Below are 57,671 nucleotides of genomic sequence, written 5' to 3'. Positions count from 1 at the left end.
ATCGTCCAGTTGAATCACGGCGGGGAAAAGTCCAGCGACGTCTTCTCCAAACGCCTCAGCGCCAAGCCTTTATACGGCAATGGCGGGGAGATGGTTGACGAAGAGTACGTTGAGAACATGATGGATTCCTTTGTGGAGGCGTCTAAAATCTTATATGACTGCGGCGCTGACGGGGTGGACTTAAAATACGGCCATGGATACATGATTACCGGAATCCTCCGTCCCTACAATGACAGAAAGTGGAAATACGGCGGTTCGTGGGAGAACAGAAGCCGGGTTCCGTTTGAGATCACAGAGAGGGTGCGCCGTGCGGTAAATGACAAGAACTTCATCGTTGGTTCTAAAATCACCATGTGGGAAGGCGTGCCGGGCGGCGTGGGAACTGCCGGACCGGATACGGCGGTCATGGATTTGACGGAACCGCTGGCGCTGATTAAGGGGCTGGAAGAGAGAGGTTCCGACTTCTTCATCGAATCCACCGTACCGTCCATGCCGGGCAGAAACCACATGGAGGACGTCTATCACCATTTCACCATGGCGAAAATCATGAAAGAGGCCGTGAAGCCGGAAACCGTGATCATCGGCGGCGCTTATTCCCCACTGAATAAAGGGGATAACCAGTTGAAATTCCTGCCGCCTGAGAAGAAATCCATGTTTTACTGGGGCAATCAGAACATTGAGAAAGGCTACGCGGATATGATCGCAATCGGCCGCCAGTCTCTGGCCGACCCGGGCCTGCCTGCCAAGTATTTATCTGACAGGGAAGAGGAGATCAACTGGTGCATCGGATGCAATATCTGCTGGCAGCTTCTGACCATGCAGCAGAATGTTGGATGCGCCGTACATAACGGCAGGTATAAGGAAATTTACCAGAGCATGAAGAAGGCTGGGAAATAATTGATGGGGGTAAGAGTTTAAACTATATACTGAGCTTTTGAGAGGCCGCTGCAGGAAGAAGACTGCAGCGGCCTTTTCAATCGGCGGTTATTTATTAAGAGGACTGGTCAAACAACCCGGCATTGGCTTTCGGCAAAGATTTTTACTCTGCTTTAAGCTATTTTAACAATATTGAATGATGCGCCGGTACCGGCTTGCAATGTTACCAAACCATTGGCGCCATAAAATTGTAATGACAATATATCGCCTGCTGTTAAGGGCTGCATGAATGTCACACTGTATTCATTGGAAGATGTGGAAGAAGTATTAATCGAATTCAATAACGGAATCCCATTTAATGTTACTCTTGATGACATTGGCAATCCGGATGCCATTTTGATATCATAAGAAATTAAATAAGTCCCTGTTTGAGCAACTGTGAATTCTGAATTTTCGGCATTGGCCGTAAATCCCCTTATATAGGGTTGAACTGGAAGGGAAAGATTAGTCCCATCAGTTGTTACAGGAAAGGTACTTGATGAAATATTAAGGGCTGACATTGCGGCGGCGATTTCAGTCGTTCCAGTTGGTCCGGTTGGCCCGGCTGGCCCGGTCGGGCCCATAAATCCCTGCGGCCCCATTGGTCCCCGCTGACCCGGGCATCCCTGCTGGCCCATTGGACCTCTGGGACCAGGAGGCCCTTGACAGCAGCAAAAATTGCCGCACCCGTTATTGCAATTACATCTGCAAGTTCCGGAGCCTGACAATTCATTATTTCTATATTCGGAGTTTTCCGATTCATTACAATTGAAAGTCCCTCCAGGACTCATATCATTTTGATAGTCATAAAACATAATTTTCTCCTTAATTATATGCAATATTTGTGTTCAGAAACGATTAAATCAAATACTCATTTTTAACAGCATGCCGGATTTTCTTCTCCGCATATTATAAGATATGAACAAAGGGATGAATTGGTGTACAAGTTATAATCTGGCTGTAGTCCATCTGTGTCCTTCCCTGTTTGTACTTGTCCTTCTGCTTTTTGCAATAGGAAAAACCTATTAAAAGATAAAAAACACATATTTTACAAATGAAGGTTATTCCCTTATCATTAAGATATAAGAACTGGAAAAATGAAAGGAGAAGAACATGGAAACGTATAAAATTGCGGTGATCGCAGGGGATGGAATCGGGCCGGAGGTGCTTAACGAGGGGATTAAAGTGCTGAAAACAGCGGCCAAACTGGACGGGGGCTTTGCCTTTGACTTCACCTATTTTCCGTGGGGGTGTGAATATTACCTGAAACATGGGCGGATGATGGCGGAAGACGGCATTGAACAGCTGAAAGAATTTGACGCGATTTACCTTGGAGCTGTTGGGTATCCGGGAGTGCCGGATCACATTTCCCTATGGGATCTTTTGCTGACCATAAGAAAGAATTTCGACCAGTATGTGAATTTAAGGCCCGTCACCCTTTTAAAAGGAGCGCCGTGTCCGCTGAAGGATGTGAAAAGAGAAGATGTGGACATGATCTTTGTCCGGGAAAACAGCGAAGGGGAGTATGCGGGTAGCGGAAGCTGGCTGTTTAAGGGAAAACCCAATGAGGTTGTGATCCAGGACGGCGTATTCTCCAGAGTTGGCTGTGAGAGGATCATCCGCTATGCCTACAATCTGGCCCGTGAGAAGAAAAAGAGCTTAACCAGCATCAGCAAGGGCAATGCGTTAAACTATTCCATGGTGTTCTGGGATCAGATTTTCAAAGAGGTAGGAGAGGAATATCCGGATGTGGAAACCCATTCCTATCTTGTGGACGCGGCCAGCATGTTCATGGTGAAGGATCCGAAACGGTTTGAAATCGTGGTGACTTCTAATTTATTCGGAGACATACTGACGGATCTGGGTGCGGCCATTGCCGGAGGAATGGGACTGGCGGCAGGAGCCAACTTAAATCCGGAACGCAGGTTCCCATCCATGTTTGAACCGATCCACGGCTCGGCTCCGGATATTGCCGGACAGGGCAAGGCCAATCCGCTGGCCTCCGTTTGGGCGGCCAGCCAGATGCTGGACTTCTTCGGCCATGAGGACTGGGGAAAGAAGGTGCTGGACGTGATCGAAGAGGTGCTGGTGGAAAACCAGGTGCTGACGCCGGATTTGGGCGGAACTGCAACTACCAGTCAGGCGGGTGACAATGTGGTGGAGAAACTGTGTTTGAAAAAATAATGAGGAGGAGAGGTATATGATCGTTTCAGCTTTGAAAATCCGTTCCTTTCATGCGGGAGGGGCCCATGAAATCCAACTGTCAAACGGAAAAGTGATCTTAATTGATCCGTTCTTCCGGGACAGTGAAACTGAGGAACACACCAAGGAAGAGATCACGCGGGTGGATTATATCCTGGTGACTCATACCCATTTTGACCATGAAATTGATCTGGGTTATTTTGTTCGGAAATTCCGGCCAAAAGTATTTACGGGCGCTCTGTCGGCCATGGCGCTCATGAAATACCACCGGATTCCCTTTGATGATTTGTATCCTGTTTTTCCGGGGCAGAAATTTACGCTGGAAGATTTCACTCTCGAAGCATGGCAGGCAAAGCACAATCCGTCCGGCGGACGCATCTGCTCAACGGATCAGGATATTACAAAGAAAGAACTGGGGATAGAGGGGCATTTTGAGTGTGATACCATGGGTTCTATAGAGTCTCTGGATTATTTGATTACCACAAACCAAAATTTCCGCTGTCTGATGGCGTCGGGACAGACCGTCTTTAGTGATTTATTCGATATCAGCAGGGAGAAACGGCCCAATGTGGTTCTGCGCCAGGCCGGGGTGAGAAAATCAGGCGGCGATTTGTTCTCAGACGGACAGGTGCCGGCCGGAGATTTGGCCCAATTGTTTGTAAAATACGGCGCCCAGGTGGTGATTCCGTTTCATATGGATGTGCTGTGTAAAAAATGGGGCGAAGAGAAGACCTCAGATTATTTTATGCAGGTAAAGGGAGAGATGGAAAAGCTGGAGCCGGGGTGTACGCTCTTATATCCTGAAGCGTGGAAATGGTACGGATTGGGGATTGGAATAACAGAAGATTAATTATTGATAGGGGGATACAATGAGTCAATTAACGATATGTTTGATTATATTTGCGGTTATGGTAATCGGTTTCTGCAGCGGAAAATACAGTCTGGCAACGGTTTCCCTTGTTTCCATGATGGCTCTGGTATTGACGGGCTGCCTGGAAGCAAAGGCTGGGCTGGCGTATTTTTCCAACAATAACGTTGTGATGATCGGCGGAATGTGCGTGGTGGCTGCCGGCTTTAACAGAACCCGTTTCTGCACCAATGTGGCGGATAAAATTTCAAGGATGGCCAAGGGAAATTTAAATAAGCTGATGTTTGGATATGTGCTGACCGGAATGCTGTTGAGCCAGTTTATCCAGAGCCCTGTTGTGGCTATGGGGATTGTAGCGCCCATGCTCATGGCCTCGGCGGAGAGCATGGGGATTAAATCCAGCAAAGTAATGTTCCCGTTAGGCGTGGTTACAGTTGTAACCTGCTGTACATTTCCTGTGGGAGCGGGAGCGACAGTGGCGGCTGAACTGAACGGTTATCTGGAAAGTTACGGCTATCTGGATCATATGGTGGGTATTTTTGATCCCATGATCGGCCGACTGCCTCTGCTCATTATCTGTGTGATCTACTGTTCCTTTTTTGCCACAAAACTGGCTCCGGATGAGCCGATTTTGAAGCCGGCCACAGCTTCTGCCAAAGCTGCGGCCAAAGAAGCTTTGAAACCGTTCCAGGAAAACGCGGGGATCATCATTTTCTTCGCGGATGCCCTCGCGCTCATGTTTGCCCAGCAGATTGGCCTTCAGAACTGGGAAATTACTGTGATCGGAGCCCTGGCTATGGTCATATTCGGCGTGTTAAAACCACGGGAAGCCACTGGTTCCATACCATTCAGCATGTTATTCCTGATTGTGGGAGCCCTGGCCATGTCAGGCGCCCTCAGCCAAACCGGGGCGGGAGAGCTGATCGGCGGTCATATTGCCGGTGTTGTGGACGCAGTGGGAGGCAATTCCTATATCATCGGCTTCATTTTCTTTGTCATCCCCTTCATATTAACCCAGGTGATGCAGAACCGGGGCACGATGCTGATTTTTCATCCGATCGCAATCGCAACCTGCGCTTCCATCGGCGCTAACCCGGTAGGGCTGATGATTCTGATCCAGGCCGCCTGTTTATCCGCGTTCATGACGCCGATGGCCACCGCGGCCATTCCCTATATGATGGAATGCGGCGGTTATGACCAGAAATCCATGTTTAAACAGTCCTGGATACTCTGCATAATCTGCTGTGTGGTGTCCGTGGGATGGATTATGACTGTTTTTCCTTTGAAGTAGATTCCGGCCGCTTCTCATCCTGTTTTAATACAAGAGGGTCCTGATGAAGCATTTTATCCACATATTCCAGGATATGGAAGGAAAAAAGCAGCCGTTCCCTCAATAGATGGTCATCCAGGCTTTGGCCGATGATCTCTTCTATTTTATTAATTTTATAGAGCATGGTATTCCTGTGGATGAACAAGTCCTTCGCTGTCTTTGCCGAGTTCCGGTCATTGGTTAAGTAAAGGTATAATACGTCCTTCAGATTATTGCCGTATTTCTTGTCATACCGCTCCAGGGCGATTAAAGCCGGGTGGCACAGATAGATCAGATTCCGGTTGTGGTAAGTATTGTAAAATGCATCCGCACACAAGGAAACCATGTGGTATATGCTGTATTTCTCATATAAGAAAATCCGTTCGTCCTCTGATTCGCGAAACACCATGCCCAGAGGAAGGGCGGATTTTGTCTGTACATAGAGGGAGTGAAGGGAAATGAGGAATTTGGAATAATTTCCTATAGCCGCATATGCCCTGTAGTTCTGAAGGATCGCGCTGAATTTATCGTGGTCAAATGACAGGGTCTGCTGATGGTGGGCTTTCTTTGTCAGGATAATCAGTTCCCGGTGATAGACGGCCATGTTGCTGGATGGCAGAACCTGTTCTAGCTGGTTGATGATAAAGTTCCAGGGAATATTCTCCTGGGTCTGTTCAAATGTAATGACGATGATATGATAATACTTCTGAAAGGCAAGCGCGGGCATCATTTTCAGCCGCTGTTCCAATTCGGCCGGGCTGGTGAGCCGCTGATCCAAAAGATCGGCCACTAAGGTAGAAAATTCGTTGGCCACCCGGTAGCCCAATTGATCGTTATGAATCATGTATTCCTCTATGTAGGAGACAAAATCGGCGGATAAATCCGTGATAAAGGGGTTGGGCTGGTCATTGGGCATGGTTACGGATACCCGGGCGGCCACCATGCCTTTGTAACGGACCAGGCGGACAACTGTGTAGTGCTTGTCGTAGGAAGAGATGTATTCCCGGTGTACGGAGTTGAAACTGGTGTTTAAGACGGTTTCCTTATGGATCGTCTGTATGGTTTCATAGCACAGGTAATCGCTGGTGTCCGCCTCATGGAGACAAAAATCGTAAAACTGGCGGATGTGGCTTTTGGCGATCACTTTATAGGCATTGTTCAGAATCAGGATGGGGTAGCGGAGCATTTCGTAGCCCAGATCAGTTATGATTTTTAAATCCGCGTTCTGCTTTACCGCCTGTTCCAGACGGGAAAGCCAGTTCCTGTAAGCGTTCAGGCTTTGGGCGGTCCGGTTGTAGAGATCGATAAAATCCAGGGACAAAATGACCAGATTATAATCCCCCATTGGAAGATCAGGGAGAGACCGGCAGTCATTTCCTGCGGCGCAGAGCAGGGTGACGGACCCGGAAAAAGAGGCGTGGTCCAAAGCGTGTAAAATGGCGTCGGGAGTGCCGATATAAATATTACGGCAGTCCAAATCCATCTGTCCGTTGAGAAGCAGGATGCTCTGGACGGATTCCAAGGAGGAGTGGGGAATGCTGGATATCAGAATATAAGGGGCCAGCGGATGCAGCAGGATAGAAGTAGTCAGCATAAAATCAACCTTTCGAAAAGTTTGTATAAATATTAACAAAAAATGAAAAAGGGAGAAACGATATCTCCAAATCTCAATAAAAAATAAGATGTGCAGATGATACATTTCGCTCATTTTTCATAAAAGCCTTTATTATGCAGTATAAATAGTAAGTTGGAAAAAATCAATGATTAATTAGAACATATCGATAGAATCCGACTTTTTGCCTGTATTTTTTTAAATACAATCGTCAGAAAATGATATGTGCACAGTGCACATAAACTCAAGGCGGAGTTTTGGGCGCAATGGATATGGTAAATTCGTTAAAAAATAGTTAAGCTAGAAAAAGAAAGACGAACAGGCAACAGGTTTTTTGATTATAATCAGGAGGTGTTTATGTGAGTATCAGAAAAGAAGCACTTGACAGCAAGGCTTTCCAGGCTTTAAAAGATATCTACGATAACCGGGAAAAAGTTTTGCTGGAACAGAAAGAAAACGGAAAAATCATTGTTGGTGAGCTGGGCTGTGATGTTCCCGACGAGCTGCTGATGGCCGCTGGGATGTTTCCGGTTCATGTTTATGCGGACCCTCGAAAGCCTTTGGAGGAGACCGACAAATATTTGGAATATGCATTTGACCCCATTGTCAGAGCGCAGTTCGAAAAGATCGTGGACGGCACTTACGGTGATCTGATCGATTACCTGGTTGTATCCAACTCCACAGACGTAATCATCAGAATTTACCTTTATTTAAGGGAAATGCACCGCCAGGGCATCGGAAAGAACCTTCCGCCGGTAGAATTCATCGACTGGATGTTTACAAGAAACCGGATGCATCAGGTGAGAAACGAAGATACCATCAAGATATTCTGGAAAGCTGTTGAGAGCTGGGCAGGAAAGGCCATAACAGAAGAAGCTGTTAAAAAAGCCGCGGCTGTCTGCAATGAAAACCGTCAGGCACTCCGTGAAATGGCGAAGCTGCGCCATGGCGAAGAAGTACATATTAACGGATCGGAAGCCCTTGTCATCATCGGCGCGGCATTCTTCATGGACAGGGAAGAGCATACCAAGCTTGTAAAAGAAGTGACGAAAGACGCTGCGGAATGGCCGGTTATCAATGGGCCGAGAGTTTATTTTACAGGCAGCGGACAGGAAGATACTTCTTTCTATGATATGATTGAAGATACGGGAGCAGTGATCGTGAGCGAAGACCACGACTGGGGCGACCGGTATTTTGAGAGAGACTATAATATGGACTACAACCCGGTCAGAGCCATTGTGGACCGTTATATGCTTCGGGAATTCAGCTCGAAAAAAGCCTTTGTGTCCCAGAGAGTGGAGGCGCTTAACCGGGAAGTGGCCGATGCCAAAGCGGAAGCGGTGATATTTGCCACCAATAAATACGAAGAAGCGGCATCCTGGGATTATCCTTCCCAGAAGAAGTCTCTGGACGAAAAGGGAATACCGGCAGCGTCATTTGTACAGCTCCAGTATCCGATCGATAAGAATGAAGGATTGAAAGAGAAAATTGCTGATTTTGTCGGCAGCCTGAAAGGAGGAGATCAGTGATGGCAGAAGAGATGAAGAAACAACAGGAACCGCCTCGCGCGGTCAAAACCTTAAAGGCCACAGGCACAGCCAGCGCATATCAGAAAGAATGGTTTGCCGGCCTGAGAAAACGGGTGGAGGCAGGAGAAGATTTCGGGTATCTGAATGCCGACGTGCCGATGGAAGTTTTACGGGCTATGGATATTCCCTTTGTGGTTAACCAATGGTGGGCAGCCATCTGTGCTGCGAAAAGAAAAGCGCCTAAGTACTACGGCCTTTTAAGAGACGCCGGTTACAGGGATGACCTCTGTTCATACTGTGCAACCGCATTTGCTGAAAGCATGGACCCGGAAGATAAAGAAAACGGGCCATGGGGAGGCCTTCCGGACCCAACCATCGCAATCACCCGCTTAACCTGTGACTGCCAGGGCAAGATTTTCCAGCTTTTCGCACAGAACCACGGCGCTGATTTCTACGCCATGGAAAATACGGTGCCGAGAAAGGTTCCGTTAAACTGGTGGGATCTGGCTCAGAATGACTGGGAGAACCTTTATGACACAGAACGTCTGGATACCGCGGTGGAAGAATTAAAAGAGCTGATCCGTTTCCTGGAAATGAAAACAGGAAAGATGTTCGATATCAACAAACTGGAAGAAGTCATGAACCTGATCAATGAGCAGGAAGAGTGGTATACAAAAATCCGTGATTTAATCGCAGAAACAAGCCCGGCTCCGGTTACCGTAGTGGATACCATCAACGCGGTAATGCAGGCTCAGTGGCAGCGGGGAACCAGATGGGCCGCCGACCATGCAAAGAGCATGTATGAAGAGATTAAAGCCATGGTGGATGAGGGCCACACGGCCGTCCCCAACGAAAAATACCGTCTGATGTGGCTGGGAAGAGGGCTTTGGCATGATTTCGCATTCTACCAGAACTTTGAGAAGAAATACGGAGCCGCATTTGTATGGAGTATGTACCTGGCCATGGGTGCTGACGCCTACCGCCGCTATCATGTGGAAGAAGATCCGCTGAGAGCTTTGGCAGCCAGATATATCGGAATGGAAGATTTCCTCCATATGCCGCCATGGAACGCCCAGTGGTTCTTAAAAGAGGCGAAGCATAACAAGATCGACGGAGTGGTTTATATGGTTCCTGAGAACTGTATGCAGGCGGTGGAAGGCTCTTACTTCATCCAGAAAACATTGGAAGACGCCGGTATTCCGGTGCTGATCTTCAAAGCAGACCCGGTTGACGCCAGAAAATGGAACCGTGATACCATGACCGGTCTGGTAGAAGATTTCATAGAAAACAGAATTATTAATAAAGGAGGAAAATAAAGAATGGCAGGTGTAGGACCATTAACAGGCTACAAAGTTTTAGACCTGACCCAGTTTGAATCAGGAACCGTATGTACGGAGACACTGGCCTGGCTGGGAGCGGAAGTTCTGAAAGTGGAACGTCCGGTAAGAGGTGAGCTGGGAAGGTATTCCGTAGCGGAACCGGATAAGGACTCGGTGGGGTTTGTGGTAATGAACATGAATAAACGTTCCATTACCTGTAACCTGAAATCCCCGGAAGGAATCGCGTTGATCAAGAAACTGTTAAAAGAAGTGGATGTGCTGGTAGAGAACATGGGACCTGGTTCCATTGACAAGCTGGGGCTCAGCTACGAAGACTGTAAGGCGATAAATGACAAGATCATCTATGCCCAGATCAAAGGTTTCGGCATGGACGGCCCATATGCGGAATATCCGGCGTTTAACCCCATAGCGACAGCCACAGGATGTATGGTGGCCGTTACCGGACAGCCGGGCGAAGAGCCGGTACAGTCAGGTATCAGCGTGGCGGATTCCGGTTCCGGATATATGTGCGCCCTTTCCATCATCGCAGCCCTTCTCCAGAGAGAAAAACAGGGCGTTGGCCAGAGGATTGAAGTGGCAATGCAGGAAGTTATGATCGGTTTCTCCCGCTCCAACTGGGAACCTTACTACCGTCAGGGCAAACCTCCGAAACGTGTAGGAAACGGTATGCCGTTAGAGGATGTGGCTCCGGCAGGAATGTATCCATGTAAGCCGTTTGGACCGAATGACTATGTGCATATCTATTGTTCCAGACATCCGGGCAGCAAACAGTTCGATAATCTCTGCAAGGTGATCGGCAGAGAAGATCTGCTGGAAGACGAGCGCATGGCTACGCCGACTTCCCGCTACCAGCACCGTGACATTTTAAATCCGATTATCTCAGAGTGGACCGGACAGCATACGAAACAGGAAGCTATGGATATCATGTGCAAAGCCGATATTCCATGCGGAGCGGTTCTGGACTGTGACGATATTACTAAAGATCCTTATTACAGAAGGCGCGGCGTGATGCTGGAAGTAGAACATCCGGAACGCGGTAATCTGATTATTCCGGGATTTGCGCCGAGAATGAGCGAAAATCATGTGGAATATAAAGTTTCACCTGCACTTGGCGAGGCAAATGAAGAAGTTTATAAAGACCTGTTAGGCGTATCGGCAGAAGAACTTGCTGAATTAAAGGCTAAAAAAGTGATCTAACGTTATGTACATATAAGTACTATAAAAGGGGGATATTTTATGGTAACAGCAGTAGGTTTTATAATGATGGCAATCGTGGTTTTCCTGTTGTTGAAGGGAAAGATCACACTGGCGCCGATTTTCGTAGTAATACCTGTTATTGCAGCTTTGATTTTAGGTTTTAGTTTAAATGACATCAATAAATTTATCGGCGATGGCTTATCGTCAGTGCTCAATACCGCCGCGCTGTTCGCATTTGCGGTTATGTATTTCAGCTTCCTGAACGACGTCGGTATGTTCGATGTAATCGTTAAAAAAGTTATGAAATACCTTGGAAACAAGGTTGAAATTGTACTGCTCATGACAGTAATCGTAGCATGTATTTCCCACCTGGACGGTTCCGGTGCGACTACCATGCTGATCACGATTCCTACCATGCTTCCGATCTGCAAAAAGATGAAGATCCGTCCGGTTGCCATGCTGTTAATGGCAGTTGCGGCATCCGGAGCCATGAACATGACACCTTGGTGTTCATCCGTACTTCGTCTGACCTCAGCTACCGGAGTTGATCCGCAGGAATTGTGGAGATTCATCCTTCCGCTGCAGGCATTCTGTATCGTTATGTCCTTCATTCTTCCGTTCCTGGTTGGTAAAGTAGAGCGTAAGAACGGCGCAGGCATGACGGACGCAGAGTTCCTGGAACTGAAGAAGACCATTGATGAGCCGGCTAAATTAACGGTCAGCAAAGGTGTTATCGCATTTGATATGATTCTCACATTAGTAATCCTCGGTTTAATGCTGGCAGGCGTATTGAAATCCAATCTGGGCTTCATGCTGGCGTTTGCAATCGCGCTTGTAGTAAACTATCCGAATGTAAAAGAGCAGACTGCCAAGATCAAACAGTATGGCGGAACCGCTCTTAACATGGTAGTTATCATTTTCGCAATTGGTGTTTTAGTAGGTATTATGAAAGGAACCGGTATGATCGACGGCATGGCTAACGCATGTCTGGCACTGCTGCCTGACAGCATGGGTTCCCATCTGACCTTTATTATTTCACTGCTGTCCGTTCCGTTATCCATGTTCTTAGGAAGCGATACCGTATACCTGGTATTAGCTCCTGTACTTGCAACTGTAATCACAACCGTAGGCGGTTCTCTGATGGCTCTCTGCGCATCCCTGTTAGTGGGCGCATGTCTGTCCGCAGGTATCTGTCTGATCGGACCGTCTCCATATCTGGCTCTGGGTCTTGCCGGTGTTGAGATGGGAGAAGCTTTGAAATATTGTTTCAAATGGATTTTCGGCATGAGTGTTCTGGCAACCATTTTTGCAGGCATTCTGGGAATTGTTCCATTCTAAAGTTTCATTTTGAATAGAAATGACCGGCGGATGTACAGAGTACCCCAACGGAATGATGATGTGAAAACATGATGCATGCTGACGCTGGCCCGCCGGAAGAACTGAATAAAAAAGATAGATTCACTTGGGACGAAGGCAGAATGGATACCTTCGTCCTTTGTGGATTACGAAAGAAAACTAAAAAATGACTGGGAGGATAGTGTGAAAAATAATCCTGATGGCTTATTTTTCATACCCAAATTTGTGCCGGAGCCACAAATTTGAATCGCAGCTGAGAATCTGAAATTCTCAGCGCGCGCCTTCGCAACGCAAAATTTGCGTTAGCAATATTTGCGCATAAACTGCTCCGGCATGGAGGTATTTATATGGAATCATATCCATTTGACAGGGAAAAGGAACTGACAGCGAGGGGAACGTATCTCTACGGTTTGAGAAATGAACCGGTAACCAGATATACAACCCCCATTACGCCCAAGGAGAACATGATCCGGATTCTCAGCCGGAAGCGCCCCCTTTGGCTGGAAAGCGATATCAACACCATTCATCCCAAGATCGTAAAAGACAACATCGCCAGAGCGCTGGTAAATGAGGTGGAGCCGTTTGACAGCAGCGAAGCCGGGGGAGAGGACTGGTTTGGCGTCCATTGGATTTATGACAGCCAGACCCGGGGCTCCATGGTGAAGCCCGGAGCTCCGAAAATCCCGGACATCACCGAGTGGGAAAAATGGCTGGAATTCCCCGACTTAGACAGCCTGAACTGGGAAGCGGAAGGGGCGAAAAATGAGTGTCTCCAGGACCCGGAACGGCTGACGGGAACCACGATTTTCACCGGTTTATTTGAACGCCTCATCTCTTTCTGCGATTTTGAAAATGCGGCAATAGCCCTGATTGACCCTGACCAGCAGGAGAGCGTGCACCGGCTGTTTGACCGGCTGGCCCTGTTTTATGACCAGTTAATCGATAAACTGCATACCTATTTCCATGTGGAACACATCACCTTCCACGATGACTGGGGCGCTCAGAGAAGCGCGTTTTATTCCAGGGAACTCTGTGAAGAAATGCTTCTCCCATACATGAAACGGATCGTGGATTCCTGCCATAAAAGAGGGATCTGGTTTAATTTCCATAGCTGCGGCAAGATAGAAACCCTGGTTCCGGTCATGATTGAAGCGGGCATGGACAGCTGGGGCGGCCAGGCGATCAATGACAAATGGGCACTGTATGAAAAATACGGCGATCAGATGATATTCACCATCGATCCCAGGCTGCCTGCGTCCATGTCAAAAGAAGAGGTGGAAGCCTGGGTGGATGACTGTTTAGCCCGGCTTGATCCCGATAAAAATATGCTGTTCGCCGCGAACCGGCACCCTGCGCTGAGGGAAATTTTATATTGTAAATCCAGGGAGTTTTATTGGAAACACAGGAAGGAGGAAGTATGAAAAAGGATTTTGTGATGCTGGCCGGAGGCGACACCATATTAGGAGCCAACCCGGAATATTATTTTAAAAGCATTGACCCTGTGCTGAAAAGCGGGGATCTGGTGCTGACCCAGTTAGAGGTGCCTTACAGTGACGACGCTCCGGAACTTGAGGATTTGGACCGGGAAAGGAAGAATCTGGAACCGCTGTTATCCAGATTTGACCTGGTTACCATGGCTGGAAACCACATTTACGACGCAGGGGAAAAAGGCGTGAAGGACACCCTGGAATGGCTGGATGAGAAGGGGATGCCTCATGTGGGCGGAGGCATGAACTTAGAAGAGGCCATGAAGCCTTTAATCATGGAAAAAGACGGAATCCGTTTCGGATTCTTAAACTATAACTGCGTGGGCGGAGCACCCCAGTTTGCGGGAAAAGACAAAGCGGGCAGCGCACCTCTTGAGATCATCACCCATTATGATCTGGAGCAGGTGGCGAATCCGGGCGGACCGCCTGAAAAAATCTATACATTTCCAAAATGGAGCGCCCTGGAAACCATGGCGAAGCAGATCAAAGAGTTAAAAGAGCAGTGCGACATCGTGGCGGTGTATTTCCATAAAGGACTGGTACATAAGGCGGTAAAGCTGGCTGATTATGAGAGGGTCGTATCCTATGCGGCCATTGAATGCGGAGCTGATGTGGTATTCGGCGGCCATTCCCACATCATGCATGGGATCGAAGTTTATAAAGGGAAGACCATTTATCACGGCCTCTGCAACCTGATCGCCTGGGTGCCGTCTCTCGGACCTCACTGGAAGAGAAAGAGCGGAAAAGCCACTTCCGTTTTCGATCCTGAAGCCTGGGCCAGAACCAGAATGGAACGGTTTGGATTTGTTCCGCTGATGGATTATCCCACCTACCCGTTCCACCCGGAAGCCGTCTATTCGATGATCGCCAAATGCGTGATCCGGGACAAAAAAATTGTGGAAACCAGATGGATTCCCATGATTGTGAATAAAGAAGGGGTTCCGGAAGTGGTTGGCCGGGAAAACGGCGGCCAGGAAGTTTTAGACTACATGGTGAAGATCACAGAAGGCGCAGGGCTGAACGGGACATTTGAATGGGCCGGGGACGAGGTAGTGATTTCCGGATCATGACCGTGTGCTGATATATGGGAAGAAAGGATGGGAGAATGGATAAGAGGATCAGTATTTATGCCGTCGGCGACCTGATATTGGATGAGCCGGGGCCGATGGAACCCTATTTTGACTTATGCAGGGAAGAACTGGAAAAAGCGGATGTGATGATCGGGCATGTGGAAGTGCCCCACACAAAACGGTATCTCCCTTCCTGCATTGATATTCAGGCTCCGCCGTCGAAACCGGAACATTTGGATGTGCTGGCCCAACTGGGCTTCGATATCGCGACCGTAGGAGGAAACCATCTGTACGACTGCGGTCCCTATGGTGTGGTGGATACGGTGGAAAAATTAAATCAGATCGGCATTCAGACCGCCGGCGGCGGCGCCACCATATATGAGGCCAGAAAACCTGCTGTTGTGGAGAGGGGCGGAATCCGCATCGGGGTGTTAAGCTTCAACGCAACAGGGCCGAAACTGGGCTGGGCCACTTCCATTAAGCCCGGAACCTCCTATATCGACGTGGAAACTTCCTATCAGCCGGTGATGGATATGCCCCATTCTCCCTGCCGCATTTATTCCTACATGACCCAGGACGGGGAGCGGATTTTAAGGGAAGAGGTGGCTAAATATAAAAAGGAGTGCGATATCCTGATCGCCGCATTTCATAAAGGGCAGGCCGGAAAGGGGCCGAATCCGGGATGGCTCTGCTCCTATGAGGTGCCCATGGCCCATGCGGCGGTGGACGCCGGGGCGGATATCGTGATCGGCCACCACCACATGCTGAAGGGGATTGAATTCTATAAAGGAAAGCCGATTTTCCATGGACTGGGGAATTTTGTGACGGTAACCTATGCGATGACGCCGGGATATAACGAGACCGATGAAATGAAGGCCTATATGGAACGGCGGGTAAAAGAGGGACGCGGACAGGCGCAGTATGATCCGCCTTACTATCCCTGGGGGCCTGAGACCAGGCTGACTATGATTGCAGGGTTTGAGGCTGGGAAAGACGGAGAAGTGGAAGCCGGGTTTATCCCCTGCCGGATCAATAATAAAGGCGGAGTGCAGGTCTGCAGCCGGGACGACGGAGGCCAGGAGATTTTCGAGTTCGTCGAAAATTTGACGAAGGATATGGGGTTTGAGACAGGTTTTTGTTGGGATGAAGATGGGAAGAAAGTTGTAGTAAAGCCGTGATATAGCAGGAAAAGGGAATACAATTTAGAAAAGCCTTTTAGAAAATACCTTGACGTTTGCTGGTTACTGTTCGCAGCCGCCGCTGGCGGAGCCGTCCTGTGGACCGTGCCGTTTTGCGGGGCTCCGTCTTCCGACCTTTGAACTCATAGTTTCGGCCAGGACAACTCTAAGACCGGAAGGGGATGGAAATAAGGGGACCGATGACATTCATCGAGAAGCCCTGAAGGCCTTCTCGATTCAGGTCCTCTGAAAATCTGACTTTGAGGGTCAGATTTTCCCCCTTATTTCCATCCCCTTCCAGTCTAAGAGTTGTCGATGGCCTGCAAAAATCGTTCAAATATCGGAAGACGGAGCCCCGCAAAACGGCACGGCTCACAGGACGGCTCCGCCAGCGGCGGCTGCGAACAGTAACTTTTTAATGTATAAAAATGATAAAAAATTCTCAATTAAACTTGACTAATTTAGTACAGTATTATAAAATAAAGAAAAAGGAAGGTGCTCCCATGCTATTTACCAGAGAATGCGATTACGCTGTCCGCATCGTCCGCGCATTATCCCATGGCGGCATAGTCAGCGTACAGGAGATCAGCGCAAAAGAAGACATCACAGTTTCCATCGCCTATAAAATAACAAGAAAACTGGAAAAGTCCGGCCTGCTCAAAAGCCACCGGGGCAGCAGCGGGGGGTATTCCCTGACCCGGCCGGTCACACAACTGACGCTGTACGATGTATTCACCGTCATCGACCCGGATCTTTTAATCACAGAATGCATGGGATCGTCGTATTCCTGTTCCAGAAATACGGGAACCCACCCATGTCGGGTACATGGGGAATTCAGCCGGCTGCAGAACCTGCTGGTCAGGGAACTGAAAGCGAAAACCTTATCAGACCTCATATCAAACGAATAAAGAGTACGTATTTTATGCGTACTTTCATTTAAAAACAAATCTGTACTAAAATAGTACAGTATAAAACAAGGAGGTATTTTTATTATGAATCAATGTTATGGATGCAATACCTGTAAGAGCGCGGACCAGCCTCTGGAGAACTTCATCCGTTCTCTTCCCATGGAAACCTCACATCACCGAGTGCATACCCAGGAAACCAAATGCAATTTCGGCCTGCAGGGCGTCTGCTGCCGCCTGTGCTCCAACGGCCCATGCCGGATCACACCCGAAGCGCCAAGGGGAATCTGCGGTGCGGATGCGGACACCATCGTAGCCCGGAACTTCCTGCGGGCAGTGGCGGCAGGATCAGGCTGCTACATTCACATTGTGGAAAATACCGCTTTGAACCTGAAGCACACAGCGGAAATAAAAGGAGAATTAAAGGGAATCCATGCCTTAGACCGCCTGTGCCGGATATTCGGGATAGAAGAGGAAGATACATATAAAAAGGCGGAAATGGTGGCGGACGCGGTTTTAGCCGATCTCTACAAACCGGAATATGTGAAAATGGATCTGGTCGAAAAAACTGCTTACGCTCCCCGTGTGAAACGGTGGAAAGAGCTGGGAATCATGCCCGGCGGCGCTAAATCAGAAGTGTTCAAAGGTGTTGTAAAATGTTCCACTAACCTGAATTCCGACCCGGTGGATATGCTGGTGGACTGTCTCCGCCTTGGAATTTCGACGGGAATTTACGGCCTCACCTTAACCAACCTGTTAAATGACGTGCTTCTGGGTGAGCCGGAACTCCGTCTGGCCCCTGTAGGTTTGAGGGTGATTGACCCGGATTACATCAACATTATGATCACAGGCCACCAGCACACCATATTTGTGGATCTTCAGGAACGGCTGACCAAACCGGATGCCGTGAAAAAAGCCAATGAAGCGGGAGCAAAAGGATTTAAACTGGTTGGCTGCACCTGCGTGGGCCAGGATTTACAGCTCCGCGGCAGCCATTATGCGGATATATTTGACGGCCATGCTGGCAATAACTATACCAGCGAAGCCATTTTGGCCACCGGAGGAATTGACGCTGTATTGTCTGAATTTAACTGCACCCTGCCTGGAATCGAACCTATCTGCGACCGTCTCATGATCAAGCAGATCTGCCTGGACAGCGTGGCGAAAAAGGCAAATGCAGAGATGATGGAGTTTGATTTCGCGAAACGGGAAGAACAGAGCGGCATAATCATCGACAAAATAGTGGCGGCCTACAAGGAGCGCCGCGGACAGGTGCCTTTAAATCTGATGCCGGAACATGGAAATTCCAACACTTTGACAGGCGTCAGCGAAGGTTCTTTGAAGGAGTTTTTGGGCGGAAGCTGGAAACCGCTGATAGACCTGATCGTAGCGGGAGAGATCAAAGGAATTGCCGGAGTGGTGGGCTGTTCTAACTTAACCGCAGGCGGCCACGACGTGCTGACGGTAGAGCTGACAAAAGAGCTGATTTCCAGAGATATCATTGTGCTGACAGCCGGATGTTCGTCAGGCGGAATTGAAAACTGCGGACTGATGACCCCGGAAGCGGCTGCCCTTGCCGGACCGAAACTGAGAGCTGTATGCGAAAAGCTGGGAATCCCCCCGGTATTGAATTTCGGTCCCTGTCTGGCCATCGGAAGGCTGGAGATCGTCGCGACGGAAATCGCTGAGGAACTGGGCGTTGACCTGCCTCAGCTGCCTTTAGTACTGTCCGCCGCCCAGTGGCTGGAAGAGCAGGCATTGGCGGACGGCGCTTTCGGCCTGGCTTTAGGACTGCCCCTTCACCTGGGCCTGCCTCCATTTGTGACGGGAAGCAAGGTTGCCGTGCAGGTGCTGACTGAAGATATGAAACAGCTGACCGGCGGCCAGATCATCATTAATTCCGATGCCAAAGACAGCGCGGATATCCTGGAACAGATCATTCTGGAAAAACGCTCTGCTTTACAGATATAGGAGGCGCGGCTTATGAAGAGAATCATGATTGATTATACCAAATGCGACGGCTGCAAAAACTGCACCACCGCATGTATGCAGGCCCACCGCCTGGAGCCCGGCACCATTTACGACCTGGATCTGACCGATATCAGAAATGAATCCAGAAACCATATCGTAGGGACTAAAGACGGCGCCTATAAACCGATTTTCTGCCGTCACTGCGACCAGCCGGAATGCGTCATGTCCTGTATGAGCGGCGCTCTGGCAAAAGACCCGGAAAGCGGCCATGTGTATTATGACGAAAAGAAATGCGGCTCCTGTTTTATGTGCGTGATGAACTGCCCGTATGGAGTTTTAAAACCGGATACGGCGACCCGCACCAAAGTGATCAAATGTGATTTCTGCAAAGATCACGGCGGGGAACCCAGCTGTGTGAAATCATGCCCGAAAAAGGCCATTTATGTAGAGGAGGTATAGCAATGATTTATGTGATACTGGGCGCCGGTGCGGCCGGCATAACCGCCGCCGAAACGATCCGGCAGAATGACAAGGATTCGGCAATTGTTATGATCTCCACAGACGAATACGTACATTCCAGGTGTATGCTTCATAAATACATAAGCGGAGAGCGGGACGAAAAAGCCCTGGATTTTGCGCCGGAAGACTTTTTCGAAACCCGGAATATCTACTGGATCAAGGGGAAAAAGGCGGAACAGATCGATACGGAAAACCGGAATGTGATCCTGGAAGACCAGACGAAAATCCATTATGATAAGCTCCTAATCGCCACCGGAGCCGACAGCTTCATCCCTCCGGTGGGAGATTTCAGAACTGCCGGAAATGTATTCGGGCTGAGGAATTTATCCGATGCCCAGGCCATCAAAGCCATGGGAGAACAGGCGGAAAATATATTAGTGATCGGCGCAGGCCTGGTGGGACTGGATGCGGCATACGGATTTCTTGAAAAGAAACGCAGGGTTACGGTTGTGGAGATGGCGGACCGCATTCTGCCCCTTCAGTTGGACGCATGTGCAGGAAAGGAATACCAGAGATTATTTGAACAGGCAGGATGCAGGTTCCTGCTGGGCAGAAAAGCGGTCAGAACCGTATCGGATGAAAATGGAAAGATCAATACGGTGGTGCTGGATGATGACACAGAGGTCCCCTGCGATCTCATAATCGTGGCGGCCGGTGTCCGCCCGGCGATTGCCTGTATCAAGGGCAGCAGGATTGCCGGTGAGCGGTCCATCGAAGTCAATGAGTACATGCAGACCAGCGTTCCCGATATCTATGCGGCAGGCGATGTAACCGGCCTGGCCGGAATCTGGCCCAATGCGATGAAACAGGGAGCGGCAGCCGGAAGCAGCATGTGCGGGATAAAACAGCAGTATATAGACCGTTACTGCATGAAGAACACCATTAATTTCTTCGGGCTGACCACATTGTCACTGGGCAGAGGAGCCGCAGAAGAAGGGGACGAAGTGCTGGTCCGGGAAGACAGCAAGTCCTATAAAAAAGCCATCATCCGGGACGGGAAGCTGGACAGCATACTGCTTCAGGGAGATATCAGCTACTCCGGAATCTACCAGTACTTGATAAAAAATCAGATTGAGCTGGGAGATAAGAAAGAGAGAATCTTTGAACTGTCCTTTGCGGATTATTTTGGGACACTGCCGGATGGGCAGTATGATTATGTGGTGTAATAGAAGTAGGCTATAAAGGCAGAAATTAGATAAAAAGCGGCCGGGGCTTCTGCTCCGCCTAATAAGGGTATTTACCAATTTTAAGATTTGCCACAGGATAGTCCGGTATCCTGTGGCTTTTCTGTTCCATCATTTCACTGCGGATTGTCAACTCCTGTTTTTCTTCCTCGTAACCGTCCGTCAGCGCTTTTCAGTTTATTCATTTTCAATTTTTGCCTGCCAATTCTCTGAGGATGCCCTGTCATTATTACTTATGCGTCTGGCGGCCGCGGTTTTTGACGCCGCCAGACGCCTCCAGCCTCTCCGCCAAATCCATATCCGAACACCGGCTGTAATACCGGTGAACCTTATAGGAGAAGATCATTCTCTGCTGAATCTCCCCATTTTCCAAATCCGCCCGGATCAGTTCATGCACCTTCGCCAGACGGCTGGCCGCAGTGTTGCGGTGCATGTATGCGCTTTTGGCGGTCTGGACCATATTGCAGTTGTTCAGGCAGTAATGGTAGACGAATTCCAGCAGATTGGAATTGTGTTCCTTATCATACTTTACCAGTTTCACCGCATCGGGATGCATGAGCAGCACGATGTCATCATGTCCAAACAGACTGTTAAAACTGGTGATGGACAGATCGATCATAAAATATTCCGCAAAATCCTCAAAATAATAGACCCGCTCTCTGGAATCCGGATAGAGCTTCCGCCCCAGGGCCAGAATCCGTTTGGTCATGATGTAGTGGGTTCTTAAAAGGGTCCTGCGGCTGGTGGCGTTGCTGATGGACGCAAAGGCGTTATATCTTTGAAGCAGCTTGGTAAATGCGGCGGTATCGAACACCGGCCTGGGCTGGAACGCCCGGTTGGGCCTGGACAGCAAAAGGACGATGGAGCCGTCGTAAATGGCGGTATTGCTGTCGGGAAACAGCTCTTCCAGTTCCGTGAGGACGGGCAGGGAGATGTCCGCCAGCGATTCCGAACCGGCCGGTTCGATGAGAATAAAGCTGCAGAAGATTCCTGAACCGCAGGAAATCATGGAAAAACGGTGGTTGATCTCATATTCGTCTGTAATTTTGCCCTCCACAATCTCCTGCAGTAAAATCTTAAACTGTTCCCCGGCCCAGTAAGGAAGGCTGTCGGAAGAATTCATCAGCCGGTGGATCGCCTGTCTGGTTAATTCCATCACCGTATAGCCGTCGAACTTGCGGGCTTCTTCCGGGGCGGCGAATATCATATTGGAAATGGGAGTCCCCTGTTTCATCACCTTGTAAACCCAGCAGAAATAACCGGGGCTCAAATCCTTTAAGAGTATGCGGGACTGGGAAACCGGATCGATCAGGAGTTTGGCTGTTTCCGTAGACATCATGCCGTTTACCGCCATGGATTCAAGGGCGGGATCAGAAAGAGCCGGTTTGATCTTTGAAAAGACGACCCGGTTTGCCGTATTCAGCAGAAAAATGGAAAAACCTGTGATTTCCGCCGCATAATCCACGATGTCCTGGATGGAATGCCCCGGCTCCGACAATTGGCTGAAACGGTTCGACCAGTTCCTGTAACGGTGAACCAGTTCATCCGCCAGATCGTGGAGAAGAAAAGGGTCTTTATCGGAGTAAATCAAATTGGACCGGCAGGAAGACGCCAGATCCTTCAGCCCGTCTTCATATCCGGAACACAAAAATGTGACGCCGGAAGGTTTTCCCGGTCCCGAATCCGAGAGGATACCGGCCACCTCCCGTGCCGTGCCGATATAGATGATATCTTCCCGGAACGTTTGGCCATTGCGGACAAAACGGATTGTATCGATAATAGGAAGTTGTTGGAAGGAGATGTGGCAGCGGCCCGGTTCAGCGCCTGCGCATTCCATCCAGTATGATATATGTGACAAAGTTTTGCACCTCTTTTCTTCTGTGTGATCGTTTACATCAATGTAAAAATGGACCGGCTTAAACCGGTATTCTAACAATTAGTATACCAATATTTCCTTCCCTTGTCACCTTCCTCAGACCTGAATCGAGAAGCTCTGAAGGCCTTCTCGATTCAGGTCTTCTGAAAATCTGACTTTGTAGATCAGATTTTCCCCCTATTTCAATCCCCTTCCAGTCTAAGAGTTGTGAATGGCCTGCAAAAATCATTCAAACAGCGGAAGGCGGAGCCCCGTAAAACGGCATGGCCGACAGGCCAGGTCCGCCAGCGGGGGCGGTGAACAATAATATCGTCCAGACTGAAAGTGCACAAATGCTGAGAGAAAATTGGATGATTGAGCATATTTGCACAAAGAAATATGGGATAAGGCCGAAAAGTTGAATAATATTATCTGAAATTATACAATGAAATTGCAAAAAAATGAACGATAAACCAAATAATATAATTTCAGAAAGGACAGGAAACATATGACGGACCGAATCAAACGCATGTATTCCCAGATCAACAACGGCAAACTGCAAATCTGCATCGAAAAACCCCTTCTCTATAAGGAATCCATTGAAAAACATGAGGGACTTCCCATGATCCTCCAGCGGGCCTATGCCACGGCTGATTACCTGGACAAGAGAACGATCTACGTGGACGACGACGAACTGATCGTCGGAAATGTGGCCGCAAAACCCAACGGAATGGAAGGAATGGTATGGGGGCCGGCCTGGCCGGATGAGGATTTCGATGAATTTTTAAAGGACGGAATCGTGGAAATCAGCGATGAGGACAGGAAAAAATGGAGAGAATGTGACGAATTCTGGAACGATAAAGGTCGTACCATGAACGAATGGCAGGGCCGTTTCTACGACGGTGACCGGATGTGGGGATTTATCCGTTCTGGCGTTCTCTGCCCGCCGTGGCAGGACAGGAAAAAAGGAAGAGGACAGGGCGGAGCCGGGTTCGGCTGGGGCCTTGGAATCGGCTATTCCCTGTTTATCCCGGACTATGAAAAAATCATCAATGAGGGAATTTCAAAGACGCTGAATGAGGCAAAAGAGGCATTGGAGGCTGTGCGGTATAACGATAAAGAATCTTTTATACAGGCCGATTACTACAGGGCTGTCATCATCGCTCTCGAAGCCATGGTAAGGATGTATCACCGTTACGGAGAGGCCTGTGAAAAGAAGGCGGAGGAAACCTCTTCTGAGGAGAGAAAAAAAGAACTGCTCCGCATGGCGGATACCTGCCACTGGATTGCTGAGAATCCGTCCAGAAACTTCCGGGATGCCATTCAGAATTTCTGGTTCTACTGGATGATGGTCGCCCACGGAACCACCCCGCTTGGACGGTTTGACCAGTTCATGTATCCCTATTATAAAAAGGAGCTGGAAGAAGGGACCATTGACCACGACCAGGCTCTGGAACTGATCGAATGCCTGAGAATTAAAATCATGCAGTTCAACTTCGTCTCCGGCGGCAAGGCCCAGCGTTCCAAATGGGCGGGAATGGCCAGATGGCACAATGCGGTGATCGGCGGCTGCGATCCCAAGACGGGAAAAGATGCGACCAATGACATTTCCTATATGGTTTTGGAGGCGGCCCAGGAGATTCAGACGCCCCAGTTTACCATCACTATCCGGGTAGGAAAAGATACCCCGGACGAACTGATGAAAAAGGGCATGGAACTGGTCAGAACCGGAATCGGTATGCCTGCATTTATATCGGAAGATAACTATATTTCCACCGTCATGATGGAGCCGGGAATGGATATTGAGACAGCCCGTTCCTTCGCCCTGTCAGGATGCCTGGACTTAAATATTCCCGGAAAATCCAGAATCGGCGCTATTGGCATGTTCATCGTGCCGAAGGTGCTGGATATCACCATGCATAACGGCGTTCTCACAACGACCGGCGAGCAGTTGGGCCCGAAAACCGGCGAAATGAAGGACTTTAAAACCTATGAAGAATTCCTGGAGGCATTTAAAATCCAACTGGCTTATTTCCAGTCCATGTACAACGAAGAACACAACATCCTCAATTCCCTGACAAGGGAAACCCAGTGCGATGTGGTTCATTCCGCGTTCGCTTACGAAGGAATTTCCTCCGGCCGGGATATCAATGACAGAAAGATGAAATACGAAAACTCAGCCGTACTCAACCCGGTTGGAATGATCAACGCAGCCAATTCCCTGGCGGCAGTCAAGAAACTGGTGTTTGAAGAGAAGAAGTTCACCATGGAAGAACTCTATAACGCCATTGAAGCCAACTGGGAAGGATATGAAGAGATACATAAAATGTGTGCGGAAGCGCCGAAATACGGCAATGGCATCGAATATGTGGATCAGATCGCCGGAGAACTGTATCATTTCTGGGCTGAAAGCGCTCTCAAATTGACTACGATTTACGGAGTTCCGCCAAAAGTGACGGGAATTTCTATTACCGCCCATGCGCCAGGCGGAGCTTATACCTGTGCCACACCGGACGGAAGATCAGCCGGTGAAACGCTGGCCGACGGAACCATGTCACCGGCCCAGGGCACGGATGTGAACGGCCCTACTGCGGTGTTCAGAAGCGCGATGAAGATCAACCAGTCCGAATTCCAGGCGACCCTGCTGAACATGAAAATGCTTCCATCTTCTCTGGAAACGGAACCGGACATCATGAAATTGTCAAACCTGGTGAAAACCTATCTGTTAAACGGCGGAAAACAGGTTCAGTTCAATGTGGTTTCCAACGAAACCCTGAAAAAAGCCCAGATCACGCCAAAAGAGTATAAAGACCTGGTGGTACGGGTTGCCGGATACAGCACTTATTTCACGATTTTAACTCCGGCGGTTCAGAATGAGATCATCAAGAGATCGGAACAAAAGCTTTAAAAACAGATTGGATCATGCAGAATCTGTTAAAGGAAGGAGAAGGTCAAGGAATGAAGGAAGAACCCCTGCGGATTACCGCCCCAGTGTTCAACATCCAGGGCTACTGCATCCACGACGGTCCGGGCATACGGACCACGGTATTTGTGAAAGGATGCCCCTTAAACTGCCTGTGGTGCCAGAACCCGGAATCCAATTCTCCCCGCCCGCAATTGATGTACTATAAGAATAAATGTACCGGCTGCGGCAGATGCCTTGGCGTCTGTCCGCAAAAGGCAGTGCAGATGGAGCTTTCGGAGGGTAAGGCATGGGCCAAAACAGACCGCAGCCTTTGTATATCCTGCGGATTATGTACGGATGTGTGTCCCTCTGAAGCCCGGGAAACAGCCGGAAAAGACATGTCGGTGGAAGAGGTGTTAAAACGGGTGGCGGAAGATAAGATCTTTTACGACAGTTCCGGCGGCGGGATGACCATCAGCGGCGGCGAGGCCCTGATGCACCCGGATTTTGCCGAAAGCCTGTTGAGAGAGTGCCAAAAACAGGGCATCCACACGGCGATCGAAACCTGCAGTTTCGCTTCAAGGGAAACCATAGACCGGGTGTTCGCCCATGTGGATCTGGGCCTTTTGGACATCAAACATATGGATTCCGCCCGTCATAAGGAGCTGACCGGAGTGCCCAATGAAGAAATCCTCGAAAATATCCGCCATATCTGCCGGGACCTGAAAGTGCCCGCCATTATAAGGGTGCCTGTGATTCCGGGCTGCAACGATTCCCGGGAAAATATCGAGGCGACGGCCCGGTTCACGGCTGAAGAACTGGGGCCGGAAGTGCCCGTCCATCTGCTTCCCTATCACAATCTGGGAGAAGCAAAAAATGAAAGTCTGGGCAGGACTTCCATTCTGAATATGAAAGCTCCGTCCAAAGAGAGGATGGAAGAGCTGCGGCAGCTTGCAGCTTCTCATGTCCGCAATGTTCAGGTGGGCGGAAGCGTCTGAGCAAAAGGGCGGCCCCTGCTGGGTTCTCCAGCGGGGCCGTTAACAATTGGCAAAAACAATCGGCCATAAACTATAAAGAAAAATTAATAGGGAAAAACCATTACAAGCGTATGGTCATGTGCATATAGTCCTCGTAATAACGCATTATGAGGCAGGACATGATCATACGCTGCTGCGTATATCCGTCCTCCAATGGTATTTCCGCAATTTCGTTGATTTTATTCAGCTTATTGAGCACCGTATTTCTGTGCATATACATGATTTGGGCAGTCCGGTTTAAACTGCATCCGCAGAGCAGATAGAAGAAGAGCACATCCCTTAAATTGGTCTTATGGGAGGCGTCATAGCGGCAGATCTTGATGATGGAAGGGTGAATCAGGTAGATCAGGTCATCATGATGATGGTCTTCCATATACTGCTTGGCGCAGAGGTCTACAATGTAGTACATGCTGTAATCCTCATAAGAAAAAATACGCTCGGGAAGGGATTCCCTGCGCAGCGCCCGCCCCAAACGGATGGTGGCCGAAGCGATCATATACATGGTGCGGATTCTGACCCGGTGGCGGGACGCGTTGCTGACTCCCGCATAGGCGTGGTAGCGCTTTAGAAGCTCATCCAGCTTTTCGTAGTCAAAATCCATGGACGCCTGGGGACGCCCTTCCTGGGTATGAAGGATGACGATATCATTTTGGTAGACCGCCATATTGGTATGTACAAAAATTTCCTCCAACTGCTGCATGATGTAGCTGAAAGGCGGATCGGGAAGCTGTACGGGGTCAAAGGTGATCAGCACCACGCAGCAGAAGGCTTCCAAAGGATTTGGCAGAAAACGGATTCTGTTTTGGATTTCCACCGGTTCCGCCAGTTTCTCCTCCACGATATCCTTGATAAATGCGGCGCAAAGGGCATTTTGCTCCAGGACGGCCTCCTGGTCGTTTAACAGGAAATTGGTGATGGTATTCGACAATTCAATTAAAAGATTCTTCAGATCGATGCCTTTTGACTGCGGATTTTCGGCCAAAAATACGGTTGCAAGCACGCAGGAATGGTGTTTGATTTCATAAAGATGGTATTGGAATCCTCCCTGTGTGATCAGTTTATAGCGGTCAGACTGTTCCTTGATATGACGCGGGTTTGAAAGAAGCAAAGAGCTTTCATAGGAAAGCCAGTTGTTTTTATCCAGTTCCCGGCTCAAGGGTTCTTCGAAATAGAGGAATTGGCTTCCGGCAATCACCTTATAACCGGAATTGAGGACAAAAATCTGGGAACGTATCATTTCAGACGCCATGTTCACGATCTGGGGCAGTTTCTGCCCGGTACAAAGCGCTTTCATCAGTGAAGAAGTCCAGTGGCGGTAATTCTGTAAAACCAGGTTGATCCTGTTATAAATATCAATGAGATCCAGGGTGGAAATGATCACATTATGCTGTCCGCAGGATGAAAGGGCGGTATTATTCACATCCTCCGCCGATAAAAACATGGTCACCGGGGCTGTAAAAGGGCAGGTTTTGAGGAGCCGGAGCCCATCGGAATAACTGCCCACATACAGATAACTGCCAAGCAGCTTTTTCTGATTTTTTAAAAGTATAATGCCCTCCACATCTTTTAAGTTCTGAAATCCGATCTGTTTTTCCAAGATTGTCTTATCCAAGGCCTGAATAATATAGTTGATGTCCAGCATATAAAACCCCTCTCTGTTTCTGCCGGCGCAGACCGCCGCGCTCCCTTTAATGTGGCCGAATCGCCCGTACCCTGTCCATATAGTTTACAAAATAAAAGAAAATTAAGCAAGATAAAATGGAATCCGTGCACAAGGTTAAAAAAATGAAATGTGCATTACGCATAGATTCGTACGAATAAAAGTGAAAATATTGTTGATGTTTACCTGAAATGATATGATCAATAAAAAATTAACAAGCAAACATGAGAGCATCTCTGTCAAAATTCAGACAGGGATATGTAGAATGGAGGAATTTTATGAATGAACGGGTAACACGGATGAAAGAGAGCCTGAAAATCAGCAAATATCCACTGTGTGTGGAGCTGTTCCGTCTGGCCAATGAATCTTTGGAGCAGACCGGCGGGGAACCCATGCTGATCAGAAGATCCAAACTGCACGCGCATATTCTGGATAACATTACCATTTTCATCGAAGACGACGACCTGCTCTGCGGTTCCGGCGCCAGCAAACCTTTTGGACTGGAAATGCAGTATGAATACGGCGTATGGACCAAAGATGAGGTGGAATCCCTCAAAAGTGAAATCTATACCATAAGCCCGGAAGATGAAGAAGAGCTGTACCGCTTAAATGAACGCTTCTCAGGGAACAGCTTAAACAGCAATCTGGTGGAGACCATGGGAAAGAGCCTGGGACAGAATGACCGGCTCTGGCCGTTTATGAAATCCGGCTGCATTCTGCCTCCATGGAAAGATAAATCCGGCGGATCAGGCGGCGGGTTTGCCATGTCCGGATACGGCCTTGGCCCTGGATTTTCATTGGTGGCCGTTGATTTTGCCAGAGTGCTGAAAGACGGTGCAAAGGGAATTATTGAAGAAGCGAAGCAGTGTCTGGAAGACCTTCGCTATGATTCTGCCGATTCCCTGGAAAAACGTTATTTCTGGGAAGGTGTGATCATTGTATTTGAAGCCTGGGTGCGTTTTGCCAACAGGTATGCGGATCTGGCTGAGAAGATGGCCGGAGAAGAAGAGAACGAAAAGAGAAAAGCGGAACTGCTTGAAATGGCACGGATCTGCCGTAAAGTCCCCTATGAACCGGCGGAGACATTCCGGGAAGCCATGCAGTCCTTCTGGTTTAGTTTCCTGATGGTATGTCCATCCCCAACGTCTACGGGCGGACGGTTCGACCAGTTTATGTATCCTTATTTCAAAAAGGATATGGACGAAGGCAGAATCAACAGAGATGAAGTGCTGGAAATCCTGGAAATCATGCGCTGTAAGGTGATGAAGATCAACCGCGTTTCCGGAAAGGCCAACCGGGCGAAAAATGCCGGAATGGCAAAATGGTACAACTGGACCATCGGAGGCGTGAAAGCGGACGGCACCGACGCTACCAATGAACTGAGCTACCTTCTTTTGGATGCGGCCCTGGATACCCATCTGCCCCACCACACTCTGACGGTCCGCGTCCATGAAAACAGCCCTATGGAGTTTCTGGTGAAGGCATTGGAAGTGGTTAAGAGCGGTTTGGGCCTGCCCGCGTTTATCGGCGACAACAGTTACATAAAATTCTTTACCAATGGCGGCCTTCCTTTGGAGACAGCCCGGGACTACTGTGCGACCGGCTGCGTGGACGGCAATGTACAGGCAGTCACCCGTACCCAGGTTGCGGTATTCTTCATCATTCCCCAGGCCATGGATATCTGTCTGCATGACGGATACTGCCGCTTTACGAAAGAGACCGTCGGCATGAAGACCGGCGATGTGACCAAAATGGAGACATTTGAGGAATTTAAAGAAGCGGTCTTCAAACAGGTTGCATATCTGATGGAAATGGCCAACGAGAGAATCAATGTGGAATTAATAGCAGAGCGCGAGCTGTTCCCGGATGTTTTCCGTTCCGCACTGATGAAAGACGGGGTAAAAGCCGGAAAAGATATGTTTAACCGGACCTTTGATTTTGAAAATGGAGCGGTGCTGGGAGCCGTGGGCGGCGTGAACACCGGAAATGCCCTGGCAGCCATCAAAAAACTCATCTATGAAGAGAAAAAATATACCATGGCCCAGCTTTTAGCCGCTTTGGACGCAGACTGGGTGGGATATGAAGAGATGCAGAAAGACTTTAAGGATGCGCCTAAATACGGCAACAACGATGATTATGTGGATTCCCTTGTGGCAGAAGTATATGATAATCACGCGAAAGCCTGCCTGAACCTGCCCTGCGCCTATGGCGGAAGCCTGCAGCCCAACGCCATTTCCATTTCAGCCCATCAGCCGGGCGGAGCCGTAACAGGGGCTACCGCAGACGGACGGAAAGGCGGGGAAATCCTTGCGGACGCCTCCCTGTCACCGGATCACGGCCAGGATATCCACGGACCTCTGGCAGTATTCCAGAGCGCTATGAAGGTAAATCAGGATCTCTATCAGGGTACTCTGATGAATATGAAATTCCATCCAAGCGCCATGAAGAGCGAAGAAGACCTGGAAAAACTGGCAGGGGTGATTAAGACCTATCTGACCCACGGCGGTAAGCACGTCCAGTTCAATATTGTGGATAAGGAAGAGATGGAAGATGCGAAAGTCAACCCGGATGAGCATTCTGAGCTGGTGGTGAGAGTTGCCGGATACAGCGCTTACTTCACAAGGCTTCCGGAATCCATTCAGGATGAAGTGATCAACCGTATGGGACATAACTGGTAAGAACCCTATTTGTGATGGAGCCACAAATGGGAATCGCGGCTGAGGATCTGAAATTCTCACCGCGTGCCTACGCAGCATAAAATTTATGCAGCGTGGAATTTATGCTGCGAAAAATTCACATAGCGCAAAATTTACACAGCGCAAAATTTACACAGCGCAAAATTTACACAGCGCAAAATTTATGCAGCGAAAAATTTACGCAGCGAAAAATTTACGCAGAGCAGAATTTGCGCTAGATACGCTCAGGCACGGAGGAACGATATGGGGATCAGCTATGAACTCGCTGAATTTATAGCGAATACAAATTACGAAGACATTCCTTCCTATGTGATGGAAACACAGAAAAAGTCGATTTTAGACGCGGTGGGAATCACTTTTGGAGCCGCTTCTTTAGGCGACGGCTGCCGTCAGTTTGTGGAACTGGCGGTGGAAAACAGCAGTGAGGGAAAGGGAGAAGCCACGGTTATAGGCTTTGATAAAAAACTTCCGGCAGGCTGGGCCGCATTTGCCAATGCGGCCATGGCCCATTCCCTGGATTTCGGGGATACCCAGATGGATGCAGTGGTCCATTCCAATGCCTCCACATTCCCCGCCGCTCTGGCTGTGGCGGAAAAACTGGGAAATGTGGACGGTAAAAAACTGCTGACAGCCTTAGTGCTTGGCAGTGAGACTGCCTGCAGAATATCCCTGGGCGCCAATGAAGATCTGGAAAAATATGGGTTTTACATGCCCACCATCTATACCTCTTTCGGGGCGACGGCTGCCGTCTGCAAACTGCTCGGCCTGACGCCCAGACAGATTGTGGACGCGTTCAGCTTTAACCTCTGTCAGACCACCTGCAGCTCTGAACTGATGAACAATTCGAAAACAGTAATGCGTTCGGTGCGGGAAGCATTTTCAGCCAGAAACGCGGTGCTGAGCGGCCAGATCGCCGCCAAGGGCTTAAACGGATTTGAGGAACCGCTGGAAGGGAAACTGGGATTTTATCACGCTTACGCCAGGGATAACTGCAGTCTGGACCGGGTTGTTGAAGGGTTAGGAAAAAAATATTACGCCGGAACCTTATACTTTAAACTGTGGCCCAGCTGCGCCGGAACACACCCGGCCATAACCGCGGTGAAATCTTTGGCGGCGGAGCATGGAATTAAGCCGGAAGAGATTGAACGGATTCATGTAGTCACTTCTCAAAGGAACCGGATGCTGATGGAGCCGGAGGAGATCAGAAAGGCCCCAACCACATCGATTATCGGGAAATTCAGCATACCCTATACCGCATCCGTGGCCCTGATAAGAGGGGATGTGACGCTGGATGACTTTTTGCCGGAGGCATTTAAGGACCGGGAAGTGCTTAAACTGGCTTCCAAATTTACATACGAAGCCAATGAAAACTGGGGAAAGGCTGAGGGCATGAATACGGACGTGACCATTTATACCGGCCGTGGAAATTTCCATTATTTCTATACGGAAATAGGCATTTCTCAGAAAGAAACATCGTTTGAAGAACTGGAATTGAAGTTACAATCATGCGCCCGCCATGCTCTCACTCCTAAAACGGATGAGGAATTAAAGAACCTGGCCGAAATCATAGGGAACATGGAAAAATTGAGCAGTATTGAAGAATTTACATCATTGTTATAGAACTAGAGCGTGTTTGAAAATTCATTCCCGTCATCTGCACGCCCCACTTTGCGGTATATTTGCCCCGAATTCGGTCAACGTAGCCCGCTGCGCCTCCCTCATTCGGAACAAATCTCCCACAAACTGGGACGCACATCTGACAGAAAGCAATTTTCAAACACACTCCAGAACATACGTTTAAAAGAACGTAAAGGGGGATAAATTTTATGGCTTTACAAATATCTTTGATCGCAATTGTAGTTGCAATTATTTTAGGCTGGAAATTCAAAGTAAATGCAGGTATCATTGCAATGGGGTTTGCGTTTTTAATTGAAGTATTATTGGTGGACGGCGGAAAAGTATCCACGGTTATCGGCTACTGGCCCACCAGCATCGTATTCTATCTGCTGGCGATTGCGTTGTTTTTCAACTATGCCACCAACAACGGAACTATGGATCTGCTGGCAAAGAACCTGCTCTATGGCTTAAACGGAAATGCAAAACTGATTCCCTGGGTGATCGCAGTTGTGTGTGCGGTTGTTGCATTTTTGGGAGCAGGGGCTTCCACTCCGGCAATTATCGGACCGCTGGCATTTTCCATCGGTTTAAATGCGGGCATCCACCCGATTCTGATTGCCCTCAGCGTTGCCTGTGCCACCACCATCGGTGGAGACAATCCGATCAATGGGTTTGGAGGAGTTATCTCCAATGGTTTGATCCAGAAAACGGCTTACATGGAGAGCGCAAACCAGATCAGCTACTATGTATGGTTCAATTCCTGCTTTAAACAGATTTTAGTTATCGCAGTCTGCTATATGATTTTTAAAGGATATAAGGCGAAACGGGTAGAAGTGAAGAAACCGGAACCATTTAATGCTGTACAGAAAAAACAGCTTTGGCTGCTTTTAGTGGCTCTGGCCGCCATGGTGATTCCGGCAATTTTAAATACATGGTTTAAAACCCCGTTTATCTCAAAACTCGCGGCGTTAACACAGCCGCAGTCCGTGATGGTATTTGCAGCGGTGCTGTCAGTATTCATGAAACTGGGAGATGAAAAAGATGTAATTAAAAAAATTCCGATGAATACGATCGTACTGATCGCAGGTATGTATATGCTGTTGAGCGTAGCTAAAGAATCCGGTATGACGGATGCGATTGCCAATATCATGAGCAACAACATTCCTAAGGCATTAGTTCCGGCTGCTTTGGTAGGATTCGCCGCATTTTTAAGCTTTTTCTCCAGTGGAACGGGAGTTGTGTGCCCGCTTTTATATCCTATGGTGGAGGGGCTGGCGGCTAATCTGGGACTGAATCCGGTTATGCTGTTTTCCTGTATTTTCGTGGGAGCTATGAGTTCTTCCGTATCACCGTTCTCAACAGGCGGAGCGATGACTATTGCAGGGTGCCCGGATCCTAAAGTGAAGGAGCAGCTGTCAAACTGGATGATTCCGGTGGCGGTGATTATACCGGTGGCCTGCGCGGTATTGGCATCCATTGGGTTGTTTGGATTTTTCCATATTTAAAGTAAAGGGTGAAGGCATTTTCGAAAATGCCTTCACCCTTTACTTTAAAGTTTACGGTCTAATAATATAATAGTACAGGTATGGCGTCAGCATGGTCTGTATTGCACTGTTCAAATCATAGCTCCCGGAAGAGAGACACCAGTCAATGATCACGCCGCGGACATAAGTGAATAATTGCTGGACGATTTTAACCGGTTCCGCTTCAGCGCGGAACAGCCCTTTTTCCTGTGCTTCTTCAATTTTTCTCTCTAAACGGATATGTGTGGGACGGGTGGTTTCGTCCTGAGAGCCGGAACCTCGTTCAGGGGTCACGCGCATGAAAATATCCGTGCCCAGATGGAGATTCACTTCTGCATAAATCTCAAAATAAGTTCTGATATAAGCTTCCGTATCTTCCGGAAGCTCCGCTTTCTGCAATAGTTCTTCAAAAAGCGGTTCTCCAATTTTCCTGGATTCTTCAATTACCGCACTTTTGGATGGGAAATAATAATAAAATAACCCGGTGGCGACTCCGCAGGCTTCACAGATCATCTGGATCGTAACTTTTGAGTAGCCTTTTTCACTGAAAAGCAGGAGAGCAGTGCGCCTCAGGCTTTCACGGGTCACTTCTGATTTGTTATAAGTACTTTTTCTTGGCATATTCTCACCTCGGTCGGACATATCTGCCGTCAGTTACGTAATCGGTCGGCAGGTTCTGGCTGACAGTAATCTCCTTCATATAATTGACAATTTCTATAAATTCCGGTTCATCCGGCTCTAAAATTCTCGGATTGGAATTGGAATCAAGGCTGACAGGCTGGAATACAACATCACTGATTTTCTTATCTTCAACCGTGCAGCGGCAGAGTATGGTCTTGTAGGAATCATCAGGCATATTTCTGCCGTTGTTTTCCCAGGATGGATTAAGGGATACCATGTGCTTATGACTGGCTTTTTCATTCAGATGTTCATCAAAGGCCTGAGGCGGGTCCAGGGCAAAATTGGCCAGGCTGTAGAAAATCACCTTGCCCCGGTAAACCTCCACCGGCTTCAGAATATGGGAGTGGTGTCCCAAAATGATATCGGCTCCGGCATCGATAGCAGCATGAGCGACGACCCTTTGATATTCAGCCAGTACGGCCGGAATGAAATGAATTCCCCAATGAATCGAAAAAATGAGAATATCTACCTGAGAGCGCAGTTCGGTCACATCCGCAAGCATGTATTCCATATCTTCCCGGAAGGGAAATGTATGGATTTGACAGGGAGTGCCGGGCTGGTCATGCTCAATGGGTTCATAGACCGTATGGATCCGCATGGGAGCACAGCCCGGACGTTCATCCGTAGCCCAGTAATCCTGGGGAAGTATGGAATTATATCCTAAAAAACCGAAACGGACCCCGTCAACTTCTATAATGCCAGGTCTCCTGGCTTCCACCAGATTGCTTCCGGAACCTATGGGAACCATTCCATTAGAGCGAATTACATCCAGGGTCTGATAAAATGCCTCCCGCCCCCAGTCCATACAGTGATTGGTCGCAAAGGAAATGACATCGTAACCGGCCTTTCTGATCGCGCGCCCGCTGGCGGGATGTCCCCGCATAGGAAGACGGCACTGGCAGGCCGGACTGCCAGTATCGGCAAGACAAGGCTCTAACTGGCCAAATAATAAATCTGCCCCGGACAATTCTTTCCGAACCTTGTCGAAAATGGAATCCGGATTGGGGCGGTTCATACCGATGTCGCCGGTAGCGAGAAACGTGATTGGCTTTGTATTCATAATAGTCTCCTTTATTATACTGGATAATGGGTAAAATTTCCAGATTACGGGTTGATAATCATCTAAATATAATTTTAAAAGATTGATGGCAGGATAACAAGTTGAAAATTGAACAAAATTCAAATTTGAATTTTGTTCAATTTTCATATGGAAAGAGGTATATCATTCATGCTATGCTATACACAATGAATGAAAAATGCAGACTATTACCAAAAAAAGGAGGATGTGTATAAAAAAAGAGGATATACGGCAGAAGTTACTGTATTGGGTATGGAAAAGGCCATAGATGGCCGACTATTAAAGAAAGGATGAACACGCAAATATGTTAAAGTATGTTGGAAAAAGAATTTTGTGGATGATTCCGGTTATTTTAGGGGTTTCGCTGGTGATTATGGCGATTATGGAGTTCACTCCGGGAGATCCGGCAACAATCATTCTCGGAATCGAAGCGACGGATGAAAGCAAAGCGGCGCTCAATGAAGAGCTGGGATTAGATGATCCTTTTATTCAAAGATACTGCAGATTCATTTATCATGCGGCGACAAAGTTTGATTTCGGCGAATCTTATACTTCCAGGGATTCCATTAGGGACCAGATTCTGTTTCGGATTCCCTACACGCTGAAGATCTCTGTCATAAGCCTGCTGATCGCCATATGTATCGGGATACCGGCGGGGGTTTTGGCGGCCACACACCAGTATTCGGCAAAGGACAATTTTACCATGTTCTTTTCCCTGTTTTTTGTATCTATGCCGAATTTCTGGTTCGCATTGATGATGATCATGCTCTTTGCGCTTAAACTCGGAATTCTGCCTTCTCTGGGAGTGGATCATTGGACCGGATACATCCTTCCATGCGTATCCGTGGCATTGGGAACAACGGCCAGCCTGGCAAGGCAGACCAGGTCCAGTATGCTGGAAGTCATCCGCCAGGATTACATAACAACGGCACGGGCAAAAGGGCAGAAGGAATCCAAGGTCATTTACGGACACGGGCTGCAGAATGCGTTGATGCCTATCATCACGGTTATAGTTGCCAGATTTGCCCATGCCCTTGGGGGCTCCATGGTGGTGGAATCTATTTTTTCCATTCCCGGTATGGGAAGCTATCTGATTAATGCCATCAATTCCAGGGACTATGCGGTGGTTCAGGCAGGGGTGTTCGTAATTTCCCTATGGTTTGGACTCTGTATGCTGGCCATGGACTTAGTCTATGCTGCGGCAGATCCGAGAATCCGTTCCCAGTACAGAAGCAGCCGATGAGGAAGGAGGGCGTTTATGAAAAGGAATAAATCGAAAAAAGAGAGCAGTTTTTCCGGCGTTATGAAAAGGCTGTGCAGGAATAAACTGGCTATGATCGGCTTGGGGGTAATCGTTATTATGGTTCTGGCGGCGGTCTTTGCAGATTTTATCGCGCCTTACAGCTATACACAGCAGGATTTGATGAACACATTTTGCAAACCGGGAGGAAATCATCTGTTCGGTACAGACAAAGTGGGAAGGGACATTTTAAGCCGTTTAATCTATGGGGCCCGGGAATCTTTAAAGATTGGCTTCCTGTCCGTTTTAATGGCGGCATTTTTCGGAATAATTATGGGCGCCGTGGCGGGATATTACGGGGGGATGATCGACAATCTGCTGATGCGCCTGCTGGATATCTATCAGTCAATACCGTCCATCCTTCTGACTATGGTACTGGCATCTGCCCTTGGAGCCAGCGGAAGGAATACGATTATCGCGTTGGGAATCACAACAATCCCGATCTATGCAAGGATTTTAAGATCCCAGTTTATGGTATGCAGGGATCAGGAATATGTGGAAGCGGCGGTGGCTACCAATGCAAATGATTTCGAGATCATTTTTAAACACATTCTTCCCAATGCCATTTCCCCGCTGATCGTCCAGATCACCATGAGCCTGGGACAGTCGATTCTGGCAGCGGCAACTTTAAGCTTTTTGGGCCTTGGCGTACAGCCTCCTTCCCCGGAATGGGGGGCCATGGTCTCTGACGGAAGAAATTATCTGAGAAACTATCCATATCTGGCCCTGTTCCCCGGCCTCTGCATCATGCTCACAGTACTGTCCTTCAATCTGCTGGGCGACGGGCTTAGGGATGCGCTGGATCCGAAATTGAAGAATTAGGGGGACTTGATGATGGATCATAATCTTTTGGAAATAAAGAATTTAAGTGTGGTTTATTTTTCAGATGGCAAAAAGGTCTGCGCCGTCAACCATGTGGACCTGGAACTGGTCAAAGGTGAAACCTTGGGACTGGTAGGGGAAACGGGAGCTGGAAAAACAACCATTGCCAAAGCGATTCTGGGCATTCTTCCAAATCCCCAGGCAAAAGTGGAAAATGGAGAAATTCTGGTGGATGGAGAAAACCTGCTGAAACTGTCAGAATCCAGGATGCGAAAAATCCGGGGAAAAAAGATATCCATGATCTTCCAGGATCCCATGACCTCTTTAAACCCGGTACGCACCGTGGGTGCCCAGATTGCGGAAGCCATAGAACTGCATGAAAAGCTGTCAAAAGCGGAGGTAGAAAAACGGGCGGTGGATATGCTGGAACAGGTGGGAATCCCGGCAGAACGGTATGGCGATTATCCCCATCAGTTTTCCGGAGGCATGAAGCAGAGGGTGGTTATCGCAATGGCCCTGGCCTGTCATCCCGAACTTCTGCTGGCGGATGAACCCACAACTGCTCTGGATGTGACAATTCAGGCCCAGGTTCTCCAGATGATGAATGAATTGAAAGACCATTATGGCACATCGGTGATCATCATCACTCATGATCTTGGCGTAATTGCCGAAATGGCACAGAAAGTGGGAGTTGTCTATGCGGGGGAAATCATAGAGTATGGAACAGCCGAGGCGGTATTTAATCATCCGGGACATCCCTATACGGAAGGGCTGTTCGGCTCCATCATCGATCTGGATAAGGATGTGGAACGGTTAAGCCCCATAAAAGGACTGATGCCAGACCCAACCAGCCTTCCTGACGGATGTAAATTTCATACCAGATGTCCCTATTGTACCGAAGAATGTAAAGTTCAGAATCCTGCAGGCGTGGAAGTGGCAAAAGGCCATATGGTGAAATGCCTGAGAGCAAAGGAGGCCGGATGATGTCGGGAAATGAAACAATACTGGAAGTCCAGAATCTGAAAAAATATTTTAAGACGAAAAAGGGGGATCTGCATGCAATAGACGATGTCAGTTTTAAGATAAAGACAGGAACCACACTGGGGGTGGTAGGAGAATCGGGCTGCGGAAAATCCACCCTGGGAAGAACTATCCTGCATCTGCACGAGAGTACCGGAGGAAAGATTTTCTTTCAGGGGGAAGACGTGACGAAGGTGGAGAAGGACCGGTTAAAAAAACTGAGGGAAGATATGCAGATCATTTTTCAGGATCCTTATTCCTCGTTAAATCCCAGAATGTCGGTGAGCGAGATCATCCGGGAGCCATTAAAAAGAAAAGGCGGTCTGTCAAAAGAACAGTTGAATCAGGAAGTGGAACGGCTGATGGACATCGTGGGTCTGGCCCAGCGGTTCGCCAATTCTTATCCCCATGAACTGGATGGAGGAAGGCGGCAGAGGATCGGTATCGCCCGGGCTCTTTCTTTGAACCCCAAGTTCATAGTCTGTGATGAACCGGTATCGGCCCTGGACGTTTCCATCCAGGCCCAGATTCTGAACCTGATGAAGGATCTCCAGGCTCAGATTGGACTGACTTATATTTTTATCACCCATGATCTTTCTGTGGTTAAGCATATGTCCGACGACATCTGTGTGATGTATCTAGGGCAGATGGTGGAAAAAGCGCCGGCAAAGGAACTGTTTTACCATCCGAAACATCCCTATACAAAGGCGCTGCTTTCGGCAATTCCGGTTCCGAAAGTGAATATAAAGCGGAAGAGAATCATTTTAAAAGGAGAGATTACATCTCCTATAAATCCAAAACCGGGCTGCCGGTTTGCAGCCAGATGTGACTATGCGGATAAAGCCTGTGAAGAAATGCAGCAATTGGAAGAGATCGGGCAGGACCATTTTGTGTCATGCTGCAGATACAGGGAAATCAAGGAATGAAGCCGGTGTAACGGCGAAAGGAGAGGACAGTATGAAAAGAGGTAAAAAATTGGCAGCGCTTTTATTGACATTGACCATGGTCGTATCGGCATCGGCCTGTTCGTCAGGAGGGGCGGAAAAACCTTCCCAGGATCAGGGACAGGCTCCGGCACAAACGAGTACGGAGGCGAAATCGGCAGGCAGCAATCAGACAAAGGATTCGGTGGTATTCGCATATCCCAATGATCCTGAAACCTTCTGTCCATTAAAAAGCCCCAAGACCGGATACGGCGATATTTCTTACCAGGTATATGACGCATTGTTTGATTATGACATGGAAGGAAATTTTAAACCGGGTGTCTGTAAGGAGATCGAAAAAGTGGACGGAACCCATTATAAACTGCATCTGCGGGATGATGTAACATTTTCTGATGGACATAAGCTCACGGCGGAAGATGTGGTCTACACCCTGGCAACCGCCTATGCGGATACCAGCAGCAGAACCTGGGTGAAATATATTGACACGGAGAATACCAAAGCTCTGGACGAGACCACGGTGGAGCTGGTGCTTCAGCAGGAATATGCATTTGCCATTGTTACACTGAAAAATGTCAATCTGTTCTATCAGGAAGCCTTTGAGGCGAGCCCGGACCAGATGGCAGCCAAACCCATTGGAAGCGGCCCTTATGTGCTGAAAGAGTATGTGAAAGGCGCCTATGCTGTTTTTGAAGGGAGAGACGATTACTGGGCAGGGGCTCCAGCCATTAAAAACTTTAAAATCGTCTTCATTAAAGAAGCTTCCCAGAGAACCACGTCCCTGCAGACCGGAGAGGTGGACTGCGCTTATAATGTGCTTACCTCCGACTATGATTCCCTGCTGGCTGGCAATTTCTCAGGAATGGAGATATTCACCGATAAAATCAATGCCATTCAGTTTAATTGTTCCGAATACTCTATCTGCAATGACGCCCGGGTTCGTCAGGCAATCGCTTATGCGGCGGACGCACCGGGAATAACAGCGGCGGCTTATGGCGGCTTCGGTGAGGTGTGTACCACCTGCTGTTCTCCGAAATCCGGAAATATGGCGGATAACTATATGCCGGAAGATTATTATAGCTATGACCTGGATAAGGCAAAGGCCCTTTTGCAGGAAGCGGGAATCGCGGAGGGGACGGCAGTGACGATCAATATAAAGAGCGGGGATGCGGCACAGACCACTGCGGCTGAAATTTTACAGCAGTCCCTACAGGAGATCGGTTTGAACGCCGGTATTAAACAGGTGGAAGCGGCCGTTTTTGATGATACCTTAAAAGACCACCAGAGCGGATGGGATATGTGTATGAACACCATGAACACGGCAGGCAGCAGAAGTTCCCTGGATTTAATCAACCTGTACTGCTTTACAATCCCCAACCTGGCCTATGTGCATGAAGAGGGAGCGGCCAAATCGGCGGAGGCCGTCAACAGCACGGATGAGAAACTGATCCATGATAATACTTTGTATCTGACCGAACTGATCTGTAAGGACGTTCCGTATTATGCCCTTTCGTCCACCTGTATACTGGTTGCGCATAATTCCGGTCTCAACGATATTCAGATATCGAAGAGTTCCACAATCAGAGGCGATGCATTTTCATGGAAATAGGAGGGAACAGATGATATTAGACAATGAGAATTTAAAATACAGTACACCGGAAGAACAGGGAATCTCTTCGGAATCTCTGCTGGACTTTTTTGAAACGGTGCAGATCAATAATGCAGGCAATGCAGTGGACCTGCATAGTTTCCAGGTCATCCGCCATGACAGAATCATAGCAGAAGGGGCCGGAAAGCCATTTTCTCTTAACAATTTCCACCGTATCTATTCCTCTGCCAAGGGGATTATCGCATTGGGAGTGATGATTGCAGTTCAGGAAGGAAAGGTCGGTTTGGATGAAAAGGTTATCGATATTTTCAGCGATAAGCTGCCTAAATCCCTGAGTGAAAAGATGAAGCGGGTTACGGTTTACCATCTGCTGACCATGAGCTGCGGTCAGGATGTGGACTCCTGTGTGGAAATGTTCCAAAGCGATAACTGGATCAAAACATTTCTGTCCATCGATCCTGTCTATGAACCGGGCAGCCGTTTCTTCTATAACAACGGAATTCCCCATGTGCTGGCGGCAATAGTGGAGAAAAAAACAGGGGAAGATATCCTTTCCTATATGGAACCCCGCCTTTTAGAACCCATGGGGGTAAAGGTGCTGTGCAGGTATAATAAACAAAAGGAGAGGGAGCCTTCTACTGTCTGTGTGCGGCAGACCGATTTAACGAAATTCGGATATCTTCTGCTGAAGCGGGGAATATGGAATGGAAAACAACTGATCAGCCCGGAGCTCTGCGATGAGTTTGGAAAATTCCATATTTCAACTGCCAATCATCCTAAGATCTTCCGGAATTTCGGATATGGTTACCAGGTTTGGAAAATGCCTTGCGAAGGTTTTGTGCTGGCCGGAGGAAACGACAATCATTCCTGTGTTTTCACAGAAGCTGATATGGTATTTTCCTGTATGGCCAATAACAAGATCAAAGGTGATTTCAGCATACAGAAAACATTTTATGACCTGGTGTACTTAAAGATGAGCGGACGTCCGCTTCCAGCCAACCCACAGGCATATGAAAGGCTTAAAAACCGCCTGGAACAGTGGAACCTTGCTCCCTGCGGAAGCGACGAAAGCGGTTTGGAAGAGGAGATCGGGGGAAGAACGTTTACTTTTGAACAAAATTCCTTTGGCTGTGAAACGATCCGTTTTGAATTTGACAGGGTCAGGCAGGAAGTGGAGATCATCACATCCGAACATGGAACCGTCCACCGCCTGAGATGCGGCATGGCGGGAAAATGGCCGCTATCCGGAGACTATATTGTGATACCGCCTAATTTAACTCATGGGAACTTTATTGACGGAGAGAATCAGACGGAACATATGGCTGGCGGGGCATGGACGGACCGGAACAGGCTTTTGGTGTTCGGGCGGAGTTTGGGGAGAGTGGCTTCAGACCAGTTTGATTTCAGGTTTGACGAAGATGGGCTCCATTTGTACATAAAAACCCCGGCTCTTGCAATTCCGGGCTGTGCGGTGGACAAAAAGAAGGGCGAGTTTCATTTGACCGCAGTGCTGGATGAACAGTGCTGATGGCGGAAGGGAGGAGTAATGAAAAGCATTAAAGAAGTCAGAATCTATAAAAATATTGAAATTCCCATGCGGGACGGAACCATTCTCAGGGCGGATCACATAAAGCCGGTCAGCGAGGAACCGCTGCCTGTTTTGATCGTGAGAACCCCTTATTTGAAAGAAAGTTTTTACACAAAAGAGGTTTATGCGGTGAATGAAACGGCCTTTCTCGGATACCATATTCTCCTGTGCGATGTGCGGGGCGGCGGGCAGTCGGATGGGGAGTTTGCGCCCTTTGCCAATGAGCGGAACGATGGTTATGATACCATCGAATGGGCGGCGGCCCAATCGTGGTGCAGCGGGAAGGTCGGAACATTCGGCTACTCCTATAACGGAGGCCAGCAGATATTGGCTGCTTCCACCAACCCGCCGTCTTTAGCCGCTGCAGCACCGGGAGGGGCCAGCGGACGGTTTCTGCCCACCTTGATGAATGGAGTTCTGTCCCACAGAACCAGCTTGTTTTGGTACATGAAGCAGCTTAGAAATGCGATTATCAGCGGTAAATGCGGTTTTACTCCGGAACAGCAAAAGGAAAAGCTGGCGGAAATTGAGCATATCATGCAGTTTAAAAATGAGGAAGAATGTTATGTGCTGCCTTTTTTAGACGCGGACGTCCTAAGGTTTGAAGGCGTGCCGATCCGTAAGTTTTTCAATGAATGGGTGGATAACTGCAATAATAAAGAATACTGGGAAAAGATGGGCCAGCCCCTGGGGATTGAGAAGGTCACCGTTCCATGCTTTTTCTATACAGGCTGGTTTGACTATATGTGTACCGGAGTGGCGGAGAATTACCAGCTTCTGAGCCACAAAACGGATGACCTGGAATTAGCCCGGAGCCACAGACTGGTATTGGGCCCATGGATTCATACCACGGAATATGGAGTGAGCACAGGTTCTAATTCAGGGATAAAGTACGGGGAAGTCAGATTTCCACCAAATTCCGGCTACACGAAAGAGATGTATCGGAGTTTCCTGCGGTTTTATGACCGGCATCTGAAAGGAAAGAGGGATGATGGTTCGGAAGCTCCCGTCAAGATCTATGTGATGGGAGATAATCTGTGGAGAGAAGAACAGGAATGGCCTCTTTTGCGGACAGAGTATACGAATCTCTATCTGGACAGCGAAGGGGACGCCAGATCCCTTGATGGAAATGGTGTGCTCAGCTTTGAAAAGCCGCATATGAGCGGGGCGGATGAATATGATTATGATCCGTTAAATCCCTGCGACAATACGGACAGTGATCTTCATAAAGGCATGATCGTGGACAGGAGAGAGAAGGAACAGCGGCAGGATATGCTGGTATATACTACAAAACCGCTGGAAAATGAGATCGAAATTACTGGTTATCTTGAGGCCAGACTATTTGTGAAATCTTCAGCCGTGGATACGGACTTCTTCGTCCGTCTGGTGGATGTGCTGCCGGATGGCAGGGCCCACGCTTATTTGTCCGGGGTGTTCCGCATGCGTTACCGGGACGGATTCTATGAGCCTCATTATATGACGCCGGGAGAGGTATATTCCGCTGACTTCAGAATCGGAGCGCTGAGTTTGGTATTCAAAGAGGGCCATCGAATCCGGATTGAGATCACCAGCAGCGATTTCCCGGAATATGACCGGAATTTGAATACAGCAGAGCCCATGGGATATGGAAAAGAGGCGGTGACCGCCCGGCAGACGATTTTGCATAATGACCAGTATCCGTCCCATATCGTCCTGCCTGTAATCCCAAGATAGATCGAGGAAATATAAAAATGCCGGCATGATATTAGCCGGCATTTTTACAGAATCAATAGCATTTATAATCGTCCCGGATGAAGGGCGACAGATTGAGGGAATGCTTTTGATGCTTTTCATAATAACGGATCACCATACAGGAAAATATCAGGTGAAACCGGTAATAGGGATCGTCCAGGGAATGGTGGATCAGCTCTTTTATTTTGTTGATCTTATAAATGGTCGTATTTCGGTGCATGAACATGACTTTTGAAGTTTCCGCAATGTTTCTCCCATTTAATAAGTAGGTAAACAGCACATCCCTTAAATTGCAGTCAAAAGCCTGGTCATAACGGGTCAGAGTGAGAACGGCAGGGGAGCAGAGGTAAATGATGTCGTCGCTGCCGAAGTCGTCTTTCATATGGTTGGCGCAGAGATCGATGTTCAAATACAGGCTGTAACGTCCGAAATAGGAAAGACGCTTAAAGGAATCCGATCTCACGTTCAGAATGATTGAAAACAGTTTTATGCATTTGAGATAACTGATTCTCAGCGATTTGGCGGACATACAGGCGTGGCTGATCAAAGCCGTAGCCTGGTAACGTTCCAGTATTTCTTCCACTGCGTCTTCGTCCGCCGGAAATGCGCAGGCGGCCAGGCGGGAACTGATGAGGATCAGAATGCCGTCGCCCAAAAGGGCCGTATGGTGGGACGGAAAGAGGCATTTCAGTTCCCCATAGAGCTGTTTTAACTCCGTATCCCTGTTTAATGGGAAATCTGGACGGACCAGAATGATTCTCATATATTTTCTGGGCGGTTTCGGCAGATTCTGCAGCATGATCTGGATGTGTTCAAAATCCGGCGGCGTCTCCAGAAAAAGCAGTTTTGCGATTTCCTGAAAAGAAAGGGCGGATTTCTGGGTGGATGATTCCTGAAGCCTGGCGGAAAGTTCGTGGGCCAGGGTAAACATCATGCTCTGCAGCAGGCTGCCGTTTTGCTGGATGCAGCCGTACAGGAACCCCAGAAATTCATGTTTTACGGAAACCGGGACCAGACAGTAGACATATCCGTTCCGCTCTTCCAGATAGGATGGGGCGAAGCGGGCTTTATTCTGCCTGATCAGACAATCGATGATTTCCTGGGCCTCAAAAGGAACCTCATCACAGCTTTCAAAAAATAGGCTGTCCTGCTGCCGGATGCTGGCGGTTATGATTTTATAATTGGAATTCATGATGCAGATAGAGGCATCGATCAGGCGGCTGCTTCTCTGCAGAAGCTGTTTTAAGCCGGCGTCATGGTTTATGTTCAAAAGTTCCGTCCACTTTTTCCAGGTGCAGATACAATCGAAAAGTTTATTATAGAGCGGGCTGAGGGAAAGCCCGCTCAATAAAATGTTACAGGAAAATCCGGATAATTTTGGTATATCGCTTTCTTCTCCGCTTAAAAAATAAGTCCCCACCGGATACTGGCCGGAAGAAGCGGCCAGGTTCAAAAACTGCGCGGCCGTTCCCACACAGATATAATCCGCAGCCGTCTCCAAAGACTGGTCCAGCAAAAGGATTCCCCGGGTATCGGAATCGATCCCCTGCAGCACCGACTCATATAAGATATGGGCGGATAATTCAACGTTGATAAAATGCAGCAGAAACATGGTCGTTCACCTCATGATTTTGTATAGTTTAACTGAATTAATGGTTATGGTAACCATATTAAGTGTACAAAGTGGATGATAAAATAAAAAAGTAAGTTAAGTTTATCACAAATCCCATATATTGACAATAAAGTGTCGAATTATCTCGAAAGAGACAGATTTTAGGCGTAACAGTTCAGACAGGTCTGAACTGTTACGCATCCAGCCCATTAGAGTCGCCTGCGGCGAGGGGCTGGATGCCTGCAGCCGCTATGTTTTCGTACGGTCTGCGCAGTAAATGCGCAGACCTATCTGAACTGTTACTTTTAGGCAGCAGGTCAGAACGCTTCTTGACCAGATTTATCGGTCAAACACATTCTGGCTGACGGAAAATAAAAACAGAAAGGAGTTCGGAGTTATGCGTTAGTGGGATTTCGGTAAAATGGGGGATGTAATTAATTATTTATGATGCGAAGGAGAAAGTGATATGACCAATGTACTTATTTTTTTCTTAGGGTTTGTAGTTGCGATTGCAGTTGGACAGTTTTTTAAAGTGAATCCTGGCTTTGTTGCTATATTGATCGGTTTTCTGCTTAACTGGATTGTGCTTGGAGCCCAGTCTAAGGCGTTTATCGCTCTGTGGCCCACCACGTTGTTCTGGAACTGCGTGATGCCGATGACATTTTACAGCTTTGCCAATGCCAACGGGACGATGGCGGTGTTCGGTAAAAATATAGTATATACCTTCCGCCATGCCAAATGGGCGATTACCATTGTTATCTTTTTGGCAACTGCTCTGATCACTGCGACGGGCGCAGGCCTCAGCAGCTCTCTGATCATGGCCCCTCTGGCCTGGGAACTCTGTATGCAGGCGGGAGTGAGCCCCCTGTTAATTCCGTTCAGCACATGGGCCGGTTCCCTCACCATGGGATTTGCGGCCTGGACCAGCAATGGTTCCATGTTCAGCGGTTACTTTGCCCAGTATTTTCCGGAAGTGGATTCCAGCTCTCTGCTGTTCCGCATCACGGTTTATCATATCCTGTTCTTTGTTCTGGCCTTTGCGGTTATGTTTGTGATCAATAAAGGATGGAAGGTTGCGGAAAATGATGCCACAATGGATAAACCGGAGGCATTTAACAGCGAGCAGAAGCGCACGCTGACTGTGATTGGAATTTGTATTGCTGTCCTTCTGATTCCGTCAATCGTCGGCCAGTTTGCGCCGAATCCGGTGTTTAAGTGGATGAAGGGAAACCTGACAATGCCGGTTACGGCCTCTATCGGTATTTCTATTTTGTGTATTACCCATTGCGGCAATCTGCGGGATATCTGCGCAAAAAAGGTGGGATGGAACGCGGTGTGGACCATCGCAGGCATGGCCATGTACTGCGGACTTGCAAAAGAACTGGGTGTTATTGAATCTCTAGGCACCTGGCTGGAATCCCTTCCGGCATTTGTCATCGCCCCGGCGATCTGCTTCGTGGCGGCGGCCCTCAGTTTCGTGGTATCCGCAAGCGCGGTACAGCCGTTTTTGTTCGCCATGGTTCCGGCGCTGGCCAGCGCGGCCGGATGCTCTATTCCGGCCATGGTTGTTCCTATGCTGATCGGATGCGCGGTTACATCTTTCAGCCCGTTCTCATCCGGCGGTGTGCAGAACCTGATCGGTTCCACCCAGGAAGTCCAGACCCAGCTGATCAACAAGATGATTATCACGGCTGTTGGTATGGCGGCAGCGGCCTGTCTCTTATCAGCGCTCGGCGTGTTTGCTATCGGCGCATAACAGGACGTGTAACAGGATTGGTAACGGGATGCGTAACAGGACGCATAACCGGACATATATACAGCCGGAGAAAACAAGCGGTTTCCATGACGGGATGAGCCCGGAGCGGAAACCGCTTCCGGCAGTAAAAATGCAGGGGAAGAGAGGCAGGCTCTGCCTGTAAAACGCTTTCTTATTGAAGGGAAAAAGGAGGTGTCTGTTTGAACAGAACAGAATTAAACCGCGTATCTCCGGAATCTGTAGGGATTTCGAGCAAAAAAGTAAAAGAACTTGTAGAGGCCCTGGATCACTGCGGCACCGAAATGCATGGAATTATGATTGCCAGATATGGAAAGGTATGCGCGGAAGGCTGGTGGGCTCCATTTTCGCCCAATCTGGTCCATGGCCTTCAATCCATGACAAAGACCATTTTATCGACTGCCGTAGGAGCGTTAGTTACCGACGGGCTTTTAGATATAAACCAGAAAGTTACAGAACTCCTTCCGGAATATATGCCGGAAGAACCTTCTGAAGCATTAAAACGGCTGACGGTCCGCCATATGCTGATGATGACAAGCGGATGCCGTAAGACCTACCCGGCCTGCCGGAAAGACTGGCTTACAGGATTTTTTGCACAGCCCATAGAAGACGAGCCGGGGACCGTGTTTCACTACGACGGAACGAATACATCGGCCATCGGGGCCATTGTATCCAAGATAACCGGCCAGCATGATATTTTAGAATATCTGCGGGAGCGGGTATTCGATAAAATCGGCATTGACTCCGACCGGATTAAATGGGTGAAGCACCCGGACGGCTATTGCTACTGCGGAGGCGGTGCATTTGCAAAGCTGGAAGATATACTGAGACTGGGCATGCTTTACGAGCAGAACGGCGTCTGGAACGGCCAGCGGATTCTGAGTGAAGAGTGGGTAAAAGAGGCGGCGTCCAAACAGACCCATAACAACGAACGTTCCGGAGTGCCCGAATATACGGACGACAGTTCGTCCGGTTACGGCTATCAGATCTGGATGACAAAGCGGCCGGGAACCTATTATTTTTCCGGCGCCCATGGGCAGTATGTGCTGGTGATGCCCGATAAACACCTGGTTATCGCCGTCAACCAGAACATTGTGGAAGTACTGCCCAAACCAGGAGAGATCAGAAAGCCGAAAGATGTGGATATGAAAGAAATTGTGCTGGGCCTTTTGAAAGAGTTTGGCGAATCCTTAGGCGGGGAACCGCTTTCTGAAGATGAACAGGCGGCGGACGGATTGAAGAACTATCTGAACTGTTTAAGCCGTCCCAGATGCATTTCAGAGCCGGTTCCGGAACATGCAGAGAGGTTTTTTGGGCACAGTTACCAGCTCTCAGAAAATGAAATTTCCCTGCTGCCGGGAGTGTACAGCGCCGCCCTCAAAAAGTTTGTGCTGTGTACCACGGCTGACGGCCCGGTGGGAGTGGAACGGATTGGATTAAAAGAGTTTAACGGAAATGATTTTATATTGGAGCTTCAGGTGAAGGGGTACATTTACCAGACGCCCGTAGGCGTGGACGGCCTCTACCGGATCGGGCATTTTAAAGTGCCGGGCCACCCGGAACTGCCGGACCAGGTATTAGCCAACGGCTATTGGAAGGAAGGCGTTCTCCACATCACTTTGAATTATATTGAAACGTGTTATTCCAACCAGATCAGTGTTGAGAAAAAGGAACATGGAGCGGTGATCACATTTGACGAATTCTATATGTTCGATGAAAAGGGATTCCGCACTGTATTTGATGTTGCCGATACTATATTTTAACGGCTGTTTCTGAACTAATCAGTCAGAGCCGGGAACAGGAGGAGATCGATGTACGAGAGAATTGAACGGATAAAAAAACGGGTGGTAATCGATAAATACCCGATCTGTATTGAAAAATACAGAATCACCCTGGATGTCATTGAAAAAACGCCCAATGACCCTGTGATCATCCAGAGAGGAAAAATTTTAAAAGAGACTGTAGAGCGGATGCCCATCGCAATCGCTCCCGATGAACTGATTGTGGGCCTGGGCGCCTCAAAACCCATGGGGCTGGAGATCGATCCCCATTACGGAATCTGGAGCCAGGATGAGATCGATTCCCTGATTGAAGACGGATATGAAATGGATCCCCAGGACGTAATCGACCTTCAGGAATTGAATAAAAAACATGATCCCGCCACGCTGATCGGAATGATGGGAGATATCTTTTATGAGCCGGAAAATGAAGATATTCTGTCACTCTTAAAAGCTGGCTGCATCCTTCCGCCCTGGAAAGACAAAGCGGCCGGAAAAGGGGTAGGCGGCGGTTATGCCCAGTCCGGCCTTGGCCTCGGGCCGTCCCTGATCCTGCTGGGCGTGGATTACACCAAGATCCTGAAAAACGGAACCCTGGCCCTCATTGAACAGGCCCGGGAAGAGATGAAAAAGGTCAGTTTCAACACCCCGGACGGAGTGGACAAATACCGCTACTATAAAGCGGTGATCATGTCCTTAGAAGCCATGAACCGGCTGGGCGAACGTTACAGCGCCCTGGCCGCAGAGATGGCGGAAAAAGAAGAGGATGAAACGAGAAAGGCCGAATTGCGGCAGATATCGGAAAGCTGTGCCTGGGTGCCGGCCCATGCCCCAAGAACCTTTAAAGAAGCGATGCAGTGCTTCTGGTTCCAGTTTTTGATGCTGAGCCCGTCCACAACGCTTCCCGGCGGCAGATTTGACCAGATGATGTATCCGTTTTATGAAGCTGACTTAAAGGCCGGAAGAATCACCAGGGAGGAAGCTACAGAATGGCTTTGCTGCCTGCGGCTTAAAGATATGGAGTTAAACCGTACTTCGGGTAAGAATAACCGGAAAAAAAATGCGGGAATGGCAAAATGGCACAATTTCCTGATCGGCGGCACCAAACCGGACGGCACGGACGGAACCAATGACATTTCCTACATGATGCTGGATGCGGCATTGATAACCAAAACCCCTCATCACACCATTACGGTCCGGGTGAGCGAGGATACGCCGGAAGAACTGATGATAAAAGCGCTGGAAGTGGTGAGAGCCGGATTAGGCCTGCCCGCATTTATCAGCGACAAGTCCTACATCGAATTCTTTACCAGCCGCGGCTGTCCGGTTGAAGATGCCCGGGATTATATCATCACCGGCTGTCTGGATGCCAACCTGCCCGGAAAGTCCAGGACCGGCCCGGTTCCCATGGTCACAATCCCATTGATCTTTGATATTTTCCGCCACAACGGCGTGGATAAGAAGACAAAGGAAAAATGCGGAATCGATGCAGGCAGTTTTACGGAATTTGAGACATTTGAAGACCTGTATCAGGCGTTTATCCGGGAAATGGAGTACTGCATGAATATCGTAGGCCAGAAGAACAATGTGGAGATTAAGATCACCCAGGAACTTCTGCCGGATCCCCTGCGCTCGGCGCTGATGTTTGAAGGGATTGAATCAGGAACGGATACATTCCGACGCACCATGCCGTTTGAAAATGTGGCGGTAATCGATCCCATCGGAATGGTCAATGTGGGCGATTCGCTGACAGCGATTAAAAAACTGGTATTTGAAGATAAGAAATATACGCTGAAAGAATTATTTGACGCGCTGGAAGCGGACTGGGAAGGTTATGAGACAATGCAGAAAGACTTCCTGGACGCGCCGAAATACGGCAACAACGATGATTACGCCGATGAAATGGTGGCCCGCTGCTACCAGGCGTTTGAAGATATCTGTGATACAATTCCAACGATTACAGGCGGAACCCATGTGCCTACGGGCATTTCCATTACCAGTCATCAGCCGGGCGGTCTGCTGACCGGCGCCACGCCTGACGGAAGAAAAGCAGGAGAGATCCTGGCGGATGGTTCCGTATCTCCCATGCATGGGGTGGATCAGAAGGGGCCCACATCCGTGCTGAACAGCGCCTTAAAGGTAGGCCAGGACAGGTGGCAGGCAACGCTGCTCAACATGAAATTCCATCCTTCTGCGGTGAAGACAGAGGAAGATTTACGCAAATTGTCCGGCATGATCAGGACTTATCTGACACACGGAGGCAAGCATATCCAGTTCAACATTGTGGATAAGAATGTACTGGTAGCGGCCAAGGAAAATCCCAAGGATTACCGGGAACTGGTTGTGAGGATCGCAGGTTATAGCTGCTATTTCGTGCAGTTGAATCCGCAGATGCAGGATGAGGTGATCGCCCGTACAGAACATCAGCTGTAGTATGGGATGTCTGCACTGCTTTCAAAAAGAAAATTGTGCATAGTGCATAGAAAGAATCTGGAGCAGTTCGGAAAACTTGTATCTTTTTTAACAAAATGATAAGATAATCCCAGATAGAATAACAGAGGTGAGGCTTATGAACAGCCGGGATTCCGGTATCATTTTTAATATCCAGCATTATTGTATTCATGACGGCCCAGGCATCCGGACCAACGTATTTTTCAAAGGATGCCCGCTCAGGTGCGCCTGGTGCGCGAATCCGGAATCCAATGAGGTGCGCTCTCAGTTGATGTATCTTGCGGATAAGTGCGTTGGCTGTCTTTCCTGTATTCCAAAATGCAGCAGGCATGCCATATCGGCGGCGGAGAACGGTAAAGTGAGAACCGACCGGAAACTCTGTGACGGCTGCGGCGAATGCGTGTCCGCTTGTCTTCCCCAGGCCAGAGAGATTATGGGAAAACGGATGACCGTGGATGAAGTGTATAAAGAAGTATCCATGGATCAATTGTTTTACGCTGAAACCGGGGGAGTTACCCTTACCGGGGGCGAGGTGCTGTCACAGCCAGAATTTGCCGCGGCCATCCTGAGAAAGTGCCGTGATAATCGGATACATACAGCTGTTGAGACCTGCGGATATGCCTCCTGGGAGGCAGTCCAAACGGTGATGGAATATGTGGATCTGGTTCTGTATGATATCAAGCATATGGACAGCGGAGAGCACAAACGGGGCACCGGAGTGGGGAATGAAAAGATCCTGGATAATCTGTGCCGTATCTCCAATGAACTGAACATCCCGGTCATCGCCAGGACGCCGATGCTGCCGGGATATAACGACAGCGAAGGCAATATGAGAGCCATGGGCCAATTCCTTACGGAAAGGGTTCCCACCTGCCGGGAAGTGAACCTGCTGCCCTATCATAAATTAGGGGAAGGAAAGCGGGAACAGTTGGAATACGAAGAGTCACAATTCCATACCTATGTGCCTTCCGAACAGGAGATGGAAACGCTCAGGCAGTTTGTCAGGGAATATGGTCTGAATGTGAAATAGAACGCAGCATAAAAGCCGGGGCAGATTCTTCTGAAAGGAAGCTGGCCCCGGTTTTCCTGTTTTGTGAGAACATCAGTTCTTTAACGGGAAAGGAGGAGGAGGCGAGCTGAAAATGGAGCAATTATTTCAGTATCTGGATTCTTTATTTGCCCAGGGACGCACAAATGAGGTGGAACCCTGGCTCTGCCGGCAGATTGAGCTGGCAAAACAGGAAAGGGATGAAGATACACTGACTGTTCTGCTCAGTGAATTGGGCGGATTTTACCGCGGCAGCGGCAGGCTGGAAGAATCGGAGCAGGCATTGAAACGGGCTGTAGGTCTGGAAGAGACAAGAAATCATGACAAGGGTATTTCTTTTGCCGTGCTGTTAATCAATCTGGCAGGAACGCTCCGCATGGAAAAGCAGACAAAAGAGGCCCTTGAGCTGTTTGAAAGGGCCGAAGATATTTTGAACGTTCAGGGAGAGACTGGGTACAGGCTGGCCAGCCTGTATAATAACAGGAGCCTTGTTTATCAGGATATGGGCCGTTTGGAGGAGGCGTTAAAAGAGCTTCAAAAGGCGCTGGCAATCATTGAAGGCTGTTCCGGGTGCGGGGAAGAACTGGCTGTTACCTATGTCAACCTGGCTCTCCTTTTAGGCAGTCTGAACAGGGGAAAAGAGGAAGAAGAAGCTGTTATCCGGGCCCTTGCCCTGTTTGAAGACATAGATCATGAAAACGATCCCCATTATGCGGCGGCTCTGTCGGCGCTGGGGGGAATTCTTTATAAAAAAGGAGAGTTGGAACAGTCGCTTGATGCATATAACCAGGCTCTTCAGATGATATACCGGCTGTTTGGCAGAAGCCGGGAATATGAAATGATCAGCGCCAACATTGCCATGATCAGTGAACAGGCGCAGAGGAAGGGAAGTGGGGCTGATGAAAGGTCTGGAACTGGCCAGGGGTTATTATGAAGCCTATGGAAGGTCCATGATCCATGAAAAGTTCCCGGAATATGAAAGCCGGATTGCGGTTGGACTGGCCGGGGAGGGATCGGAATGTTTTGGATATGACGATGAATATTCCAGGGATCACGATTTCGGCCCCGCTTTCTGCATGTGGGTGGACCGGGAGGTGATGGAACAGGCCGGGGCCAGGCTTCAGGAGGAATATGAACGGCTGCCTCTTGTGTATAACGGATTCAACGTGAGACGGGATCACAAGCTGGGCGGGCACCGGACCGGAGTGTGGGAGATTACCGGTTTCTACCGTCATTTCCTGCTGGTTCCCGGAGTTCCGGAAAGTAATCTGGAGTGGATGAACCTGCCAGAGAGTTATCTGGCTGCCGCAGTAAACGGAGAAGTGTTCCGGGATGACGAGGGCAGCTTTACCGGGATCCGGAAGGAGCTTCAAAAGGGCTATCCGGAAGATGTGAGAATTAAAAAGATGGTGGCCCGGGCCGCCTTCATGTCACAGTCAGGACAGTATAATTATCCCAGATGCAGGCGGAGAGGAGAACCGGCGGCGGCCTGCCTGGCGCTGGCGGAATTTATAAAAAGCGGGATGTCGATGATCTATCTGCTGAACCGCAGATATGCGCCGTTTTATAAATGGATGCACCGAGGATTAAAAGACCTGGATGTGCTCGGCGATACCTGGGAGCTGTTTGGAAAGCTGGCAGACGCCCGGACAGCAGAAGAGGATAAGCAGCAGTTAATTGAATTGATTTGTGAAAAAATAGTCATTGAGTTAAAAAAGCAGAATTTAACGGAACTGGAAGATCCGTTTCTGCAAAGCCATCTGGATTTGATGATGTCAAAGATCGGAGATCCCCAGATCAGGAGAATGCATTGGCTGCAGGGATAGATGGAAAAGCGGCCAAAGAACCGAGGTGTCGGATGAATCAGGAAGAGACAAGACAAATGGTTCCGGAGTGTCGGATGAATCAGGAAGAGACAAAACAAATGGTTCCGGAGTGTCGGATGAATCAGGAAGAGACAAAACAAATGGTTCCAGAGTGTCGGATGAATCAGGAAGAAATAGAGCGAATGGTTCCGGAGATACTGAAACGGGAATGGAAAATGTTTACTAATGTTTCAAATGAAGGCGGGCGGGCCGCCTGCCAGGATGACCGGAAGACCTTCGATATTATGAGAAAAAGCCAGTTCGCCGTCTGGAACGGGGAAGCGCTTTTATCTTACCTCAACGATCTGAAGCAGGCAGAACTGGCGGGAAGAAACCTGATGACGGAAAAATACGGCTATATGATGGAGGATACCGCCCCGGAAGAATTTAAGCGGATCAGGGAACTGCTTCCGGCAGTAACCGCTGAAAAAGCACAACTGGCGGCGGAACTGACGGAAATACAGGTCAAATGGATGGAACGGTTCAGGGAACAGTATCCCGGTTTTAAAAAGAGAGGGCGTCCCCTCAGGAAGACGGATGCGGTTTCGGGCCTGGATACTTCACTGGAAACTTATGCCCGCGGAGAACTTTTAACCTATTCACTGGAGACGCTGAATCTGCTAAAACGGCATTTCCGGCAGTTGGATAGACAGGAAATGAATCTGGGAACCCTTGTGATGGAAGCCACGGTCAGGCAATATGGCTATCAGAGCGTAGAGGACGCCCAGGATCATTTGAAATAATACACCTTACACTTATATATTAGGAGGAGAACAGCATGGCAAAATTTATCACCGCCAAAGAAGCGGCACAGTTGATTCCGGATCACGCCACCGTAGGGGTGGCAGGCATGGGGCTTTCCGGCTGGCCGGAGGAAGTCGCAGTGGCAATTGCGGACAATTACAAGGAAACAGGACATCCCTGTGATCTCACCATGAAGCAGGGAAGCGCCATGGGAGACTGGAAAGAGCGTGGGATGACAAGGCTTGGAATCGAAGGCCTGGTGACCAAATGGTCTGCCGCCCACATCGGTTCCGCGTTCGCCATGAACGATCTGGTAAGGGCCAATAAGATGGCCTGCCACTGCCTTCCGCAGGGCGTAATTGTGAACCTCTGGAGAGAGATAGCGGCTCACCGCCCGGGCCTCATTACGAAAGTGGGCCTTGGAACCTATGTGGATCCCCGGGTAGAAGGGGGCAAGATGAATGAAGTGACCACAGAGGACCTGGTTGAACTGATCAATCTGGACGGGGAAGAGTACCTGTTCTATAAATCATTCAAACTGGATGTGGCCCTTCTTCGCGGAACCACCGCTGATGAAAACGGTAACATTACATTTGAAAATGAAGGGCCTATCAACGAAGGATACGCGGTGGCGGAAGCTGCTAAAAACAGCGGGGGAATCGTAATCGTACAGGTTCAGTATACAGCCCGGAAGGGAACCCTCCATCCTAAGGATGTGAAGATCCCCGGGGCCCTGGTGGACTATGTGGTGGTGGCCACCGATCCAAATGCCTGCTGGCAGACAGAAGGGACCTATTATGAGCCTGCATTTGCAGGAAACTTAAAAAAACCTTTGAATGCACTTCCCGTACTTCCGTTATCACCCAGGAAGGTGATTGTCAGAAGATGTGCGGCAGAGATGAGAAAAGGTGCGCTTGTCAATCTGGGAGTGGGCATTCCATCCGAAACGGCCAGCATTGTTTCTGAAGAAGGCCATATCGATGATATTATCATGACCACAGAGAGCGGTTCTTTCGGCGGCGTTCCGGCAGCCCTGCCCAATTTTGGAAGCGCCTATAACGCGGAAGCCAATGTGGACCACGGTTCCATGTTCGATTTTTATGATGGCGGCGGATGTGATGTAGCCGTGCTGGGACTGGCCCAGGCGGACGAGGAAGGCAACATCAATGTGAGCAAATTCTTCATACCGGATAAAAAAGACCCGTCTAAAAAGATCGCCAGACTGACCGGCCCCGGCGGATTCATCAATATCTCCCAGGCTTCAAAGAAGGTGATATTTGCCGGCATGTTCGCTGATAAATGCAAAGAAGAAATTCAGGACGGAAAACTGGTGATTGCGGAAGAAGGAAAAGGCCGCAAATTCTTAAAGAAAGTGGAACAGATCACGTTCAGCGGCAAATACGCGGCTGAATCCGGCCAGGAAGTTCTATATGTGACGGAACGGTGCGTGTTCAAACTGATCGGCGGAAAGATGACCGTCATTGAGATCGCGCCTGGAATCGACCTCCAAAAAGATATCATTGAGCAGATGGATTTCGCGCCGGAAGTGGCGGAAGATCTGAAAGTGATGGATGAGAAAATGTTCGCTGAAACATGGGGAAATTTAACCATGTAAAATTGGGATTTAAGTGAGTAAGTTACTTTAATTGTGAATGTTACGCAGGAAAGCGGGACGAGGGAGCAGAGGCGGGATT

General features: G+C 48.8%; 43 protein-coding genes and 1 pseudogene (1 of these 44 running past the window's edge). 36 read left to right on the top strand and 8 right to left on the bottom strand.

Translation table 11 applies throughout. From position 1 onward, the window contains the following. Nucleotides 1-897 carry the 3' portion of a 2,4-dienoyl-CoA reductase gene (locus GPL15_RS03190; protein ID WP_215695947.1) on the top strand. Its footprint begins 315 nt before the window's first position, so only the last 897 of its 1,212 coding nucleotides appear in the window; its start codon lies beyond the left edge, outside the window; it ends in the stop codon at nt 895-897. 152 nt (nt 898-1,049) lie between these two features. Here GPL15_RS03190 and GPL15_RS27685 read toward each other — a convergent pair whose 3' ends face one another. Continuing rightward, nucleotides 1,050-1,730: a collagen-like protein gene (locus GPL15_RS27685; RefSeq protein ID WP_215695945.1), complete on the bottom strand. Its 681-nt coding sequence runs from the start codon at nt 1,728-1,730 to the stop codon at nt 1,050-1,052. Nucleotides 1,731-2,028: 298 nt separating this feature from the next. Here GPL15_RS27685 and GPL15_RS03180 point away from each other — a divergent pair, with 298 nt between their 5' ends. From GPL15_RS03180 to GPL15_RS03170, 3 genes are read left to right on the top strand one after another with little or no spacing between them, the layout of a single operon-like run. Next, nucleotides 2,029-3,099 (top strand): tartrate dehydrogenase, encoded by a 1,071-nt coding sequence (locus tag GPL15_RS03180; protein ID WP_215695943.1) that lies wholly within the window; start codon nt 2,029-2,031, stop codon nt 3,097-3,099. A 16-nt stretch (nt 3,100-3,115) separates the two neighbouring features. After that, a complete protein-coding gene (locus GPL15_RS03175; RefSeq protein WP_215695941.1) occupies nt 3,116-3,967 on the top strand; it encodes an MBL fold metallo-hydrolase in 852 nt (283 codons plus the stop codon). A gap of 19 nt (nt 3,968-3,986) precedes the next feature. Next, nucleotides 3,987-5,276, top strand: a complete 1,290-nt coding sequence (locus tag GPL15_RS03170) for an SLC13 family permease (RefSeq protein ID WP_215695939.1) — start codon at nt 3,987-3,989, stop codon at nt 5,274-5,276. Here GPL15_RS03170 and GPL15_RS03165 read toward each other — a convergent pair. Continuing rightward, a complete protein-coding gene (locus tag GPL15_RS03165; protein ID WP_215695938.1) occupies nt 5,251-6,888 on the bottom strand; it encodes a helix-turn-helix domain-containing protein in 1,638 nt (545 codons plus the stop codon). The two genes, GPL15_RS03170 and GPL15_RS03165, sit on opposite strands and share 26 nt — an antisense overlap. A 377-nt stretch (nt 6,889-7,265) precedes the next feature. Here GPL15_RS03165 and GPL15_RS03160 point away from each other — a divergent pair, with 377 nt between their 5' ends. From GPL15_RS03160 to GPL15_RS03110, 11 genes are all read left to right on the top strand, one after another. Then, complete coding sequence (locus GPL15_RS03160) at nt 7,266-8,435, top strand: 2-hydroxyacyl-CoA dehydratase family protein (protein WP_215695936.1); 1,170 nt, start codon at nt 7,266-7,268, stop codon at nt 8,433-8,435. Next, the gene (locus tag GPL15_RS03155) at nt 8,435-9,751 is read left to right on the top strand and encodes a 2-hydroxyacyl-CoA dehydratase family protein (protein WP_215695934.1); all 1,317 of its coding nucleotides are present in this window, start codon (nt 8,435-8,437) and stop codon (nt 9,749-9,751) included. The genes GPL15_RS03160 and GPL15_RS03155 overlap by 1 nt, the downstream gene beginning before the upstream one ends. Nucleotides 9,752-9,754: 3 nt before the next feature. Further along, nucleotides 9,755-10,972 (top strand): CaiB/BaiF CoA-transferase family protein, encoded by a 1,218-nt coding sequence (locus tag GPL15_RS03150; RefSeq protein ID WP_215695932.1) that lies wholly within the window; start codon nt 9,755-9,757, stop codon nt 10,970-10,972. A gap of 12 nt (nt 10,973-10,984) precedes the next feature. Then, complete coding sequence (locus tag GPL15_RS03145; RefSeq protein ID WP_346344888.1) at nt 10,985-12,310, top strand: SLC13 family permease; 1,326 nt, start codon at nt 10,985-10,987, stop codon at nt 12,308-12,310. A gap of 365 nt (nt 12,311-12,675) precedes the next feature. Next, a complete protein-coding gene (locus tag GPL15_RS03140; RefSeq protein ID WP_215695928.1) occupies nt 12,676-13,749 on the top strand; it encodes a uroporphyrinogen decarboxylase family protein in 1,074 nt (357 codons plus the stop codon). Further along, complete coding sequence (locus tag GPL15_RS03135; RefSeq protein ID WP_215695926.1) at nt 13,746-14,885, top strand: CapA family protein; 1,140 nt, start codon at nt 13,746-13,748, stop codon at nt 14,883-14,885. Before GPL15_RS03140 ends, GPL15_RS03135 begins: the two co-directional genes overlap by 4 nt. 35 nt (nt 14,886-14,920) lie before the next feature. Further along, complete coding sequence (locus GPL15_RS03130) at nt 14,921-16,063, top strand: CapA family protein (protein ID WP_215695924.1); 1,143 nt, start codon at nt 14,921-14,923, stop codon at nt 16,061-16,063. A gap of 503 nt (nt 16,064-16,566) precedes the next feature. Further along, nucleotides 16,567-16,971: an Rrf2 family transcriptional regulator gene (locus tag GPL15_RS03125; protein ID WP_215695923.1), complete on the top strand. Its 405-nt coding sequence runs from the start codon at nt 16,567-16,569 to the stop codon at nt 16,969-16,971. Nucleotides 16,972-17,055: 84 nt separating this feature from the next. Beyond that, a complete protein-coding gene (gene cooS, locus GPL15_RS03120) occupies nt 17,056-18,939 on the top strand; it encodes an anaerobic carbon-monoxide dehydrogenase catalytic subunit (RefSeq protein ID WP_215695921.1) in 1,884 nt (627 codons plus the stop codon). 12 nt (nt 18,940-18,951) lie between these two features. Then, nucleotides 18,952-19,398 (top strand): 4Fe-4S dicluster domain-containing protein, encoded by a 447-nt coding sequence (locus GPL15_RS03115; RefSeq protein ID WP_215695919.1) that lies wholly within the window; start codon nt 18,952-18,954, stop codon nt 19,396-19,398. A 2-nt stretch (nt 19,399-19,400) separates the two neighbouring features. Continuing rightward, nucleotides 19,401-20,624 carry an FAD-dependent oxidoreductase gene (locus GPL15_RS03110; protein WP_215695917.1) on the top strand — a complete coding sequence of 408 codons (1,224 nt, stop codon included), beginning with the start codon at nt 19,401-19,403 and terminating at the stop codon, nt 20,622-20,624. Nucleotides 20,625-20,871: 247 nt separating this feature from the next. Here GPL15_RS03110 and GPL15_RS03105 read toward each other — a convergent pair whose 3' ends face one another. After that, nucleotides 20,872-22,500, bottom strand: a complete 1,629-nt coding sequence (locus GPL15_RS03105) for a helix-turn-helix domain-containing protein (RefSeq protein WP_215695916.1) — start codon at nt 22,498-22,500, stop codon at nt 20,872-20,874. A 505-nt stretch (nt 22,501-23,005) separates the two neighbouring features. Between GPL15_RS03105 and GPL15_RS03100 the strand changes: the two genes are divergently transcribed. Both GPL15_RS03100 and GPL15_RS03095 read left to right on the top strand, forming a co-directional pair. Next, nucleotides 23,006-25,405 (top strand): pyruvate formate lyase family protein, encoded by a 2,400-nt coding sequence (locus tag GPL15_RS03100; protein WP_215695915.1) that lies wholly within the window; start codon nt 23,006-23,008, stop codon nt 25,403-25,405. Between the two features lie 50 nt (nt 25,406-25,455). Further along, nucleotides 25,456-26,400, top strand: coding sequence for a glycyl-radical enzyme activating protein (locus tag GPL15_RS03095; protein WP_215695913.1), 945 nt, complete (start codon nt 25,456-25,458; stop codon nt 26,398-26,400). Between the two features lie 100 nt (nt 26,401-26,500). Here the strand turns inward: GPL15_RS03095 and GPL15_RS03090 are convergent, their stop codons facing one another. Beyond that, nucleotides 26,501-28,081 (bottom strand): helix-turn-helix domain-containing protein, encoded by a 1,581-nt coding sequence (locus GPL15_RS03090; RefSeq protein WP_215695911.1) that lies wholly within the window; start codon nt 28,079-28,081, stop codon nt 26,501-26,503. Between the two features lie 296 nt (nt 28,082-28,377). Here GPL15_RS03090 and GPL15_RS03085 point away from each other — a divergent pair, with 296 nt between their 5' ends. Both GPL15_RS03085 and GPL15_RS03080 read left to right on the top strand, forming a co-directional pair. Continuing rightward, the gene (locus GPL15_RS03085) at nt 28,378-30,777 is read left to right on the top strand and encodes a pyruvate formate lyase family protein (RefSeq protein ID WP_215695909.1); all 2,400 of its coding nucleotides are present in this window, start codon (nt 28,378-28,380) and stop codon (nt 30,775-30,777) included. Between the two features lie 261 nt (nt 30,778-31,038). Next, nucleotides 31,039-32,415, top strand: a complete 1,377-nt coding sequence (locus tag GPL15_RS03080) for an MmgE/PrpD family protein (protein ID WP_215695907.1) — start codon at nt 31,039-31,041, stop codon at nt 32,413-32,415. Here GPL15_RS03080 and GPL15_RS27880 read toward each other — a convergent pair. Further along, nucleotides 32,399-32,512: pseudogene (locus tag GPL15_RS27880) on the bottom strand (DUF6783 domain-containing protein); the annotation flags it as partial. The gene GPL15_RS03080 and the pseudogene GPL15_RS27880 sit on opposite strands and share 17 nt — an antisense overlap. Between GPL15_RS27880 and GPL15_RS27875 the strand changes: the two are divergent. Continuing rightward, nucleotides 32,471-32,596: a DUF6783 domain-containing protein gene (locus GPL15_RS27875; RefSeq protein WP_346344887.1), complete on the top strand. Its 126-nt coding sequence runs from the start codon at nt 32,471-32,473 to the stop codon at nt 32,594-32,596. The pseudogene GPL15_RS27880 and the gene GPL15_RS27875 overlap by 42 nt on opposite strands. A 25-nt stretch (nt 32,597-32,621) precedes the next feature. Next, nucleotides 32,622-33,917 carry an SLC13 family permease gene (locus tag GPL15_RS03075; protein ID WP_215695906.1) on the top strand — a complete coding sequence of 432 codons (1,296 nt, stop codon included), beginning with the start codon at nt 32,622-32,624 and terminating at the stop codon, nt 33,915-33,917. Between the two features lie 51 nt (nt 33,918-33,968). Here the strand turns inward: GPL15_RS03075 and GPL15_RS03070 are convergent, their stop codons facing one another. Beyond that, nucleotides 33,969-34,556: a TetR/AcrR family transcriptional regulator gene (locus GPL15_RS03070; protein WP_215695904.1), complete on the bottom strand. Its 588-nt coding sequence runs from the start codon at nt 34,554-34,556 to the stop codon at nt 33,969-33,971. Nucleotides 34,557-34,560: 4 nt separating this feature from the next. Further along, nucleotides 34,561-35,676: a CapA family protein gene (locus GPL15_RS03065; RefSeq protein WP_215695901.1), complete on the bottom strand. Its 1,116-nt coding sequence runs from the start codon at nt 35,674-35,676 to the stop codon at nt 34,561-34,563. A 322-nt stretch (nt 35,677-35,998) separates the two neighbouring features. On the opposite strand from GPL15_RS03065, the gene GPL15_RS03060 reads away from it, so the two are divergent. From GPL15_RS03060 to GPL15_RS03030, 7 genes are read left to right on the top strand one after another with little or no spacing between them, the layout of a single operon-like run. Then, on the top strand, nt 35,999-36,937 hold the full coding sequence (locus tag GPL15_RS03060) for an ABC transporter permease (protein ID WP_215695899.1): 939 nt from the start codon (nt 35,999-36,001) through the stop codon (nt 36,935-36,937). Between the two features lie 15 nt (nt 36,938-36,952). After that, nucleotides 36,953-37,816, top strand: coding sequence for an ABC transporter permease (locus GPL15_RS03055; RefSeq protein ID WP_215695897.1), 864 nt, complete (start codon nt 36,953-36,955; stop codon nt 37,814-37,816). A gap of 9 nt (nt 37,817-37,825) precedes the next feature. Then, nucleotides 37,826-38,800, top strand: a complete 975-nt coding sequence (locus GPL15_RS03050; protein WP_346344886.1) for an ABC transporter ATP-binding protein — start codon at nt 37,826-37,828, stop codon at nt 38,798-38,800. After that, entirely contained in the window at nt 38,797-39,762 is a 966-nt protein-coding gene (locus GPL15_RS03045) for an oligopeptide/dipeptide ABC transporter ATP-binding protein (protein WP_215695895.1), read from the top strand. Before GPL15_RS03050 ends, GPL15_RS03045 begins: the two co-directional genes overlap by 4 nt. A gap of 31 nt (nt 39,763-39,793) precedes the next feature. Continuing rightward, entirely contained in the window at nt 39,794-41,386 is a 1,593-nt protein-coding gene (locus GPL15_RS03040) for an ABC transporter substrate-binding protein (protein ID WP_215695893.1), read from the top strand. A 10-nt stretch (nt 41,387-41,396) separates the two neighbouring features. Beyond that, nucleotides 41,397-42,914, top strand: a complete 1,518-nt coding sequence (locus GPL15_RS03035; RefSeq protein WP_215695891.1) for a serine hydrolase — start codon at nt 41,397-41,399, stop codon at nt 42,912-42,914. An 18-nt stretch (nt 42,915-42,932) separates the two neighbouring features. After that, on the top strand, nt 42,933-44,687 hold the full coding sequence (locus GPL15_RS03030; protein ID WP_215695889.1) for a CocE/NonD family hydrolase: 1,755 nt from the start codon (nt 42,933-42,935) through the stop codon (nt 44,685-44,687). A gap of 52 nt (nt 44,688-44,739) precedes the next feature. Here GPL15_RS03030 and GPL15_RS03025 read toward each other — a convergent pair whose 3' ends face one another. Further along, complete coding sequence (locus tag GPL15_RS03025; protein ID WP_215695886.1) at nt 44,740-46,317, bottom strand: helix-turn-helix domain-containing protein; 1,578 nt, start codon at nt 46,315-46,317, stop codon at nt 44,740-44,742. A gap of 466 nt (nt 46,318-46,783) precedes the next feature. Here GPL15_RS03025 and GPL15_RS03020 point away from each other — a divergent pair, with 466 nt between their 5' ends. The 8 genes from GPL15_RS03020 (at nt 46,784) to GPL15_RS02985 (ending at nt 57,592) form a co-directional block, all read left to right on the top strand. Beyond that, nucleotides 46,784-48,073, top strand: a complete 1,290-nt coding sequence (locus GPL15_RS03020; RefSeq protein WP_215695884.1) for an SLC13 family permease — start codon at nt 46,784-46,786, stop codon at nt 48,071-48,073. A 200-nt stretch (nt 48,074-48,273) separates the two neighbouring features. Beyond that, the gene (locus tag GPL15_RS03015) at nt 48,274-49,854 is read left to right on the top strand and encodes a serine hydrolase (RefSeq protein WP_215695882.1); all 1,581 of its coding nucleotides are present in this window, start codon (nt 48,274-48,276) and stop codon (nt 49,852-49,854) included. Nucleotides 49,855-49,902: 48 nt separating this feature from the next. Beyond that, the gene (locus tag GPL15_RS03010; protein ID WP_215695880.1) at nt 49,903-52,302 is read left to right on the top strand and encodes a pyruvate formate lyase family protein; all 2,400 of its coding nucleotides are present in this window, start codon (nt 49,903-49,905) and stop codon (nt 52,300-52,302) included. A 136-nt stretch (nt 52,303-52,438) separates the two neighbouring features. Further along, nucleotides 52,439-53,350, top strand: a complete 912-nt coding sequence (locus tag GPL15_RS03005; protein ID WP_215695878.1) for a glycyl-radical enzyme activating protein — start codon at nt 52,439-52,441, stop codon at nt 53,348-53,350. A 112-nt stretch (nt 53,351-53,462) separates the two neighbouring features. Next, a complete protein-coding gene (locus GPL15_RS03000; RefSeq protein WP_215695876.1) occupies nt 53,463-54,302 on the top strand; it encodes a tetratricopeptide repeat protein in 840 nt (279 codons plus the stop codon). Then, nucleotides 54,268-55,194 carry a DUF4037 domain-containing protein gene (locus GPL15_RS02995; RefSeq protein ID WP_215696025.1) on the top strand — a complete coding sequence of 309 codons (927 nt, stop codon included), beginning with the start codon at nt 54,268-54,270 and terminating at the stop codon, nt 55,192-55,194. Before GPL15_RS03000 ends, GPL15_RS02995 begins: the two co-directional genes overlap by 35 nt. After that, nucleotides 55,179-55,976 (top strand): DUF4125 family protein, encoded by a 798-nt coding sequence (locus tag GPL15_RS02990; RefSeq protein WP_215695873.1) that lies wholly within the window; start codon nt 55,179-55,181, stop codon nt 55,974-55,976. The genes GPL15_RS02995 and GPL15_RS02990 overlap by 16 nt, the downstream gene beginning before the upstream one ends. A 35-nt stretch (nt 55,977-56,011) precedes the next feature. Further along, nucleotides 56,012-57,592: a CoA-transferase gene (locus tag GPL15_RS02985; protein WP_215695871.1), complete on the top strand. Its 1,581-nt coding sequence runs from the start codon at nt 56,012-56,014 to the stop codon at nt 57,590-57,592. The last annotated feature ends 79 nt before the right edge of the window (nt 57,593-57,671 follow it).

It is taken from the genome of Clostridium sp. MCC353 (assembly GCF_018785315.1).
Classification (GTDB): domain Bacteria; phylum Bacillota; class Clostridia; order Lachnospirales; family Lachnospiraceae; genus CHH4-2.
Note: the sequence above shows the minus strand (reverse complement) of the source record. Positions and strands in the feature narration are given on the sequence as shown.

Coding starts and splice junctions, on each gene's coding strand:
- GPL15_RS27685 (WP_215695945.1), bottom strand. CDS start 1,730: ATGTTTTATGACTATCAAAATGATATGAGTCCTGGAGGGACTTTCAAT.
- GPL15_RS03180 (WP_215695943.1), top strand. CDS start 2,029: ATGGAAACGTATAAAATTGCGGTGATCGCAGGGGATGGAATCGGGCCG.
- GPL15_RS03175 (WP_215695941.1), top strand. CDS start 3,116: ATGATCGTTTCAGCTTTGAAAATCCGTTCCTTTCATGCGGGAGGGGCC.
- GPL15_RS03170 (WP_215695939.1), top strand. CDS start 3,987: ATGAGTCAATTAACGATATGTTTGATTATATTTGCGGTTATGGTAATC.
- GPL15_RS03165 (WP_215695938.1), bottom strand. CDS start 6,888: ATGCTGACTACTTCTATCCTGCTGCATCCGCTGGCCCCTTATATTCTG.
- GPL15_RS03155 (WP_215695934.1), top strand. CDS start 8,435: ATGGCAGAAGAGATGAAGAAACAACAGGAACCGCCTCGCGCGGTCAAA.
- GPL15_RS03150 (WP_215695932.1), top strand. CDS start 9,755: ATGGCAGGTGTAGGACCATTAACAGGCTACAAAGTTTTAGACCTGACC.
- GPL15_RS03140 (WP_215695928.1), top strand. CDS start 12,676: ATGGAATCATATCCATTTGACAGGGAAAAGGAACTGACAGCGAGGGGA.
- GPL15_RS03135 (WP_215695926.1), top strand. CDS start 13,746: ATGAAAAAGGATTTTGTGATGCTGGCCGGAGGCGACACCATATTAGGA.
- GPL15_RS03130 (WP_215695924.1), top strand. CDS start 14,921: ATGGATAAGAGGATCAGTATTTATGCCGTCGGCGACCTGATATTGGAT.
- GPL15_RS03125 (WP_215695923.1), top strand. CDS start 16,567: ATGCTATTTACCAGAGAATGCGATTACGCTGTCCGCATCGTCCGCGCA.
- cooS (WP_215695921.1), top strand. CDS start 17,056: ATGAATCAATGTTATGGATGCAATACCTGTAAGAGCGCGGACCAGCCT.
- GPL15_RS03115 (WP_215695919.1), top strand. CDS start 18,952: ATGAAGAGAATCATGATTGATTATACCAAATGCGACGGCTGCAAAAAC.
- GPL15_RS03110 (WP_215695917.1), top strand. CDS start 19,401: ATGATTTATGTGATACTGGGCGCCGGTGCGGCCGGCATAACCGCCGCC.
- GPL15_RS03100 (WP_215695915.1), top strand. CDS start 23,006: ATGACGGACCGAATCAAACGCATGTATTCCCAGATCAACAACGGCAAA.
- GPL15_RS03095 (WP_215695913.1), top strand. CDS start 25,456: ATGAAGGAAGAACCCCTGCGGATTACCGCCCCAGTGTTCAACATCCAG.
- GPL15_RS03090 (WP_215695911.1), bottom strand. CDS start 28,081: ATGCTGGACATCAACTATATTATTCAGGCCTTGGATAAGACAATCTTG.
- GPL15_RS03085 (WP_215695909.1), top strand. CDS start 28,378: ATGAATGAACGGGTAACACGGATGAAAGAGAGCCTGAAAATCAGCAAA.
- GPL15_RS03080 (WP_215695907.1), top strand. CDS start 31,039: ATGGGGATCAGCTATGAACTCGCTGAATTTATAGCGAATACAAATTAC.
- GPL15_RS03075 (WP_215695906.1), top strand. CDS start 32,622: ATGGCTTTACAAATATCTTTGATCGCAATTGTAGTTGCAATTATTTTA.
- GPL15_RS03070 (WP_215695904.1), bottom strand. CDS start 34,556: ATGCCAAGAAAAAGTACTTATAACAAATCAGAAGTGACCCGTGAAAGC.
- GPL15_RS03065 (WP_215695901.1), bottom strand. CDS start 35,676: ATGAATACAAAGCCAATCACGTTTCTCGCTACCGGCGACATCGGTATG.
- GPL15_RS03060 (WP_215695899.1), top strand. CDS start 35,999: ATGTTAAAGTATGTTGGAAAAAGAATTTTGTGGATGATTCCGGTTATT.
- GPL15_RS03055 (WP_215695897.1), top strand. CDS start 36,953: ATGAAAAGGAATAAATCGAAAAAAGAGAGCAGTTTTTCCGGCGTTATG.
- GPL15_RS03050 (WP_346344886.1), top strand. CDS start 37,826: ATGATGGATCATAATCTTTTGGAAATAAAGAATTTAAGTGTGGTTTAT.
- GPL15_RS03045 (WP_215695895.1), top strand. CDS start 38,797: ATGATGTCGGGAAATGAAACAATACTGGAAGTCCAGAATCTGAAAAAA.
- GPL15_RS03040 (WP_215695893.1), top strand. CDS start 39,794: ATGAAAAGAGGTAAAAAATTGGCAGCGCTTTTATTGACATTGACCATG.
- GPL15_RS03035 (WP_215695891.1), top strand. CDS start 41,397: ATGATATTAGACAATGAGAATTTAAAATACAGTACACCGGAAGAACAG.
- GPL15_RS03030 (WP_215695889.1), top strand. CDS start 42,933: ATGAAAAGCATTAAAGAAGTCAGAATCTATAAAAATATTGAAATTCCC.
- GPL15_RS03025 (WP_215695886.1), bottom strand. CDS start 46,317: ATGTTTCTGCTGCATTTTATCAACGTTGAATTATCCGCCCATATCTTA.
- GPL15_RS03020 (WP_215695884.1), top strand. CDS start 46,784: ATGACCAATGTACTTATTTTTTTCTTAGGGTTTGTAGTTGCGATTGCA.
- GPL15_RS03010 (WP_215695880.1), top strand. CDS start 49,903: ATGTACGAGAGAATTGAACGGATAAAAAAACGGGTGGTAATCGATAAA.
- GPL15_RS03005 (WP_215695878.1), top strand. CDS start 52,439: ATGAACAGCCGGGATTCCGGTATCATTTTTAATATCCAGCATTATTGT.
- GPL15_RS03000 (WP_215695876.1), top strand. CDS start 53,463: ATGGAGCAATTATTTCAGTATCTGGATTCTTTATTTGCCCAGGGACGC.
- GPL15_RS02995 (WP_215696025.1), top strand. CDS start 54,268: ATGAAAGGTCTGGAACTGGCCAGGGGTTATTATGAAGCCTATGGAAGG.
- GPL15_RS02985 (WP_215695871.1), top strand. CDS start 56,012: ATGGCAAAATTTATCACCGCCAAAGAAGCGGCACAGTTGATTCCGGAT.